The organism is Streptomyces sp. NRRL S-920, assembly GCF_000717945.1.
GTDB lineage: Bacteria > Actinomycetota > Actinomycetes > Streptomycetales > Streptomycetaceae > Streptomyces > Streptomyces alboniger.
In genome coordinates, this window is sequence record NZ_JODF01000067.1 from 1 (window position 1) to 41,668 (window position 41,668).

General features: G+C 73.4%; 27 protein-coding genes, 1 tRNA gene and 1 pseudogene. 15 read left to right on the forward strand and 14 right to left on the reverse strand.

Annotation, left to right across the window (positions count from 1 at the left end; all coding sequences use genetic code 11):
• Positions 1-96: 96 nt before the first annotated feature.
• The 6 genes from IG54_RS0131810 to IG54_RS43200 form a co-directional block, all read right to left on the reverse strand.
• Positions 97-1,569, reverse strand: coding sequence for a peptidoglycan D,D-transpeptidase FtsI family protein (locus IG54_RS0131810; protein ID WP_030792634.1), 1,473 nt, complete (start codon positions 1,567-1,569; stop codon positions 97-99).
• Complete coding sequence (locus IG54_RS0131815) at positions 1,566-2,930, reverse strand: FtsW/RodA/SpoVE family cell cycle protein (RefSeq protein WP_030792637.1); 1,365 nt, start codon at positions 2,928-2,930, stop codon at positions 1,566-1,568. The genes IG54_RS0131810 and IG54_RS0131815 overlap by 4 nt, the downstream gene beginning before the upstream one ends.
• Before the next feature lie 106 nt (positions 2,931-3,036).
• Positions 3,037-4,341 carry a sensor histidine kinase gene (locus tag IG54_RS0131820; protein ID WP_030792640.1) on the reverse strand — a complete coding sequence of 435 codons (1,305 nt, stop codon included), beginning with the start codon at positions 4,339-4,341 and terminating at the stop codon, positions 3,037-3,039.
• A complete protein-coding gene (locus IG54_RS0131825) occupies positions 4,338-5,060 on the reverse strand; it encodes a hypothetical protein (protein WP_030792642.1) in 723 nt (240 codons plus the stop codon). Before IG54_RS0131825 ends, IG54_RS0131820 begins: the two co-directional genes overlap by 4 nt.
• A 50-nt stretch (positions 5,061-5,110) precedes the next feature.
• A complete protein-coding gene (locus tag IG54_RS0131830) occupies positions 5,111-5,773 on the reverse strand; it encodes a class F sortase (protein WP_234336418.1) in 663 nt (220 codons plus the stop codon).
• 34 nt (positions 5,774-5,807) lie between these two features.
• Positions 5,808-6,314 (reverse strand): hypothetical protein, encoded by a 507-nt coding sequence (locus tag IG54_RS43200; protein ID WP_030792647.1) that lies wholly within the window; start codon positions 6,312-6,314, stop codon positions 5,808-5,810.
• A gap of 215 nt (positions 6,315-6,529) precedes the next feature.
• Here IG54_RS43200 and IG54_RS0131840 point away from each other — a divergent pair, with 215 nt between their 5' ends.
• Entirely contained in the window at positions 6,530-7,336 is an 807-nt protein-coding gene (locus tag IG54_RS0131840) for a nuclease-related domain-containing protein (protein ID WP_030792649.1), read from the forward strand.
• Positions 7,337-7,345: 9 nt separating this feature from the next.
• Here IG54_RS0131840 and IG54_RS0131845 read toward each other — a convergent pair whose 3' ends face one another.
• The 3 genes from IG54_RS0131845 to ligD form a co-directional block, all read right to left on the reverse strand.
• Positions 7,346-7,774, reverse strand: a complete 429-nt coding sequence (locus IG54_RS0131845; protein ID WP_030792653.1) for a hypothetical protein — start codon at positions 7,772-7,774, stop codon at positions 7,346-7,348.
• Between the two features lie 170 nt (positions 7,775-7,944).
• The gene (locus IG54_RS0131850) at positions 7,945-8,832 is read right to left on the reverse strand and encodes an ATP-dependent DNA ligase (RefSeq protein ID WP_030792656.1); all 888 of its coding nucleotides are present in this window, start codon (positions 8,830-8,832) and stop codon (positions 7,945-7,947) included.
• A gap of 31 nt (positions 8,833-8,863) precedes the next feature.
• Positions 8,864-9,760 (reverse strand): non-homologous end-joining DNA ligase, encoded by an 897-nt coding sequence (gene ligD, locus IG54_RS0131855; protein WP_030792660.1) that lies wholly within the window; start codon positions 9,758-9,760, stop codon positions 8,864-8,866.
• 80 nt (positions 9,761-9,840) lie between these two features.
• Between ligD and IG54_RS0131860 the strand changes: the two genes are divergently transcribed.
• From IG54_RS0131860 to IG54_RS0131900, 9 genes are all read left to right on the forward strand, one after another.
• A complete protein-coding gene (locus tag IG54_RS0131860) occupies positions 9,841-11,016 on the forward strand; it encodes a Ku protein (protein WP_030792662.1) in 1,176 nt (391 codons plus the stop codon).
• A gap of 227 nt (positions 11,017-11,243) precedes the next feature.
• Entirely contained in the window at positions 11,244-11,450 is a 207-nt protein-coding gene (locus tag IG54_RS0131865) for an MbtH family protein (protein WP_030792665.1), read from the forward strand.
• A 1-nt stretch (position 11,451) separates the two neighbouring features.
• Positions 11,452-12,888 carry an MFS transporter gene (locus tag IG54_RS0131870; RefSeq protein ID WP_078594743.1) on the forward strand — a complete coding sequence of 479 codons (1,437 nt, stop codon included), beginning with the start codon at positions 11,452-11,454 and terminating at the stop codon, positions 12,886-12,888.
• Positions 12,881-16,492 carry a non-ribosomal peptide synthetase gene (locus IG54_RS0131875; RefSeq protein WP_030792671.1) on the forward strand — a complete coding sequence of 1,204 codons (3,612 nt, stop codon included), beginning with the start codon at positions 12,881-12,883 and terminating at the stop codon, positions 16,490-16,492. Before IG54_RS0131870 ends, IG54_RS0131875 begins: the two co-directional genes overlap by 8 nt.
• Positions 16,477-17,544 (forward strand): MupA/Atu3671 family FMN-dependent luciferase-like monooxygenase, encoded by a 1,068-nt coding sequence (locus IG54_RS0131880; RefSeq protein ID WP_037898114.1) that lies wholly within the window; start codon positions 16,477-16,479, stop codon positions 17,542-17,544. The genes IG54_RS0131875 and IG54_RS0131880 overlap by 16 nt, the downstream gene beginning before the upstream one ends.
• The gene (locus IG54_RS0131885) at positions 17,541-22,229 is read left to right on the forward strand and encodes a non-ribosomal peptide synthetase (protein ID WP_234336419.1); all 4,689 of its coding nucleotides are present in this window, start codon (positions 17,541-17,543) and stop codon (positions 22,227-22,229) included. Before IG54_RS0131880 ends, IG54_RS0131885 begins: the two co-directional genes overlap by 4 nt.
• Positions 22,226-26,320: a non-ribosomal peptide synthetase gene (locus tag IG54_RS0131890; RefSeq protein WP_051820221.1), complete on the forward strand. Its 4,095-nt coding sequence runs from the start codon at positions 22,226-22,228 to the stop codon at positions 26,318-26,320. Before IG54_RS0131885 ends, IG54_RS0131890 begins: the two co-directional genes overlap by 4 nt.
• Before the next feature lie 5 nt (positions 26,321-26,325).
• Entirely contained in the window at positions 26,326-29,700 is a 3,375-nt protein-coding gene (locus tag IG54_RS0131895) for a non-ribosomal peptide synthetase (protein ID WP_051820223.1), read from the forward strand.
• Entirely contained in the window at positions 29,697-31,907 is a 2,211-nt protein-coding gene (locus tag IG54_RS0131900) for a type I polyketide synthase (RefSeq protein WP_051820224.1), read from the forward strand. Before IG54_RS0131895 ends, IG54_RS0131900 begins: the two co-directional genes overlap by 4 nt.
• Before the next feature lie 59 nt (positions 31,908-31,966).
• On the opposite strand, the gene IG54_RS0131905 is transcribed toward IG54_RS0131900, so the two are convergent.
• The gene (locus IG54_RS0131905) at positions 31,967-32,725 is read right to left on the reverse strand and encodes a thioesterase II family protein (RefSeq protein ID WP_030792690.1); all 759 of its coding nucleotides are present in this window, start codon (positions 32,723-32,725) and stop codon (positions 31,967-31,969) included.
• Between the two features lie 185 nt (positions 32,726-32,910).
• Between IG54_RS0131905 and IG54_RS0131910 the strand changes: the two genes are divergently transcribed.
• Complete coding sequence (locus tag IG54_RS0131910; protein WP_030792694.1) at positions 32,911-33,348, forward strand: SRPBCC family protein; 438 nt, start codon at positions 32,911-32,913, stop codon at positions 33,346-33,348.
• A 36-nt stretch (positions 33,349-33,384) separates the two neighbouring features.
• On the opposite strand, the gene IG54_RS0131915 is transcribed toward IG54_RS0131910, so the two are convergent.
• Both IG54_RS0131915 and IG54_RS0131920 read right to left on the reverse strand, forming a co-directional pair.
• The gene (locus IG54_RS0131915) at positions 33,385-35,784 is read right to left on the reverse strand and encodes an ABC transporter permease (RefSeq protein WP_078594747.1); all 2,400 of its coding nucleotides are present in this window, start codon (positions 35,782-35,784) and stop codon (positions 33,385-33,387) included.
• Positions 35,784-36,467 (reverse strand): ABC transporter ATP-binding protein, encoded by a 684-nt coding sequence (locus tag IG54_RS0131920; RefSeq protein WP_234336421.1) that lies wholly within the window; start codon positions 36,465-36,467, stop codon positions 35,784-35,786. Before IG54_RS0131920 ends, IG54_RS0131915 begins: the two co-directional genes overlap by 1 nt.
• 265 nt (positions 36,468-36,732) lie before the next feature.
• Between IG54_RS0131920 and IG54_RS0131925 the strand changes: the two genes are divergently transcribed.
• The 3 genes and pseudogenes from IG54_RS0131925 to IG54_RS0131935 all read left to right on the forward strand — a co-directional run bounded on the left by IG54_RS0131925 (position 36,733) and on the right by IG54_RS0131935 (position 39,697).
• Entirely contained in the window at positions 36,733-37,953 is a 1,221-nt protein-coding gene (locus tag IG54_RS0131925) for a sensor histidine kinase (RefSeq protein WP_030792703.1), read from the forward strand.
• A pseudogene (locus IG54_RS43205) lies at positions 37,938-38,586 on the forward strand (response regulator). Before IG54_RS0131925 ends, IG54_RS43205 begins: the two are co-directional and overlap by 16 nt.
• Positions 38,587-39,139: 553 nt before the next feature.
• Positions 39,140-39,697 carry a DUF1772 domain-containing protein gene (locus IG54_RS0131935; RefSeq protein ID WP_051820226.1) on the forward strand — a complete coding sequence of 186 codons (558 nt, stop codon included), beginning with the start codon at positions 39,140-39,142 and terminating at the stop codon, positions 39,695-39,697.
• A gap of 3 nt (positions 39,698-39,700) precedes the next feature.
• On the opposite strand, the gene IG54_RS42290 is transcribed toward IG54_RS0131935, so the two are convergent.
• Positions 39,701-40,252 (reverse strand): hypothetical protein, encoded by a 552-nt coding sequence (locus IG54_RS42290; RefSeq protein WP_158708965.1) that lies wholly within the window; start codon positions 40,250-40,252, stop codon positions 39,701-39,703.
• 408 nt (positions 40,253-40,660) lie between these two features.
• Positions 40,661-40,732 (reverse strand) — tRNA-Arg (locus tag IG54_RS0131940).
• A gap of 151 nt (positions 40,733-40,883) precedes the next feature.
• Between IG54_RS0131940 and IG54_RS43210 the strand changes: the two genes are divergently transcribed.
• A complete protein-coding gene (locus IG54_RS43210; RefSeq protein ID WP_420712303.1) occupies positions 40,884-41,507 on the forward strand; it encodes a response regulator in 624 nt (207 codons plus the stop codon).
• Positions 41,508-41,668: the final 161 nt, after the last annotated feature.

Below are 41,668 nucleotides of genomic sequence, written 5' to 3' on the forward strand. Positions count from 1 at the left end.
GCCCTCCTCCGCCTTGCATCTCGACGCACCAGACCCCGCTCACCCGCGCAGAAAGGTGACCGCCACCCAAGTACGGCCTGATCCGCCGGACAGGCCCTAGCCGCCCAACTGCGCGGCGCGCAGGGCCGCCTCCATCACGGCCTTCGCGATCGGGGCCGCGCTGCCGCCGCCGCTGATGTCACCGCGGTCCGCCGACGCGTCCTCGACGACCACCGCCACCGCCACCGACGGCTCCGGGTCGCCGGCGCCCTGGGCCCAGGAGACGAACCAGGCGTACGGCGTACCGGCGTTGTCGACGCCGTGCTGCGCGGTGCCGGTCTTGCCGCCCACCGTCGCTCCCGGGATGGCGGCGTTCGTGCCGGTGCCCTTCTCGACGACCTCCCTCATCATCTCGCGCAGCCGCACCGCCGTCCCCGGGGTCATCGCCTGGCGCAGTGTCCTGGTGCCCGTCGTGTCGACCACGTCGCCGTCGGCCCTGGTCGTCCTGTCCACCAGGTGGGGCGCCTTGACGGAGCCGCCGTTGGCGACGGCCGCCGAGGCCATCGCCATCTGCAAGGGCGTCGCCCGGGTGTCGTACTGGCCGATGGAGGAGAGCGCGAGCTGCGCCTTGTCCAGGGAGGCGTCGAAGGTGCTGGCCGCGACGGACGAGGGGATCCGCAGCTTGCGGTCGTTGAACCCGAAGTTCCGCGCGGTCTCCACCATCGCGCTCAGGCCCGTGTCGACCCCGAGCTTCGCGAAGACCGTGTTGCAGGACCATACGAAGGCGGTGCGGAGCGAGGCGTTGGTGCAGCCGTCCACCTCGTTGGTGAGCTGGGTGCTGGTACCCGGCAGCGTGTAGGGGCTCGGGGACCTGGTCGGCTCGTCCGGATCGGTCACGACCCCCGCGTCCAGCGCGGCGGCGGCCGTGACCACCTTGAACGTCGAACCGGGCGGATACGTCTGGCGGATCGCGCGGTTCAGCATCGGCCTGCTGGGCCAGCCGTTCAGCTCGGTCCAGGCGTCCGCCACCGTCCGGCTGGTCCCGGAGAGCCGCTCCGGGTCGTACGAGGGCGCGCTGACCAGCGCGAGGATCTTCCCGGTCGACGGCTCGACCGCCACCACCGCGCCCCTCTTGCCGCCGAGCCCGGCATAGGCGGCCTGCTGCACCGGGGCCTTGATGGTCGTGACGACCTTGCCGCCGGGGTTCCGCGCGCGCGTCACGTCGTTCCACAGCGGGAGCGGGGCGAGCATCGGGTCGGTGCCGGAGAGCAGGTCGTCCTCGGCCTCCTCCAGGAAGGAGGTGCCGTACACCTGGGAGGCGAAACCGGTGACGGGGGCGTACAACGGCCCGTTCTTGTACGTACGTTCGTAGCGCAGCTGCTCCCCGGTGTCCTTGGAGCCGGTGATCGCGCGGCCGTCGACCACGATGTCGCCGCGCGGCTGCCCGAAGCGGACGATGGCCTGGCGGCGGTTGGCGGGGTTGTGGTCCAGGGAGCCGGACTGGACGACCTGGACACGGGTGGCGTTCACGAGGAGGGCGAGGAGCAGCAGCGCGCAGAACGCGGCGGCGTGCCGGATGCAGCGGGTCACCGGGCCACCTCGCCGACGGGCTGGCTGCGGGCCGAGTCGCTGACCCGGATGAGCAGCGCCACGATGATCCAGTTGGTGACGACCGACGAACCGCCCTGCGCGAGGAACGGCATCGCCATGCCGGTGAGCGGGATGAGCCCGGTGACACCGCCGGCGATCACGAAGACCTGGAGGGCGATGATCGAGGCGAGGCCGACCGCGAGCAGCCGCCCGAAGGGGTCGCGCAGCGCGAGCCCCGCGCGGTAGCCCCGCTCGACGAGAAGGGCGTAGAGCAGGAAGATCGCGCAGAGTCCGGCGAGGCCCAGCTCCTCGCCCGCCGTCGCCAGGATGAAGTCGGACTTCGCGGCGAAGCCGATGAGGATGGAGTGGCCGAGCCCGAGGCCGGTGCCGAGCATCCCGCCCGCGGCGAACGCGAAGAGGGACTGGGCCAGTTGGTTGGGGCCCTCGCCCGCGTCGATGGAGGCGAAGGGGTGCAGCCAGTCCTGGACGCGGCTGTGCACGTGCGGTTCGAGCGAGCCGACCGCGAACGCGCCGGACGCGGCGAGGAGCAGGCCGACCGCGATCCACCCGGTGCGGCCCGTGGCGACGTACAGCAGGATCACGAAGAGGCCGAAGAACAGCAGCGACGTGCCGAGGTCGCGCTCCAGGACCAGGACGCCGACGCTCAGCAGCCAGATCGCGACGAGGGGGCCGAGGACGCGCCCGGTGGGCAGTTGGAGGCGCCGGAACCTCCACAGGGTGCGGCCCGTGTGGGCGAGCGCTGTGCGGTTGGCGGCGAGGTAGCTGGCGAAGAAGACGGCGAGCAGGATCTTGGCGAACTCGCCCGGCTGGATGGAGAACCCGCCGAACCTGATCCAGATCCGGGCCCCGTTCACGGCCGGGAAGAAGATCGGCACGATCATCAGGATCAGCGCGGTGACCACGGAGAGATAGGCGTAGCGCTGGAGCACGCGGTGGTCGCGCAGGAGGAGCACGGCGGCGGTGAAGAGCGCGACGCCGACGGTCGACCAGACCAGCTGGGCGGGCGCGGCCTCGTCGTTCGGGGTCTGAAGGTCCAGGCGGTAGATGAGCACCAGGCCGAGGCCGTTGAGGAGGACCGCGATGGGCAGCAGCAGCGGATCGGCGTAGGGGGCGCGGAAGCGGACGGCGAGGTGGGCGAGGAGCGCGAGCACACCGAGCCCGGCGCCGTAACCGGCGGCGCCGGGCGGGACGGTGCCGTTCCTGGCGAGGCCGACGTCGCAGTAGCCGTACACGGACAGCAGTACGGCGACGACCAGCAGGGCCAGCTCGGTGCCGCGGCGCCGGGGGACACGGACGGCGGGGACCGCGGGGGGTGCGGTGCCCGCTCCTGTTCCGGTCATGCCCGGAACGTAGCAAGCAACCCGCCCTCAAGTCCGTTTATGTCGCCTATGTCGGCCGCGCCGAAGGGCGGGGCGGCGCGGGCTCTCAGCAGCAGCGTGCACAAGTTCACGTACCGCTTCCGGGCCCCGCCGCCTCGTCCCCGTCGGCGCACTCCTCGAAGGGCAGCCGCAGCGTCGCCACCGCCCCGCCGTCGGAGGCGTTGGTGAACGTCAGCCGGGCCCCGAGGACCGCCGCCTGGCCGAGCGCGATGGTCAGCCCGAGGCCGTGCCCCTTGCTGGTGCCCTCGGTGCGGAACCGCTGCGGGCCGTGCTCCACCAGGTAGTCGGGGTAGCCGTCGCCGTGGTCCCGCACGGTGACGACGGGCCCGTCGACGGTCACGAGCACCGGCGCCCGCCCGTGCTTGAGCGCGTTGGCGACGAGGTTGCCGAGCACCCGCTCCAGGCGCCGCCGGTCGGTCTCCACGCAGACATCGCGTACGACCACCAGCTCCGTGCCCTCGCCGGCACCCCGCACCACCCGCTCCGCCAGTGGAGCGAGGTGATGGGCGTCCAGGTCCACCCGCTCGCTCCGCGCGTCGAGCCGGGAGATCTCCAGGAGGTCCTCGGTCAGCGTGCGCAGCGCGGCCACGCGGTCGCGCACCAGCTCCGTGGGGCGCCCCGGTTCGAGCAGTTCGGCCGCCGCGTGCAGCCCGGTCAGCGGCGTCCGCAGCTCGTGCGCCACGTCGGCGGTGAACCGCTGCTCGCTCAGCAGCTTGCCCTGGAGCGAGGAGGCCATGGTGTCCAGCGCCCCGGCGACCGCCGCCACCTCGTCCTGGTGCCGGGTGGGGCCCTTGGTGCGCGGGTCGTTGACGCGCGCGTCGAGGTCGCCGCCGCTGATCCGCCGGGCGACCTGCGCCGTCAGATGCAGCCGCCGCGTCACCCGCGTCACCGCGAACGCGCCGACCAGCAGCGTCGCGCCGATCGCGAGGACGGCGGAGCCGAGGATCGCCCGGTCGAGCCCGTCGATGGTGCGGGCGCCCTGGGCGTAGTCGACCCGCACGGCGATGGCGCGGTGCCCGTCGGCGGGCCCCGCCGCCCACATCGTCGGCCGGGACTCGTAGGTGGCGACCATCGTGCCGCGCTCCCCGTCCAGCGCCAGCTCGCGCAGCGCGGCCGGCAGGCCCGCCGGGTCCACGCCCACGCCGGGACCGAGCCGGTCGCCCGCCTCGTAGCGCTCGGTGGCCTCCGTCAGGCGGTCCAGGGCCTGCTCGCGGGCCTGGCCGACGGTCTGGTTGGTCACCGAGACGTGCACGAACGTGCCGAGCAGGGCCGCGAGCGCGCAGCACATGACGGTGATGAAGACGGCGGCCTTCCAGGTGAGCGTCGCCGTCCAGGCGGGAAGCCGCGGCCCGCGCGGCTGTCGGTGGCTCATCGCCCGGTGCTCGCGGACGGGGAGACCCGGGGCTTCTTGGGACGCGGGCCGTGCGAGGAGCGCACGATCTCGTCCCGCTTGGGCATCATCGTCTTCTGGTGCGCGTCCCAGGACCAGACCGTGTGGTACTCGTACCCCGGCAGGCTGGAGACGGCGCGGATGATCAGGTCGCGCCCGGCCAGCTCGACGCCGAGCACGGCGTCGCTCATCTCCATGATCTGCGTCAGCTGCCTCTCCTCCTCGGCGTAGACGCGGATGTCGAGGTTGTCGTCGGGTGTGGAGACGCCGACGATCAGGTCGTCCTTGCGGTCCCCCGTCAGATCTCGGTAGTACGCCTTGAGCACCGGGCACCGCTCCCGCGCGCCGGAGTCGTCCTCGGCGCAGTCGTCGAGCCGCTCGACGGTCTCCTGGTACGAGGCGTCCGAGGGGTCGTACGTGCCGGGGTTCTGGTCGAAGTCCGCGCGGACGACGTCGGCCGGGTTCACCTTGCGCAGGTCTCCGCCGGGCACCTTGACCCCCTTGACCCGCACGCTCTCTATGGCGCCGTAGTCCTCGGCGGGCGCGGACGGCGGGGGCAGGTCGGGCCAGAGGTGCGTCGGGCCCTGGGCGGTGGGTGTCGCACCGGCGCCGCGCAGCCCGCCGGGGTCGCCGCAGCCGCCCGCGAGCGCGGCGGCGAGGGCCGCGAAGGCGGCGGTGAGCGCGAGCCGGCTGCGGTTCACTGCACTCCTGCCTGCCGCGGGCGCGGCCTGTCGTGGTGCCCGGCGCGCTGTCAGGACACCAGGTCGGCGTAGAGGATGATGTTGTCAGACCGGTGGCCGCCGACGATCGGCCCACCGCAGGTCAGCAGGCGCAGCTCGGGCCGCCCGGTCGCCCCGTACACCTTATGGGTGGGGAAGTCCTTCTTGTCCACCTGTTGGATCTCCCGCACCTTGAACGTGGCCGTGTCGCCGTCCGCGCGCGGCACCTGGATCCTGTCGCCGACCCCGACCTTCGCGACGTTCCTCATCAGCGCCGGGCCGTTCGCGGTGTCGTAGTGCGCGACGATCACGGCGGCGCCCTTCTCGCCGGGAGTGACCCCGCCGGTCCACCAGCCCGGCTCCTCCGCCTTGTCCACCGGCGGCACTTGTAGTTCCTGGTCGGCGCCGATGCCGAGGTCGAGCATCGACGTCGCGTCGACGCCCGCCGCCGGGATCCGCAGGCCGGTGGGCCTGGACTCCTTCAGCGGGGCCGGGGCCCGGCCGGTCTGGGCGGTGGCGGCGTTGTCCACCGTGACGTCCGGGGCCGGATGGCCGCCGCCGCCCTGGCCGCAGGCGATCAGGCCGATGCCGAGGGCGGCCGTCAGGGCGGCGAGGACCGCGATACGGCCGGTGCGCGGACGCCGCCGGTCCGGCTCGCCGTGGGGGCGGGGCCCGAAATCGGTGGGGGTGCTCACGGGGACTCCTGGGGCAGTGGGGGCGGGGAGAGGGTCAGGAGTCCGTGCGGCCGCGGCGCAGCATCGCGAAACCGAGGCCCGCGGCACCGGCCGCCGCCATGGCGCCCCCGGCCACCAGGAACGCCGGGTCACCCGTGTCGCGCACCCCCTCGGCGCCCGCCTCGACGCCGCCCCTCGGGGTGCCGGGCCCGGCATCGCTGCCGCCCGCCAGGTGCGTGATGCCGATGTGTCCATTGGACGGATACAGCTCGTAGCGCACACCGCTCTCGGTCACCGTGGGGTGCCGGGCGGAGAGGGTGGCGATCTGCTCGCCCTTGACCGAGATCGTCGCCACGTACGCGCTGTCGCGGTGGCGCACCTGCGCCTTCGCGCCGTTGCCCAGGGTGACGTCGTAGGTCCCGGTGGCCGGCCGCGTCGCCGTCGCCGTCGACTCCCGCGCCGGGGTGTCCGCGAGAGCCACGGCGGCCGGCGCGAGCAGCGCGCCGCCGACGAGCACGGAGAGGGCGGCGGTGCGGACGAGGGCCTGGCGGTGGGTGCTCACGGACGTTCCTCACGGTCGGGCGGCTGGGCGGCAGGACGCTTCGACGTTAGGTGTCCGCCATTGCGGCGGCTCGGCGGCCGCGTAACAACGGGCCATAGCTGTGCGGGCGATGCTGTTACGGAACCGCGGGGAGGCCGGCCGCCGGGCTTGCGGGGCGGACGGGTTCTTGCCCCCGGCGGCAGCGGGCTGGTCCCATGGACGAGGGGTGATGCGGCATGAGCGGACTGCGCGTCGTACCGGCCTGGCGGCACGGGCAGGAGCGGTTGTACGTCTGTCTCCCGGGCGGCGGGAACGTGGCGTGGTACGACCGTGACTCGTCCCGCGTGAACCTGCTCAGCGAGGACCGCGAGGCCGAAGTCCTGCGCGCCCTCGCGCCCTTCCTCACCGGCGCGGTCACGGTGGGACCGCCGCCCGTCCCCAGCTCCGTCGAGCTGACCCGCCTCGCCCTGCACCCCGACGACGACCTCGCCCCGAACCGCCCCGGCGAGGCCCTGCACATCGCCCTGGACCGCGACCGGACGCCCGCGCGCAGGCTGCGCCCCGACCCCCGGCAGCGCGCCCTCGCCGCGGAACAGGCGGTGGGCGACGCGCTGGACGGGCTCGAAGGCGCGGGCTGGCGCGTACTGCACTCCCTGCCGCTGCCCGGTGGCGCCCGCATCCACCATCTGCTGATCGGCCCCGGCGGCCTGTTCTGCGTGGCCGCCCTCGCCGTGCGCAGGCAGCGGGTCCGCATCGCCGACCCGATGGTGACGGTCGGCCGCGCCGCCCCCGTCCCCCTGCTGCGCACGCTCCGCGCCGACGCGGGCCGGGCCTCGTTCGCGCTCACGGCCGAGGTCCGCCCCGTCCTGGCGCTGGCCGGGACGGGGGCGGCGGACCCGCCCGTCACGCCGCCGCGCGATGTGCGGGTGCTGCGCGAGGCGGACCTTTCGACGCTGACCCGCCTGGGCGGCGTGCTGAAACCGGCCGACGTGGAGGCCCTGCACGCCCTGGCCAGGGACCGCCGCACCTGGCAGCGGGTCTGAGAGCCCGCGTCAGAGGTTGTCCCCCCAGCCGCCCTGGACCATGGTCTGGAAGGCCCAGGAGCCGCCGCGCCTGATCAGGATGTCGGCGTAGCGCAACTGCTGCGTCTCGCCGTTCGCCGTCATCACCGAGTCGGTGAAGACGACGGCCATGGCGGGGGAGAGGAAGACGGGCGTGCGCGTGGACTCGAAGGTGATGTCCTCGCTGCCGTCCCCCATCACGTGGGTCATCGTCTGGACGAACTGCTCCCGGTCCCACTGCGCCGACCGCCCGTCCCCCGCGGAGTCGTCGCTGACCAGGTTGAGCGGGAAGACGGCCAGGTCGGCCATGCGCTCCACATCGCGCTTCGCGCTGTGCGCGTCGTACTCGGCGAACCAGGCGTCCAGGCTCGCGCGGTCCTCGTCGGTCGGGACGTAGCCGGTCTCGGGAAGGAAGGTCACGGGTTCTCCTCGTTCGTTCTGCTCGAGCGACCAGCTCAAGCGACCTGCTCAAGCGGGAAAGCGGGAAGCTCATCAACTTTGACTAATGACGAGGAGGTTATGCCTTCGCGGCGAACTAGTCAAACTTGATTAGGTGTGACGCCAGTCACATTATCCCGAGGGGTCGATCCTCACCGGAAGCGGACCACGACCGCCGTCGCGTGCCGCGTCGTGTTCTGCCGCACCTCGACCAGCACCACCGGCTCCGCGGGCAGCGCCGCGTACGTGACGTCGCCGATGCCGATCGCGGTCGCCACACCCTCGCCCACCGGGTCCGGCAGCGCCCCCGCCGCGGCGGACCGCACGGCGGGGGACAGCGGCGACGACACGACCGGGGTGCCGTCCCCCGGCAGGGCGAGGACCAGTGCCTGCGGCCGGGCGGGGCTGCCGGTGCAGCCGACCACCACCGCGTCCCGGGTGTCGCTGTGCCGCAGCTTCAGCCACGCGCGCGTGCCGCCCCGGTACGCGCTGTCGAGCCGTTTGATCACCAGGCCCTCGACGCCGGTCGCGGGGAGCGTCTCGTACCAGGTCAGGGCGAGGTCGCGGTCGGTGGTCGACGGTACGGCCTGGAGCGGTGGCCCCCAGGGCGCCAGCAGCCGTACGAGACGCGCGCGCCGCTCCTCGTACCGCAGTCCGCGGCAGTCCTCGCCGCCCTCCGCGAGCAGGTCGAACGCCGCGTACGAGGCGGGCAGGGTGCGCGCGAGGACGGCGGCACGCGCGCGCGTGGCCGCCGCCCGCTGCTGCACGGCGGCGAAGTCGATGCGGCCGCCGGACCACACCACGACCTCACCGTCCAGGGCGGTGCCTTCGGGAAGGCGGGCCGCGGCCTCGGCGAGGTCGGGGAAGGCGCTGGTGACGGTCCGCCCGGAGCGGGCCTGGAGGGTCACCCGGCCCCGCTCGTCCCGGAGCACGACCAGGCGGTGCCCGTCGAACTTCGGTTCGTAGGCCCAGCCGCCACCCTCCGGCAGCGCGCTCACGGCCTCCGCGAGGGCCACCCGTACGGGCGTCGGCAGGCTCATCGCGCGGCCTTCGCGGGGGGTGCCGGCGAACTCATCGCGCGGCCCGCGCGGGCAGGGGTCTGGCGTTGTTGAGGTTGATCAGGGGGCCGAGCAGATCGCCGTGTGCGCGCAGCCGGGGCGCGATGTCGTCCGCCGTGAAGACCAGCCGGTCCGGCTCCTCGCACGCCTCGATCTCCGCCCAGGTCACCGGCGTGGAAGCGGTCGGCTCGGCGCGGGCCCGCAGGGTGTAGGGCGCGGCGGTGGTCTTCGCGGCGGCGTTCTGGCTGAAGTCGACGAAGACCTTGCCCGGCCGCAGGCTGCGGGTCATGCGGTGCACGACGAGGTCGGGCAGCTCCTTCTCGGCCTCGACGGCCAGCGACTTCGCGTACGCGCTGACCCGTTCGGAGGGCGTCGGCTCCAGCGGGACGAGCAGGTGCAGGCCCTTGCTGCCGGACGTCTTCGCGTACACGGGGAAGCCGTCGGCCGTCAGCCGCTCGCGCAGCCAGAGCGCGGCCCGGCAGCACTCCACGACGGTGGCGGGCGGGCCGGGGTCCAGGTCGAGCACCAGCCGGTCGGCCTGCCCCGGGGCGCCGGCCCGCCACTGCGGGGTGTGGAACTCGGTCACCAGATTGGCCGCCCACATCAGCGACGCCAGGTCCTGTACGAGGATCTGGCGGGTGGGACCCTCGGAGCGGGGCACCTCGGCGGTCCGCACCCATTCGGGGGTGCCCGGGAGGACGTTCTTGGTGAAGAAGCGCTGGCCGTCCGGTCCGTCGGGATAGCGCAGGAAGGACAGGGGCCGGTCCACGAGGTGCGCGAGCAGGGCGCCGGCCGTACCGGCGTAGTAGTGCAGCACCTCGCCCTTGGTGAAGCCGCTCGCGGGATAGATGACCTTCTCCAGGTTGCTGAGCGAGATCCGTCGCCCCTCCACCTCTGTGATCGGCGTCATACGATGAGAGTCCCATAAATCGCCCTTAACGCCATGAAACAGCCAGATCACCCGCAATCCCCCAGTGAGAGGTCCCGGACGTGCGATCCATATGGAACGGTGCGATCTCCTTCGGCCTGGTCAGCATCCCGATCAAGCTCGTGAACGCCACCGAGAACCACTCGATCTCCTTCCGTCAGATCCACACGGAGGACGGCGGCCGGATCCGCTACCGCAAGGTGTGCGAGCTGGAGGACCGCGAGGTGGCCTCGGCCGAGATCGGCAAGGGGTACGAGGACGCGGACGGCTCGATCATCCCGATCACGGACCAGGACCTGGCCGCGCTGCCGATCCCGACCGCCAAGACCATCGAGATCGTGGCCTTCGTCCCGGCGGACCGCATCGACCCGCTCCAGATCGACGCGGCGTACTACCTCTCGGCGAACGGCGTCCCCGCCGCCAAGCCCTACACGCTGCTGCGCGAGGCGCTCAAGCGGAGCCGGAAGGTGGCCATCGCGAAGTACGCGCTGCGGGGCCGGGAGCGCCTCGGCATGCTGCGCGTCGTCGACGACGTGATCGCCATGCACGGCCTGCTGTGGCCGGACGAGATCCGGGAGCCGGAGGGGGTGGCCCCCGAGTCCCACGTCACCGTCCGCGACGCCGAACTCGACCTGGCGGACGCCCTGATGGACACCCTCGGTGACGTCGACATGTCCACCCTCCACGACGACTACCGCTCGGCGGTCGAGGAACTCATCGCCGCGAAGGTCGAGGGCGGCACACCCGCGGAGCAGACCCCGGCGGCCGAGGCGGGCGGCGGCAAGGTCATCGACCTGATGGCCGCCCTGGAGAGCAGCGTCCGCGCGGCCCGCACGGCCCGGGGCGAGTCCGACGAGGGCGGCCGGGGCGACGAGGGCGCTGAGAGCGGGACGAAGGCGAAGGTCACCCAACTCCAGTCGCGCCGCGCCAAGTCGGCACCGGCGTCCGCGCGCACGTCGTCCCCCGCGACCCCCAAGCAGGTCGGCGGCAAGAAGTCGACGTCGGCCTCGGCGAAGAAGAAGGAAGCCCCCGCCAAGAAGTCGGCGGCGAAGACGACGGCGACGAAGACGACGGCGGCGAAGGCCGGGGCGAAGTCCACGACGGCGTCCCGCAAATCGACGGCGAGTAAAGCGACGGCGGGCAAGGCGGCCGCGAGCAAGACGGCGGCCAAGAAGACGGCGCAGAAGAAGACGGCGTCGGCGAAGAAGACGACGGCGAAGCGCCGGGCCTCCGCTTGACGCAAAAGGACACAATGCAAATCTCGGCCACCGACGGGGTGGGCATGGAGGACACCTTCGTAAGGCGGCCGCATAAAGTCATCAACTGAATACGGTCAAACCGCCCCCTCTCGCCCTTTTGCGCCCTGTGAGCAATGTCACAATCGCTTGATGGAATTGCATATTCCGCGCAATGATCTCTGCGGACACAATGGGATTCTTTGGGATTTCCGGGGGGTTTAAGGTATATGGCCAGTAATCCATTTGAAGATGATGGCGCGGATTACCTGGTACTCGTGAACGACGAGAACCAGCACGCTCTCTGGCCCGCCGGGCTCGACATCCCCTCCGGCTGGACCGTCGCACAAGAGGCGAGTTCACGGGCCGATTCCCTGGCCTACGTCGAGGAGCATTGGACGGATATGCGTCCGGCCCGCCTGATATCCGGCTCCTGACGTGAGTGACAGCGAAAAAGCGGCCGGAAAAGCGAAGGCGCGGGGCGCCGGGAAAACGGGGCCGGGCCGCTTCACCGGTGCGGGCCCCTTGCTGCTCGTCTGGTCGGGACAGGCCGTCTCACTGGTCGGAAGCGCCGTTCTCAGATTCGCTTTCATTATCGAGGTCTGGTCCACCGGGGAGCAGGCCACCGCCGTCACCGCGCTGTCTCTCTGCGCCCTGCTTCCCCAGGCGCTGTTCAGCCCGTTCGCGGGCGCGATAATCGACCGCATCCGCAAACGGTCCGCCCTTCAGATCGCCGACGCGGGCGGACTCCTCACCGTCGGCCTGCTCGCCCTCGTGCACTTCTTCGGCGGCGGCCTGGAACCGTGGCAGGTCTACCCGGCCACCGTCCTCCTCGGCATCAGCGCCGCCTTCCAGCTGCCCGCGCTCACCGCCGCCGTCCCCCTTCTCGTCCGCAAGGACCAACTGGGCCGCGCCAACGGCCTGTTGGCGGGAGCCCGAAGCGCCGCGGGGATCTGCGGCCCGGCGCTCGGCGGTGTCATGGTCGCCGTCTCCGGGATCGGCGCCGTCCTCGTCATCGATCTGGTCAGCTACGCCTTCGCGCTCATCGGCATACGCGTCGTACGGATGAAGGGCGACAAGGTCCCCGTAGGCGCGGGCGCACCCCGCACGAGGATCATCGCGGAGGCCGTGGAGGGCCTGCGCTACGTCTTCCGGCAGCCGAGTCTGCGCGACATGACCGTGAACTTCTGCACGGTCAACCTCGTCATGGTCTTCGGCTTCGCCGTCATCCAGCCCATGGTCCTGATCAAGGACGGCAACGGCGCGCTCGCCGCCGTGAACAGCGCGATCGGCGTCGGCGGAGTCGTCGGCGGTCTGCTGATGGCGGCCTGGGGCGGGCCGAGGAACCGCGGCCGCGGCATGATGCTCGGCATCGTCGGCATGTGCCTCTCCGCGCAGATCGGGATGGCCCTGGTCGGCGGGGTCGTCGCCTGGTGCGCGGCCATCCTCGTCGGCGCCCTGCTCATGACGCTCGTCAACTCCTCCATGCAGGCGATCGTGCAGACCAAGGTGGACCCCCAGTGGCAGGGCCGGGTGTTCGGCGCGGTCATGTTCCTGTCGCAGATCTCCGTGCCGCTGGCCACGGCGGTCTCCGGGCCGCTCGCCGACGGCGTCTTCGAGCCGCAGGCCGCCGACGGGACCGGCGTCTTCGTCCTCCTGGGCCCCCTGTTCGGCGACGACCCCGGCAGCGGCATGGCGGGGATGCTCTTCCTCGCCGGTGTCGCGGGCCTCGCGGTCGCCCTGTGGGGCCTCGCGAGCCGCTCGATCAGGGACATCGACGTACTGCTGCCGGACATCGACGACGAGGACGAACAGCAGGCCGACGACGGCACCGACGGCAGGGGCGGTGAGAAGGATGACGCGGTGCGTGCATGAACTGTTCGAGGAGCAGAGCGCACGGACGCCCGACGCGACAGCCCTCGTATACGAGGGCGAACGGCTGACGTACGCCGAACTCGACGCCCGCGCCGCCCGGTTGGCGGGCCTGCTCGCGGCGCGCGGGGTGCGGCGCGGCGACACCGTCGGGGTGTACCTGGAGCGCTCCGCGGAGCTGGCCGTCGCGGTCCTCGGCACGCTGAAGGCGGGGGCGGGGTACGTGATGCTCGACCCCGGTTTCCCCGCCGGGCGCCTGCGCGGCATGGCGGCGGACGCGGGGATCGCCGCGGTACTCACGTCGGCCGGTGCGGGGCTCACGCGGGCCGGGGCGACCGAGGAGCCGCCGGAGTTCGTGGACGACGTGCCCGTGCTGCACGTCGAAGACGCCGCCCACGCCCAGCCGTTGGCGCGCGGCGCTGTCGCGGTGCGGCCCGACGACGTGGCCTGCGTGATGTTCACCTCCGGGTCGACCGGCAGGCCCAAGGGCATCGTCGCCCCGCACCGCGCGGTCACCGCCACGCTCACCGGCCAGGACTACGCCTCCTTCGGGCCAGGCGCGGTCTGGCTCCAGTGCGCGCCCGTGTCGTGGGACGCGTTCGCACTGGAGCTGTGGGGGCCGCTGCTCGGCGGCGGGACATGCGTCCTGCACCCGGGGCGGCGCCCCGACCCGGTGGTGATCGCGCGGCTCGTCGCCGCGCACGGGATCACGTCCATGTACCTGTCCGCGTCCCTGTTCAACGTCATCGTCGACGAGTACCCGCGCGCGCTCACCGGACTGCGCGAACTGATCGTCGGCGGCGAGGCGCTGTCGCCCCCGCATGTGGCCCGCGCCCTGGAGCGCGCACCCGGGCTGCGGCTCGGCAACGGCTACGGACCCGTCGAGTGCATGGTCTTCCTCACCGTCCACCCCATCACCCCGCAGGACGTGCGCGACGGCCGTCCGGTGCCGATCGGCCGCCCGCTGGCCGGCAAGCGGCTGTACGTGCTCGACGAGCGGCTGCGACCGGTCGCGGACGGCGTCACCGGCGAGCTGTACGCCGCCGGGGCGGGCGTCGCGCGCGGCTACAGTGACGCGTCGCTGACGGCCGAGCGGTTCGTGGCCACACCACCCGGCCTCGGGCGCCCCGGTGAACGCATGTACCGCACGGGCGACTTGGCCCGTCGGCGGGCCGACGGCACCTTCGAGTACCTGGGCCGGTCCGACAGCCAGGTGAAGATCCGGGGCTTTCGCGTGGAGCCCGGCGAGGTCGAGGCCGCCCTCGCCCGCCACCCCGGAGTCGAGCGCGTCGCCGTGGTGGCCACACGTGCCGCGGCGGACGGCGAGCGGCAGCTCGTCGCGTACTTAGTCCCCGGCAAGCGGGGCGAACAGGCGCCGACGGCAGCGGAGTTGCGCGTGCACGCGGAGCGCGAACTCGCCGAGTTCCTGGTCCCGGCCGCCTTCGTCGTGCTCGACGCGCTGCCGCTGACCGCCAACGGAAAGCTGGACCGCGCGGCGCTCCCCGAACCCGCACGGGCCGCGTCCGAAGAACCCCGTCCGGGCGCGGGCGACGCGCAGAGCGAGACGGTCCGCGCGCTGTGCGCCCTCTTCGCCGACGTCCTCGGTGTCGCGTCGGTCGGCCCGCACGACGACTTCTTCGTCCTGGGCGGCCACTCCCTGCTCGCCGCCCGGGTCCTCGGCCGCGTCCACGCGGCGCTGGGCGCCGAGCTTGACCTGCGTACCCTCTTCGAGGCGGCGACCCCGGCGGGGCTCGCACCGCACGTCGACGGCGCCGCCAAGTCACTGCCGCCGTCCCGCACTTCGCCTCCCGGCGGTTCCGCACCCCTGCCGGTCTCTCCCGCCCAGCACCGGCTGTGGTTCCTCGACCGGCTCGGCGCCGGAGTCGCGTACAACCTGCCCGTGCTGGTGCGGCTGCGCGGCGAGGTGGACCCGGACGCGCTGGCGGACGCCCTCGGCGATGTCGTCGCCCGGCACGACGTGCTCCGTACCGTCTTCGACGAGGTGGACGGGGCGCCGGTGCGGCGCGTGCTGAGCGGCGTCGACGCGCGGCCGCCCTTCCGGCATCTCACCCTGGCCGAAGGCGAACTGGTAGCGGCGGTCGAGGACGCCGCCCGCCACCGTTTCGACCTGCGCGGCGAACTTCCCGTGCGGGGCGCCCTGTTCAGCGTCCGGGACCGGCCCGACGAACACGCCCTGCTCGTCCTGATCCACCACATCGCGGGCGACGGCTGGTCCCTCGCGCCCCTCTTCCGAGACCTCTCACGCGCGTACGCCACCCGAGCGGTGTCCGCCACGGGAGCGGAGGCGGAGGGCCGTGGAACGCTGCCGCCCCTGCCCGTCACCTACGCCGAGCACGCCCGCCGCCAGGCCGACCGGCTCGGGCCGCCCGACGACCCCGCCTCCCTCGCCGCCCGCCAACTCGCCTACTGGACAAGGACACTGACGGGCGCCGGCCCCGAGGGCCCGCTGCTTCCGCGGCGCCCGGACCGGCCCGCCGTGCCGGGCCCCGCCGCCGCGACCCTCGTACGCCGCCTCGACGCCGCCGCCCACGCACGCCTCGTCGACGCCGCCCGCGACCGGGGCGCCACCCTCTTCATGGCCCTGCACACCGCGCTCGCCGCGGTGCTCGTGCGAGCCGGTGCGGGCGAGGACCTCGCGATCGGCGCGCCCGTCGCGGGGCGGGCGGGGGACGGGAGCGTCGAGGACGCCGTCGGGTTCTTCGTGAACATGCTCGTACTGCGCACCGATGTGTCCGGCGACCCGGGCGCGCGGCAGCTGCTCGCCCGCGTCCGGGAGGCCGACCTGGCCGCCTTCGCCCACCAGGACGTGCCGTTCGAGCAGGTGGTGGGCGCCCTGAAGCCGCCGCGGACGCGGGGGAGGCAGCCGTTCACCGATGTCGTCCTCGCCCTCCAGAACAACGCGCGCGCCGAGGTGGACCTGCCCGGCGCCGACGCGGGCGTCGAGGTGGTGCGCACCGGCGAGGCCCGCTTCGAACTGCTCGTCGACGTCACGGACACGACAGGACCCGGCGGGAGTCCCGAAGGCCTCACCCTGACCTTCGAGTACCGCGCCGCCTCCGTGGAGGCGCCCTTCATGGAGTGGCTCGCGGACGCGCTCCCGCAGGTCCTTCAGGCGCTCCCGCGGGCCCTGGACACGACGGACGGCGCACCGGACACACCGGTCAGCGCCCTCGTCCCCGCGGGCCCCCCGCGCCGCGCGGACGCCGGTGACAGGATCGCGGCCCCGGCCGTGACCCGTGCGGCGGGCCCCGTCACCCCGCTGGAGCGGGACATCGCCGCCGTGTGGAGCGACGTCCTCGGGGTGCCGGACCTCGGGCGGGACGATGACTTCTTCGCCCTCGGCGGCAACTCGCTGCGCGCGGTGCGGGTCGCGGCCCGCCTGACCACCGGGGCACGGACCGTGACGGCCGCCCAGCTCTTCACCGCACCGACCGTCGCGGCCCTCGCCGCCGAACTGGCACGGGCGCCCATGGACCAGGGCCCCGCCCCGGCCCCCATTCCGCGGCGGCCGCGCGTGCCCCGCCAGCAGGATCAGCAGAGCCACCTCAGCAGGGAACAGGAGGAGAGGCCGTGGACCTCAGCGTGATGTTCTTCGGCGCGGACAGCGGTACGCCCGCCGAGGGCGAGGGCGCCCCGCACGCGCAGAGTTACGACGACATCCTCACCGTCGCCCGTACCGCCGACCGCCTCGGCTTCCACGCCATCTGGACCCCCGAGCGCCACTTCCAGCAGGTGGGCCAGGTCTTCCCGAGCCCGCCCGTGCTCAGCGCGGCCCTCGCCGTCGCCACCGAGCGCATCGGGATCCGCGCGGGCAGCGTCGTCCTGCCCCTGCACCACCCGCTGAAGGTCGCCGAGGACTGGGCGGTCGTCGACAACCTCTCGCACGGCCGGGTGGGGCTCTCCGTCGCCACCGGCTGGCACTCCACCGACTTCACCCTGGCCCCCGACCAGTACGAGGACCGCAGGGAACACACCCTCAAGACCATCCCCGAGCTGCGCAGGCTCTGGGCGGGCGAGGCGGGCACCTACCCCGACGGCACCGGGCAGCCCGTCTCCGTCATCCCGCAACCCAGACCCGTACAGCGCGAGTTGCCGCTGTGGATCACCACCTCCGGCAACCCCGCGACCTGGGAGGCCGCCGGGCGGCTGCGCGCCGGGGTGCTCGGCGCGACCGTCGGGCAGAGCAGGGACGAACTCGCCGAGAAGATCGCCCGCTACCGCGCGGCCTGCGCCGCCGTCCCCGACCAGGCGGGCACCGACGCACACGGCCGCGTCACGCTGATGGCACACACCTACGTCGGCGCGGACGACGCCGAGGTGCGGCGCCTGGCCGCCGAACCCCTCAAGACGTACCTCGCCTCGTATCTGCGCCAGACCGCCGCCAACCGCGCGGCGGACACACGCCAGAGCGCGGAGCTGAGCGGCGAACAGACCGCCATGCTGGCCGAGTTCGCCTTCCGGCGCTATCTGACCTGGGGCAGCCTCCTCGGCTCGCCCGGCACCTGCGCCAAGATGCTCGCCGACCTGCGCGACCTGGGCTGCGACGAAGTGGCCTGCTTCATCGACTTCGGCATCGGACGCGACGAGGTACTCGCGGGGCTGCACCGCCTCGCCGAGCTGAGAGAGGCCGCCCTGTGACCCCGAACCAGCCTTCCATGGCCGACCGCTTCAGCGCGCTCAGCGGTGAGCAGCGGATCCGGCTGATGCGCCGACTCGTCGAGGCGGGCAGGGCCCGGGAGATCCCCGCGGTCGTACCGCCCCGCGACACCGGGGGAGCCGTGCCGCTCAGCCCCGCCCAGCGGGACCTGTGGGTGTACGAGTCGCTGTATCCCGGCACCCCGGCCCTCAACCTCTGCTGCGCCTACCACTTCGACGAGCCCGTCGACCCGGCCCACCTGGAGGCCGCGCTCACCCTCATCCAGGCCCACCACGACATCCTGCGCACCCGTATCTCCGGTACGGCCGACGATCCGCGCGTCGACTTCCCCGACGAGGGCCCCTTCGTCCTGGAGCGCGAGGACCTGCGCGGCACGGACACCACCATCGAGCAGGCCTTCCGCGCCTTCCGCCGCCGCCCGTTCGACCTCACCGCGGACCGTCTGATCCGCGGCCGATTCGTACGCGTCGACGACACCCGTACGACGCTGATGCTGAGCCTGCACCACATCATCACCGACTGGTGGTCCTTCGACGTCCTCCAGAGCGAGTTCGCCGAGGCGTACCGCGCCGTGCGCGCGGGCACCGAGCCCGAGCTGACCCGCCCCGCCGTGCAGTACGCCGACTTCGCCTCCTGGCAGGGCGAGCTGGCGGCCGCGGGGGTCTTCGACGCGCGCCTGGACTTCTGGCGCCGCTATCTGGCCGACCCACCGGGGCCGCTGACCGTGCCGGGCCACGGGAGCCCGGACGTGGGCGGGGAGGACTCCGGTGACGAGGACGGCATCGTCCAGATCCGCTTCCGTGTGGACGAGGCCACCACGCGGGCCGTGCGCGCGCTGGCCCGTGAGCGGGGCGCCTCCGTGTACGTCGTCCTCATGACGGCCTTCGCGGTCCTCGCGCACCGCGTGTCCGGCGCCCGTGACCTGGTGCTCGGCACACCGGTCGCCAACCGCTCCGCCAAGGGCCTCGAACACGTCATCGGGTACGTCATGAACGCCGTACCGACCCGCTGGCGCATCACCGAGGAGGACTCCTTCGCCGACGTGCTCGCCCGCTTCGGCACGGACTTCCCCGCCCTCATGGCGGGCGCCGACCTGCCGGTGGGCCGCATCGTCTCGGCGGCCGCCCCCGAGCGCAGCGCGGGCCGCTCCCCGCTGTTCCAGTGGGTGTTCATGCACCTGACGGAGCAGCCGAGCGTGTCGGCCGTACGGGAGTTCGCCCAGCCCGAGCGCATCCACACCGGGGGTGAACACGACCTCGTGGGCGTCGTGCGGGACAACGGCGACGGCATGGACGGCAGCTTCGAGATCCGTACGGACCTCTTCGCGCCCGCGGCCGTCACCCGCTGGGCGGACAGCTACCTCACCCTCCTGGAGCAGGTCACCGCCGACCCGGCCGTCCCCGTGCGGAACCTCGACGTGGTTCCCGCGGCGGAGCGCGACCGCCTGCTCGCCCTCTCCCGCGGCCCGGCCGCGCCCGCCCCCGAGTCCCTGCCGGACACGGTGGCCCGGCACGCCGCCCGCACCCCGGACGCGCCCGCCCTCGAAGCGGACGGTCTGCGCCTCACGTACGCCCAACTCGCGGACCGCGTCGACCGGTTGGCGGGACTGTTCGCCCGGCACGGCGCGGGTCCTGACCGGACCGTCGCTCTCGCCCTCGGGCGCGGCGCGGACCTCCCCGTGGCCGCGCTCGCCGTGCAGCGGGCCGGGGCCGCCTATCTGCCGGTCGACCCCGACTACCCGGCGGACCGCGTCCGCCACACGCTCGCCGACGCGGCGCCCGTCCTGCTGGTCACCGACGCCCGCACCGCCGCGGCCGGTGTGCTGCCGCCCACGGACCTGCCCCGGATCGTCCTGGACGACGACGCGTACGCGGGTGAGCCCCTGACCCCCGCGCCCCTGACCCCCGCGCCCCTCGACCCGTCGCACGCCGCCTACGTCATCCACACCTCCGGCTCCACCGGCACCCCCAAGGGCGTCGTCGTCACCCACGCCGGGATCGCCGCGCTCGTCCACAGCCTCGTCGGCCGCTTCGCGCTGGACGCGAGGTCGCGGGTCCTCCAGCTCGGCTCACCGGCGTTCGACATCTCCGTCGCCGAGATGTGCATGGCCTTCGGTCCCGGCGGCACCCTGGTCGTGCCGCCGCCGGGCCCCCTCGCCGGGGACGGCCTCGGCAGGGTCCTCGCCGAGCGGCGCATCTCCTGCGCGATGGTGCCGCCGTCCGTCCTCGCCACCGTGCCCGAGGGCCCGTACCCGGCGCTGCGCGCGCTCGCCGTCGGGGCCGAGGCGTGCCCGCCCGCGCTCGTGGCCCGCTGGGCCGTCGGCGGCCGCCGCTTCCACAACGCGTACGGGCCCACCGAGGCCACCGTCGCCGCCACCCTGTCCGCCCCGCTGCACGGCGACGGCACCGCCCCGCCCATCGGCACGCCGGTCGCGGGCACCACCGCGTACGTCCTCGACGCCCGGCTGCGCCCCGTGCCCATCGGAGTCGCGGGCGAGCTGTACCTGTCCTCGCCGGGCCTGGCCCGCGGCTATCTGAACCAGCCCGCCGCCACCGCCGAGCGCTTCGTCCCCGACCCCTACGGCGCCCCCGGGTCCCGCATGTACCGCACCGGCGACCTGGCGTACCGCGACGACGACGGCACCCTGCACTACCTGGGCCGCACCGACGAGCAGATCAAGCTGCGCGGCCTGCGCATCGAACCGGGCGAGGTCGCCGCGGTCCTCACCGCGCACGCCGCCGTCGCCCACGCGGTCGCGCTGGTACGCGAGGACGGCGAGGGCAGGCCGCAACTGCTCGGCTACGCGGTCCCCGCCCCCGGGCACACCCTCGACGCGAACGAACTCCTCGCGTACGCCGCCACCCGCCTTCCCGCGCACATGGTGCCGTCGGACGTCGTGACGCTGCCCGAACTCCCCCTGACCCGCAGCGGAAAGCTCGACCGCGCCGCCCTGCCCGCGCCCCGGGCCGCCGCGTCGACACGGGCGCCCGCCTCCGCCCTGGAGAAGGAGCTGTGCGACCTGTTCGCGCGGATCCTCGGCGTCGAGGAGATCGGCGCCGACGACGACTTCTTCCGGCTCGGCGGCGACAGCATCATGGCCATCCAGCTCGCCGGACAGGCCTCGGCGGCGGGCCTCGTGCTCGCCCCGCGCGACGTCTTCACGATGCGCACCCCCGCCCAACTGGCCCTCCACGCAAGCACATCGGCTGCCGCGGGGCAGGGCGGGCCGGACGGTTCGGACACGGGTGTCGGCCGCTTCCCGCTGACACCCGTCATGCGGTGGTGGCGCGAGCAGGGCGGCGACTCCTGGGCGTTCACGCAGTCGATGGCGTTCCCCGTGCCGCCCGGCACGGACCGCGAGCGGATCGAGGCGGCGGTACGGGCGCTCATCGAGCGGCACGGAGTGCTGCGGATGCGGCTGCTGACCGACGAGGCGGAGATCGAGGTGGCCGAACGGGCCCCGGCCGGGGCGGCCGCACTCGAACGCGTCGAGGTCCCCGGCGAGGCCGAGGCCCGCGCCAAGGCCGCCGAACTGGCCGCCAGGATCCGCCTGGCCCCCGAGGACGGCGAGATGCTGAGGGCCGTGTGGCTCGACGCCGGTCCGCGGCGGCGGGGCGTACTGCTCCTGACCCTGCACCACCTGGCGGTCGACGGCGTCTCGTGGCGGATCATCGGCCCGGAACTGGCCGCCGCGCTCTCCGGGGACGGCACCCCGGCCCCGGCCCCGGGGACCTCCTTCACCCGGTGGGCCGCACTGCTCGCCGAAGAGGCGCTGAGCCCCGGCCTCGCCGCCGAACTCGACTGGTGGCGGGGCAGGCTGGCAGCCGCCGCCGATGCCCGGCTCGCCGGGGGGCGGGGCGCGGGGGCGAGGCGGGCGACCCTCACCGCCGAGCTGCCCGCGGACCTCACCGAGGCCGCGCTCACCACGCTGCCCGCGGCCTTCAACTGCGGTCCGGACGCGGTGCTGCTCACCGCACTGGCCTCGGCGGCCGTACGCCACCGCGGCTCGGGCACCGGTCTGCTCGTCCACCTCGAAGGACACGGCAGGGAGGTGCTGTCCGTGCCGGTGGACGTGTCCCGCACGGTCGGCTGGTTCACGACGCAGTACCCGGTACTGCTCGACGCGGGGAGCGACCGGCGGACGGAAGGCGGTGCGGCGGTCGAGGCGCTCAAGACGGTCAAGGAGCAGCTGCGGTCCGTCCCCAACGGCGGCATCGGCTGGGGCCTCCTGCGCCACCTCAACCCGGAGACCGCCCCGGTCCTCGCCGAACTCCCCGTCCCGGACGTGCGGTTCAACTACCTCGGCCGCTTCACCGCCGAGGACGCGGCGGGCGGCGAGCTGCTCGACGCCGGCCCCGGTGCCGTACCGCTCGGCCACGCGGTCGAGATCGACGCCTTCGCCAAGGAGACCGCGGACGGCCTGCGCCTGGAAGTGACCTTCTCGTACGCCGAAGGGGTCCTCGCACAGGAGGACGTGCGGGAACTCGCCCGGCTGTGGCGCGAGGGCATCGCCCTCCTGGCGCGGGAGACCGCGGCGGGCGGCCCGGTGGGCGCGACCCCCTCCGACTTCCCCCTGGTCGGCCTCTCCATGGACCAACTGGCCATGCTAGAGGGGGATCTGGCGGACCTGCCCGGCCCCGACGCGGAAGGGGACGGTAGTCGATGAGCGGGCGGATCGCGGACGTACTGCCGCTCACCCCGGTGCAGGAAGGGCTGTACTTCCATGCCGTGCGGGACGCGGAGGGGCCCGACCCCTACCTCGTACAGACCCGCTTCCACATCGGGCCCGCGGTCGCCGCCGACACGGTACGGGCCGCGCTCGGCGCCCTCATGGAGCGGCACCCCAACCTCCGCGCCTGCTTCCGCCACGAACGGCTCGACCGCCCCGTGCAGGTGATCCCGCACACCGTCGCCGTGCCGTGGACCGAGGCCGACCTGACCGGTCGTGACACGGCCGAACTGGAGGCCGCGACCGAGCGGTTGCTGGCCGAGGACCGCACCCGCCGCTTCGACCTGGCCCGCCCGCCCGCCCTCCGCGCCCTGTTCGTACGGCACGACACCGGCGGCGAACTCGTCCTCACCTTCCACCACATCCTGCTCGACGGCTGGTCGGTCCCGGTCCTGGAGCGTGACCTCGCGGCCCTGGTCACCGGCCGGGCCCTGGCGCCCGCCGTGCCCTACCGGCAGTACGCGCTGTGGCTCGGACGCCAGGACCAGGGTCTCGCGGAGACGGCCTGGCGCGAGGCGCTCGCGGGCCTGGAGCGGCAGGCGCCGCTCGCCCCGCCGGGGGAGGTTGTTCAGGGGGCGACGGGCGAGGGGGATCGCGCGGACGAGCCCGACACGGTCCGCCTGCACCTCACCGCCGAGCTGACCGCCGCCCTCACCCGCCGCGCCGCCGAGGCGGGCGTCACCCTCAACACGCTGACGCAGGCCGCCTGGGCCCTGGTGCTCGCCCGGCTGACCGGCGGGCGGGACCTGGTCTTCGGCGGTGTCGTCTCGGGCCGCCCGCACGACCTGCCCGGGGCGGGCGAGATGGTGGGCCTGTTCATCAACACGCTGCCCGTGCGGGTCCGGCTGCGCGACGGGGAGAGTGTCGGCGAACTGCTGGCCCGCGTCCAGGACGAGCAGTGGCGCCTCGTCCCGTACCACCATGTGCGGCTGACGGACGTACAACGCATGGCGGGCCACGGTCCGGGTGCGGGGCGTGGGGCCGGGGCGGCTGCCGGGTCCGCGTCGCCGGGGGAACTCTTCGACTCGGTCCTCGCGTTCGAGAACTTCCCGCGCGGGGCGCGGCAGGCGCGGGGCGACGGCCCGGACGCCGTGCGCGTGACGGACGTACGGGACGCCACGCACTATCCCGTGACGCTGGCCGTCGTCGCGGGGGAGCGGATGCTCCTCGCGGTGGGCTGCCGGCGCGGCATCCCCGCGGCGGCGATCGCGGCACGCATGGTGCGGGCCTTCGAGCAGCTCGCGGGCGACCCCGCGACGCCGGTGGACCGGATCGACGTACTCCCCGAGGAGGAGCACAAGCGCCTGCTCGCCCGCTCCGAGGGCGCCCCTGCGGCGGTGGCGGGGCCCGCCACGGTGACCGGACGGTTCGCCGCGCAGGCGGCCCGCACGCCGGACGCGCCCGCCGTCGAGAGCGGCGACGACGTCCTCACGTACGCCCGGCTGGCCGCGGAATCCGACCGCCTGGCCGCCCGCCTCGTCGCGGCGGGCGCCGGGCCGGGTGCCACGGTCGCCCTGCTGCTCGGCCGCTCACCGTCCCTGGTCGTGGCGCAACTGGCGGTGCTGAAGGCGGGGGCGTGCTGGCTGCCGCTGGATCCGGCGCAGCCGGCGGAGAGGCTGGCGCGGCTGCTGGCCGGGGCGTCGGCGGGGCTGGTGCTGACGGAGGGCGAGCAGGCGGTGCGGCTGCCCGCGTCCGTACGCCGGATCGACGTGCGCGGGGAGGCGCCCGAGGGCGTGGAGGTCACCGCGCGGTCTCACCCGGAGTCGGCGGCGTGCGTGATGTACACGTCCGGTTCGAGCGGTGAGCCCAAGGCGGTCGTGATCCCGCAGCGGGCCATCGCGGAACTGGCCGCCGACGCACGCTTCCACTCGGGGGACGGGGGCGGTGAGCCGGACCCGGCGGGGGCGCACCGCCGTGTCCTGTTCCACAGCCCGCACACCTTCGATGCCGCCACGTACGAGGTCTGGGTTCCGCTCCTGAACGGCGGCACGGTGGTGATCTGCCCCGACGAGCCCGTGACCCCGGCCCTGCTGGCGCACGTGCTGCCCGAGCGGCGCGTCACCGCGCTGTGGCTCACGGCGGAACTGTTCCGCCTGGTCGCGGAGTTGGCGCCGATGTCGCTGCGCGGGCTGCGTGAGGTGTGGACCGGGGGTGACGTGGTGGACCCCGAGGCGGTGCGCCGCGTGCGGGAGCACTGTCCCGGCACGGTCGTGGTGAACGGTTACGGCCCCACGGAGACGACCGTGTTCGCCACGGCCCACCGTGTGCCGGGGGCCGTCCCCGGCGGCCCGCTGCCGATCGGGCGCCCGCTGGACGGCACGCGCGTCTACGTCCTCGACGCCCGTCTGCGCCCGGTGCCGGACGGCTGCGTGGGGGAGGTGTACATCGCCGGATTGGGCCTGGCCCACGGCTACTTGGCCGCTCCCTCCGCTTCGGCCGAACGCTTCGTCCCCGACCCGCACGGCCCGCCCGGCACCCGGATGTACCGCACCGGAGACCTGGCACACCGCACCCCCGACGGCACCCTCGCCTTCGCGGGCCGGGCCGACACCCAACTGAAGATCCGCGGCTTCCGCATCGAACCGGCGGAGGTGGAGGCGGCCCTGCGCACCTGCCCGGGCGTATCCCGCGCCATCGTCGCGGCGAGGCCGGCACCGGACGGCGGAAAACGGTTGGTGGCCTGGCTGGTACTGGAACCCGCCGAGCCCGCTGGCCCGCCCGGCACCCTGCCGCGGGCAAGGAACGGCCTCGGCGCTCCTGCGCTCGGTGCCCCGGCACCTGGCGCCCCTGCGCTCGGTGCTTCCGTGCCCGCTGCTCCCGCGTCCGACGCCCCCACCCCCGACCCCCTCTCCCCGATCCGTGCCGCCGCCTCCCGGATCCTCCCCCCGCACCTCCTGCCCACCGCCTGGGCCCGTATCGACGCCGTGCCCCTCACCCCGCACGGCAAGACCGATCGGGCCGCGCTGCCGGAGCCCCCGGTCCCGGCCGCGCCAGAGGCTTCGCGGGTGCCGCGTACCGCGAGGGAGAAGGAGCTGTGCGTCCTGTTCGGCGAGGCGCTCGGCGGGGTGGAGGCCGGGCCCGACACCGACTTCTTCGCGTCCGGCGGGCACTCGCTGAGCGCGCTGCGGCTCGCCGGGCGGATCGAGGCCGCCTGGGGCGTACGGATCCCCGTGGCCACCCTCTTCGCCGCGCCGACGCCCGCCCGCCTCCTCGCCCGCCTGGACGGCCCCGAGCCCGCCCCCGCCGACGCCGACGCCGACGCCGAGAGCCTGGCACCGCTGCTCACGCTCCGCGCCGACGGCGACCGTGCCCCGCTGTTCTGCGTGCACCCGGGACTCGGCGTGAGCTGGGCCTACGCCGCGTTGCTGCCCCACCTCGCCCAGGACCGCCCGGTCTACGCGCTCCAGACGCCCGCCCTGTCCGCGCCCGACCGCCCCCTGCCGCGGACCACGGGCGCGTTGGCCGAGGCGTACGTCGAGCTGATCCGCGCCGTCCGCCCCCACGGCCCCTACCTCCTGCTCGGCAGGTCCTTCGGCGGCCCCGTCGCCCACGAGATGGCCGTACGGCTGCGCGCCGCCGGCGAGGAGGTCGCCCTGCTCGCCGTGGTGGACGCCATGCCCAAGCCGCCGGACATCGCCCGTACCCCGCTCGACCCGGCCGTCGTCGACGCGGAGGCTCGGCGCATCCTCCGGGAGGAGGGAGCCGCGCTCGACGGCATCGGCGAACGCCGCCTCGCGGCACTCACCGACGCCATCGCCCATCACGTCACGCTCGGCAGGAGCTGGCAGCCGTCCCCCTACGACGGCCCCGTGACCCTCTTCGCCGCGACCCGCGACCCCGAGGCCATCCCCACCGAGGAGAAGGCCGCGGCCTGGCGCCGCGCCGCCGCGACGGTCGACGTGCACGAGCTGGCCTGCGCCCACGCCGACGTCCTCGACGCGGCACCGGCCGCGCGGATCGCCGCGGTACTCGAAGCGGTACTCGAAAACGTCCTTGCCGGCCCCCAGGCCCCCTCCAAGGGAGAGTGAACCCAGTGGACACACCACACCCGGCGGACCCGGCGCACCCGGTGGACCAGGCGCAGCCCGTGGAGGAGTACGAGTTCCCCGTCTCCGACGCCCAGAGCCGCCTCCTGGTCCTGGACCGCATGAACCCCGGCACCGCCCAGTACAACGTGCCCGCCGCCTTCGCCGTGCACGGCCCCTTCGACGTCGGTGCGCTCACCCGCGCGCTGGAGGCCGTGGTGGCCCGCCACGAAGCCCTGCGCACCGTCTTCCGCACCGCGGCGGACGGCACCCAGACGCAGATCGTCGCCGCCACGGGCCGCGCGCACCTCACGGTCGAGAAGGACGTACGCGCGCACGAGGTGGACGACCGGATGCGGGCGGACGGGGCCCGCCCCTTCGACCCGGCGACGGGACCGCTGCTGCGCTGCACGGTGTACGCCGTCGACGACGGCAGCCACCGCGTGCTGCTCGTGGCCCACCACCTGATCTGCGACGGCTGGTCCCTCGGCGTCATCCTGCGCGACCTGTCCACCGCGTACGAGAACGAAACCGGCGGCGACGACCCGACCCGCCCTCTCCGCCCGCTCCCCGAACTCCCGCTCCAGTACCCGGACTTCGCCGCGTGGCAGCGCGAACGCCAGGCGGCGGGCGGCTACGCCGAAGCCGTCACCCACTGGGCGGAGCGCCTGCGCGGCGCCCCCGAGGTGGCCTCACTGCCCCTCGACCGCCCGCGCCCGGCGGTCCGTTCGGCGGCGGGCGCCGAGGAGCGCTTCCTGCTGGACGCCGCACTCCACGCCCGCCTGGGGGAGGCGGCGCGCGCCCGTGGCGCCACGCCCTTCATGGCGCTGTTCGCCGCGTACGTCGCGTTCCTGGGGCGCCTGTCGGGCCGCGACGACCTCGTCATCGGCTTCCCGGTGTCCGGGCGCGACCGGCCCGAACTCCAGGAGATGGTCGGCATGCTGACCAACACCCTGGCGCTGCGCGTCGACCTGTCCGGCGACCCCTCCTACGGCGAGTTGATCGGCCGTATCCGCGCGGAACTGCTGGCCGGCCAGCCGTACCAGGACGCCCCGTTCGAGACGGTCGTGAACACCCTCGCCCCGGTCCGCGACACGAGCCACGACCCCGTGGTGCAACTGGTCTTCGCCTACGACGACGACACGGAACTCTCCCTCGCACTCGCGGGAGCCCGCGTCGAGCGAGTCGAACTCGCCCTGGACACCGCGAAGTTCGACTTCCATCTGCACGTCGAGCGCTGGACGGACGGCCTCGGTCTCGCCGCCCACTTCATCTACCGCACCGCTCTCTTCGAAGCCGGGACCGTCCGCGCCTGGGTACGGAACTTCCAGACCCTCCTGGACGCCGCCCTCGCCCACCCCGACGCCCCTCTCTCCACCCTCGACACCGTCCCGGCACCGGAGCGCCGCCGCGCCCTCGCGGCCGCCGACCGCACGGCCGAGGCGGCGCCCACCGACCGCCTGGTGCCCGACCTGATCGCGGACAACGCGGCCGCCCGCCCCGACGCCACCGCCCTCGTCTGCGGCGACGTCCGGCTCAGCTACCGCGAACTCCTCGACCGGGCGGACGCGTTGGCGGCACGGCTGCGCGCCGCGGGAGTGCGCCCCGGCTTCCGGGCCGGCCTGCTGCTGCCCCGCTCGGCCGAGATGGGCATCGCGGCGCTCGCGGTGCTGCGCGCGGGCGGCGCGTACGTACCCCTGGACCAGGCCCACCCGCACGCCCGCCTCACCCACATGGTCGAGACGTCCGGCACGGGACTGCTCATCACGGCGGCGGAAACCGCGGCGCAGGGGGAGCGGCTCGGCGTCCCCTGCCTGCGCGCCGACACTCCGGAGGGCACCGGGCCCACCCCGCCCCCGACGGCGACGGGCCCCACGCCCCAGGACCTCGCCTACGTCCTGTTCACTTCCGGCTCCACCGGCGTCCCGAAGGGCGTCGCCGTCGAGCACAGGGCCCTGCTCAACCTGACCCGGGCCGTGCGCCCCGCGTTCCCCGTCACCGCCGACGACCGCGTCCTGCAATTCGTGTCGTTCGGCTTCGACGTCGCCGTGTCCGACCTGTTCTTCCCCTGGATCGCGGGCGCCGAGCTGCACATCGCCCGCGACGACGAACGCCTCGGCGAGGCCCTGTACGCCCGTCTGCGGGACTCCCGCATCACGTACGTGGTCCTGCCGCCGTCCGCCGCGATGCTGCTGCCCGACATCGACGGACGGCTGCCCCACCTGCGTACGGTCGTCGTCGGCGGCGAGCCCTGCCCCGCCGAACTCGTCGAGCGGCTCAGCGAACCCGGCCGCCGCATCGTCAACGCGTACGGCCCGAGCGAGGCCACCGTCTACGCCACCACCGCCGACCTCGAACCCGGCGAACCCGTCATCATCGGCCGCCCCGTGCCGGGCTCCCGCGTGTACGTCCTCGACGCCCGCCTGCGCACGGTCCCCACCGGCGTCACCGGTGAGGTCTACATCGCGGGCGCCTCGCTGGCCCGCGGCTACATCGGCCGTCCGGCCCTGACCGCCGAGCGCTTCGTCGCCGACCCGTACGGCCCGCCCGGCTCCCGCATGTACCGCACCGGCGACCTCGCCCGCGTGGACGCGCGCGGCCGGATCCACTACCTCGGCCGCTCCGACTCCCAGGTCAAACTCCGCGGCATCCGCATCGAACTGGGCGAGATCGAGGCCCTGTTGGCGGGGCACCCGGACGTCGCGGTCGCGGCGGCCGCCGTCCGCGGCGGCACGGGCACCGACGCCGAGCAGCGCCTCATCGCGTACGTCGTGCCCCGCGAGGGCACCGCCCCCACCGACGACGCCCTCCGCGCCCACCTCGCCGAACGCCTGCCCGGCTACATGCTCCCGGAAGGCTACGTCCGCCTCGACGCGCTGCCGCTCAACCGCTCCGGCAAGATCGACCGGCCCCGGCTGCCCGAACCGACCGCGCGGCGGCCCGAGACGAGTCGCCCGTACGTCGCCGCGCGCACCGCGACCGAACGGCGCGTGGCGCGGGTGTGGGCGAGCGTGCTGACCCGGGACCAGGTCGGCGTGCACGACAACTTCTTCGACTCGGGCGGCAATTCGGTGCGGTTGCTGAGGGTCCTGGACGCCCTGCGCGAAGCGGCGGACGGGACCCAGGACCACGGGGCGCCCGACCTCACCCTGGTCGACCTGTTCCGCCACCCCACCGTCGCCTCGCTCGCCGCGCACCTCGACAGGACGCACGCCCCGACTCCCGCCCCGGCCCCCGACCGGGCCTCGGACGAACCGCCCGCCACGGCGCCGCAGGAAGCCCCCGCCACCGCCACCGCGGCCGAGCGCCGGGGCAGCGACCGCCGCGCACGACAGACCGCCGCCGCACAACGGCTCCGTTCCAGAAAGGGCACGTCACGATGACCGAGCCAGCACCCCGGGCCACCGACGCCGACGCCACCCGCGAGCCCGACACGGCCATGCCCGGGCCCGACGCCGACTCGGCGATCGCGATCGTCGGCATGAGCGGGCGGTTCCCCGGCGCCCCCGACCTGGACACCTACTGGGCGAACCTCCGCGACGGCGTCTGCTCCATCGCCGACTTCACCCGGGACGAGCTGCTGGCCGACGGCACGGACCCGGCCGACCTGAGCCGCCCCGAACACGTGCCCGCCAAGGGGTACCTGGCCGACGCCGACCGCTTCGACACCGATCTCTTCGGCTTCAACCGCACCGAGGCCGCCGCCCTCGACCCGCAGCACCGCCTCCTCCTGGAGACCGCCTGGGCCGCCCTGGAGGACGCGGGCCAGGACCCGCTCGCCGTGCCCACCCGCACCGGCGTGTACGTCGGCGGCAGCCACACCGAGCACATGCTGGCCGCCCACACCGACCGCCGCCTGGCCGCCTCCCTCGGCGCGATGCAGACCCGCATCCTCACCGACCGGGAGTTCCTCGCCCCCTGGATCTCCTACCGCCTCGGCCTCGAAGGCCCGAGCCTGACCGTGCAGACGGCCTGCTCGACCTCGCTGACCGCCGTGCACCTCGCCGCCCAGGCGCTGCTCCTCGGCGAGTGCGACACCGCGCTCGCGGGCGGCGTCAGCGTCGACACCGTACGCAGGCAGGGATACGTCCACTACGAGGGCGGCATCTTCTCGCCCGACGGCCGCTGCCGTCCCTTCGACGAGCGGGCGGGCGGCACCGTGCCCGGCAACGGCGTGGGCGTCGTCGTGCTGCGCCGCCTGTCCGACGCGCTCGCCGACGGCGACCCGATCCGCGCGGTGCTGCGCGGCAGCGCCCTGACCAACGACGGCGCCACGAAGGTCGGCTTCACCGCCCCCGGCGTCGAACAGCAGACGGCGGCGATCGTCGAGGCCTGGGCGGCGGCGGGCCTCGCCCCGTCGGCCGCCCAGTACGTGGAGACGCACGGCACGGCCACGGAGCTGGGCGACCGCATCGAACTGGCGGCGGCCAAGGAGGCGTTCGCCCCCGCAACAGGCACCCCGGACACCGGCGACCGTCCCCGCGTCGGCATCGGCTCCGTCAAGTCGAACATCGGCCACCTGGACGCGGCCGCGGGCGTGGCCTCGCTCATCAAGACGGTGCTGATGCTGGAGCACGCCACCCTGGCACCCACCGTCAACCTCTCGCGCCCGCACCCCGAACTGCGCCTGGACGCCACCCCGTTCCAGGTCATCGACCGCCCCGCTCCCTGGCCGCGCCCCGCCGAAGGCCCACGCCTCGCCGGCATCAGCTCGCTGGGCATCGGCGGTACGAACGTCCACGTCGTCCTGGAAGAGTCCCCGGACCGCCCCCGGCCCCCCGCCCCGGCCGACCGGCATGCCGCGAACCCGGCGAGCCTGACGGACGCGGCGGCCCAGGCGAACCCGGCGACCGAGATCCTCCCCCTCTCGGCCCGCACGGAGACCGCCCTCACCGCGCTCGCGGCGAAGCTGGCGACGGCCCTGCGCGCCCCCGGTGCCCCGTCCCTCGCGGACACCGCGCACACTCTGCGCACGGCCCGCACCCCCATGGACGTACGCGCGTACGTCCTGGCGTCGGACCGGGCGGAGGCGGCCGACAGTCTGACGGCGCTCGCGGAGGGCCGCCCCTGTACGGGCCAGGGAGAGGGGCCCGACGCGGACGGTCTGCGTGAGCTGGGTGAGCTGTGGCTGAAGGGCGACTCGGTCCCGTGGCCCCGGTCACGGGACGGGGCGCGCAGGGTGAGCCTGCCGACGTACCCGTTCGAGGGGGAGAGCTTCGGCGCGCTGACGCTCCCGACCGCGACGGCGGCCCCCGGCACCGAGGAGACCACGGATCCCGCCGGGACCGGTACGAGCCCCGACGACCTCACCCCGGCCGTCTCCGCCATCCTGGCCGAGGCCCTGGGCCTGGCCGAGAACGCCCCCATAGCCCCGGAGACGACGTACTTCTCGGCGGGCGGCGACTCACTGACGGCCGTCCACCTGGTCGGCCGGCTGCGGGACGACCTCGGCATCGACGTACCGATCACCCTGTTCCTGGAGGAGCTGACCCTCCAGGAACTGGCGGTACGCATCGTCGAGGCGAAGGAGCCCGACGCCGCGGAGGACTCGCTGGACGCGCTCCTGGCGGAGTTCGAGGCGGAGGAGTAGAGAGCCGCGCGGCGGCGAACCGCCCCGGCCCAGGGCTTAGGGGCGGGGCTACGCGGCGGTCATCGCCTCCCGATCGGATCGGGAAGGGAGGAGGCGATGACGTCGGCGACGTACGGCAGATGGTCGTTGAGGAAGAAGTGCCCCCCGGCCAGGACGTGGCAGGAGAAGGCGCCCCGCACCTCGCGCTGCCAGGCCCGGGCGTCCTCCACGCCGACGCGGGGATCGCTGTCGCCCGTGAGAACCGTGACCGGGCAACTCAGCGGCTCCCCGGGGCGATACACGTAGTCGTCGACGATCTGGTAGTCGGCGCGCATCGACGGCAGGAAGAGCGAGAGCAGTTCGGGGGAGGCGAGGAGTTCGTCGGCGGTGCCGGACAACTTCCGCATCTCCTCGACGAGTTCGGCGTCGGACATCTCCCGCACGGGCCGCATCGCCCCGGTCCGGCGCGGCAGCGAGGGCGCCCGCCGACCGGACAGGAAGAGCGCCACCGGAGGCCGCCCCTGTGCCTCCAGCCGCCGCGCCGCCTCGAACGCCACGGTGGCGCCCATGCTGTGCCCGAACAGAGCGAGAGGCGCGGAACCGCCCCCCGAATCCAGCTCGCCCAGCACGGCATCGACGATCTCGTCCGCCCCCGCGGCGAACGGCTCGCCGTACCGGTCCTGACGCCCCGGGTACTGCACGATCAGCGGCTCCACGACCCCCGCGACCGCCCCGGACAACGCGTGATAGGCGCTGACGGAACCCCCCGCGTGCGGGAAGCAGAGCAGACGGACCCCGGCGTCGGGAGCGGGGTGGCAGCAACGTATCCAGTCGCCCACGAGCGCGCCCTCCTTTCCTCAACCGCAGGGGACCGCCGACCGGCCCCCTGCCGCAGGCCAGCATGCCGGACGGACCTTCGTCGGGGCGACCACAATCACCATCGCACCGATGGACCGGTAGATCGCCCAGGGCCGGGTACCGGTATCGCTCAGGTAGACCCCAAGGGAAGAAGCAAGGAGAACACATGTCGTCCTCACTGCTCGAAGCGGTGGACATCAAGGCCCCGGTAGCCGTGAGCTGGGCGCTGTGGGAGAACGTCGAGCGATGGCCGTCCTTCCTCAGCCACGTCAAACACGTCCAGCGCATCGACGGCAAGACCTTCGCCTGGCAGGTCGCCCTCCCCGGCGCGGACAAGGGCTTCGTGGCCGAACTCACCGAAGTGGTCCCGCAGGACCGCATCGCCTGGCACACCACGGAGGGCGTCCACCACGCGGGCGTGGTCACCTTCCACCACCTGAGCGCCACGGAGAGCCGGGTAACCCTCCAGATCGAGTACGACCCCCAGGGGTTCATCGAACACCTGGGGGCCCTCACCAACCTCGACGCCACCCTGGCCAACTACGACTTGGGCGAATTCAAGAAGATGGCGGAACGAGCTGTCTCCGAAGGCGCCGGAGAGTAGTCCGAAGGGGCCGGGGGCTAGGGCCTGTCCGGCGGATCATGCCGCGGGCCGCGGGGTCTGGCACTTCCCCAAGCTCTCGGCTTCGCTCGAGCAGGGGGCGCCCCCATCGCGTTGCACGGCCGCGGCCAGGGTCGCGATGATCGCCGTGAGGACGGCTCCGCTGTCCAGACGCAGACCGACATCGGACGACGTGGCCTGCGAGAGGCCGGAAGCCATGCCCGCCAGCGGGGGCAGCGTCACCAGGACACCCAGGCCCGCGCCGACGGCCACCAGTACCGCGGTCTCGGCCGCCGCCAGCCTGAGGAGCTGGCGGACGGTGCCGCCCGCCGACTTCATCACCGCGTAGTCGCGGCGGCGGCCGTGGGCCGCCATGGCCATGCTGTTGGCGACGGCGATCACGCTGTAGCCGACGGCGATCACGATGAGCATCGTGGCCAGGGAGTCGGTGAGCTTGGCGTCGGTGTTGTAGTCATCGAGCGCGTACCGCATGGCGTCGTGCAGAACGGTCCCGGGGACCGCGGCGGAAGCCCTGCTTCCGGCTGGGACGAAGATGTCGTCGGTGAGCGCGGCCGGGTCGTGGGCGCGGACCAGGTCACGGGCGACCACGAAGTCACCGCGGGCCGGATCGTCGGCCAGGACCTCGCTGATCCTCAGGGTCACGCTCGCGCCGTCGGCGAACCGGACGCGGACGCTCTGGCCCTCCTCCAGGCCGAGGCCGTCGGCGGTGCGCCGGCCGAGCACGGCCTCTCCCGGCTTGTTCCACCGGGCGTCCCGGGTGCCGAGTACGTCCAGGACGGTCCGCTCCTCGCCGACGAACGCGCGGGTCGGCAGGGAGGCCTTGCCGACGGGGTTGGCGGCGACGACCTCATCGGTGTTGCCGGGGGTGCCGTCCGAGGTGACGATCGTCTGGCCGGCGACCTTGCGCGCCTCGCCCGCCGGGTAGGCCGCCCGCATCGTCTCGACCGCCCCGCTGAGCAGGACCGCGAAGCCGACGGCGGCGATCACGGGAGCCACCAGGGACGCGGCGCGGCGGGAGTTGGCGGCGAGTTCGGAGCGGATCAGGACGGGAGCGGCCGAGCCGCGCTTGTGGAACGGGGCGGTGAGGAGGCGGCCGACGGGGCCGACGAGGGCGGGCGCCAGCAGCGCGGCGGCGACGATGAGCGTCATCGTCGCGAGGAGCGCCATGCTGACGCGGTTGTCGGCGCCGGTGGTGGCGGTGCCGACGGCGAGGACGGCACCCAGGCCGAGGACGGACAGCCCGGCGATCCAACGCCCGCGCCCCATCCCGTCGTTGGCGGAGCGGCTGTCCAGGAGGGCCTCGATGGGGGCCACCTTCGCGGCCTTGCGGCCGGCGGCCCAGGCCCCGATGACGCTCACGCCGATGCCGACCGCGGAGGCGGTGAGCAGCGGCCAGGCGGCGACGGTGACCTCCATGCCCGGCGGGGTGACGTCAAGGCCCTTGAGGATGTCGCGCAGGACCGGGGTGGCGGCGACACCGGCCAGGCAGCCGACGAGCGAACCGAGCAGGCCCACCACGGCGGCCTCACCGAGGATCATGCGGCGGATCTGGCCGGGTGCGGCGCCGATGGTGCGCAGCAGGCCGATCTCCCTGCGGCGCATGCCGGTCGACAGGACCAGCATGGAGGCGACGACGAAGACCGTGGTGAACAGGCCGAGGGCGGCCATGGCGCCGATGAGCTGGACGCCGAGATTGCGCTGGTGCTCGACGTACTGGGGCTGGAGTGCGGAGCGGGCGTCACCGGCCAGGACGTCGCCCCGGTCGCCGAGCGCCTGCCGCGCGCCGGACGCGATGGCGGCGGCGGACGCTCCCCTGTCCGCGATGAGGGCGAGGGCGCCGACGCCGGGCTGCTGCTCGGCTGCGAAGGCGTCGCTGAAGTAGTAGCCGGGGCCGTCGACGGTGCCGACGACGGTGAACCGCTTGCGGCCCTCGGTGATGTTGACGGTGAGTTCGCTGCCCGCTGCCACGCCCAGGGCGCGGTCGACCACGACCTCGCCGTTCCCGCCGGGGGCTCGGCCGGAGACGAGCCGGTAGGGCGCCATCCGCGCGCTGCCCCAGCCGTGCCCCGCCTCTGCGGCACCCTCGTCGGCGACGGGCTTGCCGCCCTTCAGGGCCTGGGCGTAGAAGGAGCGGTCCACCACGACGGTGGCGACTCCGGGGACGGCGTCGAGCCCGGCCCGGATCGGAGCGGCCTCGGCCCGGCTCCACGGCATCCGGTCCTCGGGGCTGCCCTCCTGGTCGAGGGCCTGCCGGGGCAGGGCCAGGGCGGCGGCGCCCGCGTAACGGTCCTGGACGTCGGGGCGGGAGGAGTCGTAGATGACCAGGGTCGTGGTGATGAGGGCCACGCCGACCATGACGGCGAGGAAGGCCCCGAGGAAGCCCGACCAGCGTTCGCGTACGTTCGCGAGGATCAGCATCACGCCTCCAGCCGGGCCATGTGGGCGGCGACCGCGGCGGCGTTGTCGCTCTGGGAGTCCCCGTCCAGCGGGATACGGTCGGCGATCCGGCCGTCCTTGATGAAGACGACGACGTCGGCCACGGAGGCCGCCACCGGGTCGTGGGTGACCATCAGCGTGGTCTGGCCCTCCTGGTCGACCAGCATCCGCATCATCCGCAGTACTTCCTTGGAGGTGACGGTGTCCAGGGCGCCGGTGGGCTCGTCCGCGAAGAGGACGTCGGGGCGGGTGACCAGGGCCCGGGCGAGGGCCACGCGCTGCTGCTGGCCGCCGGAGAGCTGACTGGGCCGGTGGCTCGCACGGTCGGCCAGACCGACCGAGGCGAGCGCGCCCGCGACCTGCTCGGGTCCGACCTTGCGGCCGGCGAACCGGGAAGGCAGCTCCACGTTCTGTGCCGCCGTCAGCGACTCGACGAGGTTGAAGGCCTGGAAGACGAAGCCGATGTGCTCGCGGCGCAGTTCGGTGCGCTGCTTCTCGCTCTGCCCGCCGATGTCGACACCGGCGAGAACGATCCGTCCTTCGGTCGGCTGCTCCAGTCCGGCCGCGCACTGGAGCAGGGTCGACTTCCCTGAACCGGAGGGGCCCATGATCGCGGTGAAGGTGCCGCGGGGAAAGCCGATGGAGACGCTGTCCAGCGCGGTCACCGCGTGGTCGCCCGAGCCGTGGACCTTGCGCACGCCGTGGAGTTCGACCGCGTCCTGCACGGAGGCCTGCCTCGCAGTGGTAGTTGCTGCCGCTGTCCCCGCTGTCCCCCCTTTCGTCTGTGTCGCTGCTGTCGCCGTTGTCGCCGCTGTCGTCATGCGTCGATCTCACTGCACGAGGGGACCCGCGGGCACTGGCCCGCTCTCTACTTCCGGGGTAGTGCCAGCTCTACCTGGATCACCCGAACTCCCGGGCTACGGTGACCACATGCGTCCCACGACGGCCTGGCAGGCCATGGCTCAGCGTCCCCTGAGCTTTCTGACATCGAGCTGGCCCTGGAGGTCCCTGGCCTATCTGAGCAGCGGTGTTCTGGTGGGTACGGCGGCGGTGGTGATCTTCGCCGTCGGGCTGGCGGCCGGGCTGGCGCTGCTGCTGGTGCTGATAGGGATCGCCCCCCTCGCGGGGCTGGTCACGGCCTCCACGGTGGTGGCGAGGCTGGAGCGCCAACGGCTGCGGCTGGTGGACCTGGACCGGCTGCCGGACCCGCACCGGCGCCCGGACGGGCAGGGCACCAGGGCGTGGGTGGCGACCCGGATCAAGGAGCAGGTGACGTGGCGGGAGCTGGTGTTCACGCTCATCTCGTCGGCGGGGCTGTGGTGGGTGGACCTGATGGTGCTGCTCTTCTGCTTCGGGCTGCCGGCCGTCTTCCTCAGCTCTCTGGACGGCGAGACCTGGCCCTGGGCGATCTTCTCGGCGGTCGTGCTGCTCGCCTCGCCGTACACGGTGACCTCGTGGGCGGGGGCGCGGGCGGCGATGGCCCGCACCTTCCTCGCCCCGCGCGACCGGGAGCTGGCGGAGGAACTGCGCGAGGTGCGCGCCTCGCAGGTACGCCTGCTGGACACCTTCGACGCGGAACGGGTACGGATCGAACGCGATCTGCATGACGGGGCGCAGCAACGGCTGGTGTCCCTGGGAATGACCCTCGGGATGCTGCGCCTGGAGACCCCTCCCCACTCCCCGCAGGCCGAACTGCTCACGCAGGCGGAGGCCCAGCTGTCCACCGCCCACCAGGAGCTGCGGGCCCTGATCCGGGGGCTCAATCCGCCCGTACTGGCCGATCACGGGCTGGTCGCGGCGATCGAGGACTACGCCGCCCGGTTCCCGATCCCGGTCACGGTGGACCTGCGGCTGCCCGAGAAGCTGCCCAGGAAGATCGAGACGACCATGTACTACCTCATCAACGAGGCCATGACGAACATCGCCAAGCACAGCGGGGCCGCGAGGGCGCAGGTGCGCGGTCGCTACCATGCCGATCTACTGATCTTCGACATCACGGACGACGGGCACGGCGGCGTGGACCCGGCAGCGGGCAGCGGCGTGACCGGCCTCGCCGACCGGGTCAAGGCGCTCGACGGCCGTATGCGGGTGTCGAGTCCGGTCGGTGGTCCCACCCTGTTGCACGTGGAGGTTCCGTGTCGCTTCGCCTGATCGTGGCAGAGGACGCCGTCTTGTTGCGCGAAGGCCTGGTCGGGCTGTTGCAGCGGGTCGGGCACGAGGTGGTGGCGGCGGTCGGCGACGCCGAGGCCCTGGTCGCGGCCGCGCGCACCGAGCGGCCCGACCTGATCGTCACCGACGTACGGATGCCGCCGACGCTGAGCGACGACGGGCTGAGGGCGGCGGTGCAACTCCGGGAGGAGTTCCCCGGGTTGCCGGTGCTGGTGCTCAGCCAGTACGTGGAACGCTCGTACGCGCTCGGCCTGTTGGACTCGGGCGGCGGCGCCGGCGTCGGCTACCTGCTCAAGGAACGGGTGGCCGCGGTCGCCGACTTCACGGCTGCCATCGACCGGATCGCCGTCGGCGGGACGGTGGTGGACCCGGAGGTGATCCAGCAGCTCGTACGGTTGCGGAAGGACCCCCCTGGAAGGGCTGAGCCCCCGGGAGCGCGAGGTGCTCGGCCTGATCGCGCAGGGCCGCACCAACGCGGCCGTCGCAGGGGAGTTGTTCATCAGCGAGGCCGCCGTGAACAAGCACATCGGCAACATCTTCGCCAAGCTCGACCTGCCGGTGGCCACCGAGGGGCACCGCCGGGTCCTCGCGGTCCTCGCGTTCCTGCGGTCCTGAGCGGCTTCCTGCCGCCCCGAGCGCCTTCCTGCGTCCTGAGCGGCCCGCGTCGACGGCGAGGTCGCGGATGGGGATGTAGTCGCTTCCCCGCTGGTGACGATGGCGAGCAACTGCGTGCCGTCGCCCGCGGCGGCCCCTCGGCGATCGGCCGCCCGCTCGGCCAGGCGAGCAGGACGTCGACGGCGCCGCGGCGCAGGGCGGAGAACGGATCGTCGTAACCCATGGCGCGGATCCGTACGTGGCAGCCGGGGCCGCGGGACGAGAACGCGGCGAGTACGGGCCGCAGATCCTCGCTGTTGGTGGCCGGCGAGACGCGCAACCGCTCGGCGGTCCGCCCGAAATGCAGCCTCGGCACCCACCCCTCAACGGCATTAACCGCAAGGTTAACGCGCCCTACAGGAAAGGCGGTTGCCGCGAATCGTACGGTGATCGATAGTCGAGGCCGCGCCGTGGCGACGCCAGAGCCGTGGCGGCGCCAGAAGTGCACCGCGTCGCCGACGCGATCCGGAACCCAGCCGGAACTTCTGGGACGCACTCAAGAAGGTAGGGCAGTATGAAGCACCTACAGACCGGCGTGTTGCTCGCCGTCACCCTCTCCACCGGGCTGATGGCCGGACTCTTCGCCGCCTTCTCCTACGCGGTCATGCCCGGCCTGGCCCGATCGTCCGACCACACGCTCGTCGAGGCGATGCAGAGCATCAACAAGGCCATCATCAACCCGGCCTTCATGCTCCCGTTCATGGGCTCGCTCCCTCTCCTGGGCCTGGCGGTGTTCCTGTCCTGGCGAGAAGAGGGCCGCCCGGCCCTGCCCTGGCTGATCGCGGCCCTGGCCCTGTACCTGGCGGCCTTCGTGGTCACCAGCGCCATCAACGTCCCCCTGAACGACCAACTCGCGAACGCGGGAGACCCCGACCACATCAGACACCTGGCGGAGACCCGCGCGGACTTCGAGAACAAGTGGGCCACCTGGAACACCGTCCGAGCCGTGCTGCACATAGCGGCGTTCGCGGCCCTGCTCTGGGCACTGGTCGCGCACGGCGCACACCGCACAAACGGAAGCGACACCACTGAACGGCCGATGCCCAAGGGGAGCCCGGTGAGACTGGGTTGAGGGTTACGGCAGCTGATTCGCCAGCCAGTCGAGACCAGCTTCGCATCCGGCGCCCGCATACGCCCCAGCCAGTCCACCAAGCGTCCAGGCGCTGGTCGCGAGATTACTCAGGAGAGCACCCCGGGCTTTCTCTCCAACCCCTTTACCGACTTCGTAAGCCGCTTTCTGCGCGAGCAATCCCGCAGACGGAGCGGCCACGGCCATTGCGGCTTGCTGACCGGCTACCCAAGTCCCGACGTTGGCTGCGGCAGCAGTCGCGCCGAGGTAGGCGACACCAGCACCGGATGCGACAGTTAGTGCGACTCGACCTGTGACTTTTCCGACCTTGGCGGCCGTCTCATGCTCATTGAGGAATTCGGACTCCTCAAGATGCCGCTCGGCTGCCTGTACCCATTTCCATTCCCCCACGTGCATTCCCTCCCCCGGCACCTGATATGCCAGGTCGCGCCGCTCAGCAGGTGCCTGCTTCGCCTGTTTTAAGGCTATGGCGAGGGCTGCTTTGAGCACAAGTACTGGAAACAGGACAGTGTTATGCCTTTTGTCAAGTGAGATCACGTGAGGCAATCCAGAAACAGGGATACCGGGCTGACCAAGCAAAACGATTCTGCACGGGCCGGCAGTCGATCAGCGCCTATTCGATAAGGGTCTGCGGGCGGGCTGTACCTGGGTATTGCTTGAGCCGGACATGAGGCCGTTGGCCCACCGTGCCGGCGGTCCACCGGTGGATGGTGCTGTTCGACGGGCGGGCGACCATCTACGGCGTGTGCCCGCCAGAGGGCCCTGGTTGACGAGCTTGCGGGGCGAGAACGAGCGCCGCGCAGGGTGCCAGTCCGAGCCGGAGCCACCTGAGACCTGGCCGGAAGTCGGGTTCCACGGACTCCGGCATACGGCCGCTGCACATACGCGAAGACCCCACCCTCAGCGTTTCCGCTGATGACGGGGTCTTGGGCACCTCATACAAGGTGCCCCCGGCAGGATTCGAACCTGCGCACACGGCTCCGGAGGCCGTTGCTCTATCCCCTGAGCTACGGGGGCGTATCGTCGCGGTTGCGCGGCGGCGGGTAGAACCCTACCAGCTCTCCGGGGCTGCCCATGAACAGGTATTTCCACGCTCCGGGGGCAGGGAGGTGAGGGCCCGCGGGCGGCGGCCCGCACGTGCGGGTGGGGCGGCTCTCGTGGGGCGGAAGTGGGGAAAACCGGGACGCGGCGGCGGGCGGAGACCTACTCTCGAGTTGTGTCAGCCGTGCCCGGCCGCGTGCTTGTTGTGGACGACAACAAGGTCATTCGGCAACTGATCAGGGTCAACCTCGAGCTGGAGGGCTTCGAGGTCGTGACCGCGGCTGATGGTGCCGAGTGCCTGGACGTCGTCCATCAAGTGCGGCCCGACGTGGTCACCCTCGACGTCGTGATGCCCCGGCTCGACGGTCTGCGCACCGCCGAACGGCTGCGCGCCGACGCGCGGACCCGGGATCTGCCCGTCGTCATCATCAGCGCCTGTACGCAGTACGAGGTCGAAAGCGGCCTGGAGGTCGGCGTCGACGCCTTCCTCGCCAAGCCCTTTGAACCGAGCGAACTCGTGGACGTGGTGCGGCAATTGATGGGGCGTCGGGTTGGTCCCGATGGTCGCGGGGGTTTGACCGGTCACGCGAAGCCAGCCGGTCAGGCTAGCCAGGCCGGTGAAGCAAGTCAGGCCGGTCACGGGCTCGATCCCGTGGGGAGCCGCTGCCCCGGCGGTGACGGTGGCGGTGGTGGTGGCGGCAGCAACGGCCTCCCCGGCGAAGCCGAGCCCGTCGCCCGCCCGGGCGGCTGACCCAGGCCCCCAGCTCCCCGCCCGCCCGCCAGCCCGGCCCCGAGCCCCCAGGCCCAGCAGCCGACCTCCGGGGAGGCGGATGCCCCGACGCCCTCCCCGCGGGGGATCGCGAACCTAGCCCCCCACCCCGCCCCCACCCCACCCCGTCCACATCCCAAGAC

Bases quoted from the DNA above. Each gene is read 5' to 3' on its own strand.
- IG54_RS0131850 (WP_030792656.1), bottom strand. From the start codon at position 8,832: ATGAGCCTGCCGACGCCCGTACGGGTGGCCCTCGCGGAGGCCGTGAGC.
- IG54_RS0131935 (WP_051820226.1), top strand. From the start codon at position 39,140: ATGAAGCACCTACAGACCGGCGTGTTGCTCGCCGTCACCCTCTCCACC.
- IG54_RS0131840 (WP_030792649.1), top strand. From the start codon at position 6,530: ATGAGCGGACTGCGCGTCGTACCGGCCTGGCGGCACGGGCAGGAGCGG.
- IG54_RS0131925 (WP_030792703.1), top strand. From the start codon at position 36,733: ATGCGTCCCACGACGGCCTGGCAGGCCATGGCTCAGCGTCCCCTGAGC.
- IG54_RS0131915 (WP_078594747.1), bottom strand. From the start codon at position 35,784: ATGCTGATCCTCGCGAACGTACGCGAACGCTGGTCGGGCTTCCTCGGG.
- IG54_RS0131815 (WP_030792637.1), bottom strand. From the start codon at position 2,930: ATGACCGGAACAGGAGCGGGCACCGCACCCCCCGCGGTCCCCGCCGTC.
- IG54_RS0131900 (WP_051820224.1), top strand. From the start codon at position 29,697: ATGACCGAGCCAGCACCCCGGGCCACCGACGCCGACGCCACCCGCGAG.
- IG54_RS0131910 (WP_030792694.1), top strand. From the start codon at position 32,911: ATGTCGTCCTCACTGCTCGAAGCGGTGGACATCAAGGCCCCGGTAGCC.
- IG54_RS0131820 (WP_030792640.1), bottom strand. From the start codon at position 4,341: ATGAGCCACCGACAGCCGCGCGGGCCGCGGCTTCCCGCCTGGACGGCG.
- ligD (WP_030792660.1), bottom strand. From the start codon at position 9,760: ATGACGCCGATCACAGAGGTGGAGGGGCGACGGATCTCGCTCAGCAAC.
- IG54_RS0131865 (WP_030792665.1), top strand. From the start codon at position 11,244: ATGGCCAGTAATCCATTTGAAGATGATGGCGCGGATTACCTGGTACTC.
- IG54_RS0131890 (WP_051820221.1), top strand. From the start codon at position 22,226: ATGAGCGGGCGGATCGCGGACGTACTGCCGCTCACCCCGGTGCAGGAA.